Origin of the sequence: uncultured Senegalimassilia sp., assembly GCF_934630535.1 — a bacterium.
GTDB lineage: Bacteria > Actinomycetota > Coriobacteriia > Coriobacteriales > Eggerthellaceae > Senegalimassilia.
In genome coordinates this window covers 1-50,345 of the sequence record NZ_CAKTVU010000014.1, presented here as the reverse complement: position 1 = coordinate 50,345, position 50,345 = coordinate 1, and the positions used below count along the sequence as shown (strand labels likewise).

Below are 50,345 nucleotides of genomic sequence, written 5' to 3'. Positions count from 1 at the left end.
ATTCACGATTTGAACCTGGCGCTTTCGGTTGCCGACCAGGTGTTTGTGATGGAGCGAGGACGCTTGGCTGCGCAGGGCGAGCCGACAGATGGTCGCGTTCGTGGTGCTATCGAGCAGTCCTTCGGCGTGCGCTTGGAGCACGTGCAAACAGGTTGCGGCGCAGCCTGGGTTCCTTTTGAATCGCGTGAATGAATCTGTCCCCATAGCGTTCTAGCTCGCCACCTTTGAAAAGATGGCGAGCTAGAACGCTATGGGGACATTGGCTCATATGGTTGTGAATTGTCGTGCGACAGTGATATTCTTGCCGTGTTCAAGAAAGGCGGGCGCATGACATTTAGCGGGCTGATAGCGGTATACCTATTCCTGGGCGGAACAGCAGCGGGCGCATATGCCGTGTTGGCTGTGTTGGATGTTGCGTGCAATATGTCGAAATGGAGTAGGCATGGTGAGCGTAATAGGGTTTCTTATGCGCCGAAAAGGTTGTGCGAATCAACATATCAACGCATAAGGAGAATCGTGTATGGCGCAACATTCTGCATTTTGATACTTGGAGTGTTGTGTCTAATCGCTGATTTAGGTCGACCGGATGCGTTTTATTACTTGTTGCTATACCCAACAAGCAGCTTGATTTCGATTGGCGCGCTCGCGCTGTCGCTGTTGATGGGAAGTTCGTTGGCGGCTTTCTGTGATGCGGCGTTTTCGCTGGGAGCGCACGTGCGGCGTGCGCTGTGGGTCCTAAAAGCCGTGGGCATCCCCGTCGCGTTCGTGGTTATGACATACACGGGAATGCTGCTGAAAAGCGTTGTCGCTGTGAAATTCTGGCAGACGATGTGGCTACCGGTGCTATTCGTTCTGTCTGCGCTTTCGTGCGGCTGTGCGGTGATAATGTTTGCTATATGTTCATGTGGGGATTGGCGGGCCGTGCGGCAATGGGATGTCAAATTGCTGCGCTTTGATTTCGTGTTCGTGGTGCTCGAGCTCCTCGTGACGATACTGCTGTTTGCAAGCCTTGCCCCGGTAGCGAGCGCCAATGTGCTGACAGGTAGACATTCGCAGCTATTTTGGGGTGGCTTTGTCTTATGTGCGCTACTATTACCGATAGTGATTGAAATGTTTTCCCTGATGAGCAGGCGACATTTGAGTGCTTCGACAACGGCGTTCGCTTCGGTGCTCGTGCTTGTCGGAGGGCTATGCTTGCGATTGGTAGTGGTGGCTGCAGGTGTGCAGCCCTTGGTGTGAGGTGGAAAGACTACGTGTGAAAGCGACAAAGGAAACGCCTTCGTTTGAATTCGACGAAAACAGTGACTTACCGCTGTGGGTTCAGCTACGAAACCGAATGGCATACCTCATTACATCGGGTTTTTATAAACCGGGCGACAAATTGCCCACGGTGCGTAAGTACGCTGCCGATTTGCGCATTGCATACAACACGGTAAGCAAAGCGTACATGGGATTGGAACGCGATGGGTATGTGACGACGGTTCGGGGCAGTGGCGTGTTCGTGAACGAACCGGGCAACAATCAAAAAGGGGATGCGCAGGTCAATGCGCTCGCCGAAGATTTCATTAAAAGCTGCTTGGAGCAAGGAATGGCGTATGAAGACATCCCGAAGCTGGTGTCTGCGTGTGTGAGGAGGATGAAGAGGGGCCATGAAAACCAGAAATAGCGGCGAGAGGCTCGTTCCGGGGCAAAAAGATACGTATCGACGTTCTGAGATGGAATTCGGTGTTGCAGCCGATGCGTATCGCTCCGATCCTACGAAAAGAGCGACGCGAAATGGCGCCGTGGTGATAACGATAGCCTTGGCTATCGTTGCATTTGCGTTGATGTTGGGAGCATCTGCGGTCTTGGCGTCTGGCTTGACGCTCACAGGTATCCTGCTTTCCGCAGTAGTTGGTCTTGCTGCGCTTTCATCGGTGCACGTTTGCATGGACTGGGAGCGTGCCGTGATCATGCGCCTGGGTCGATTTAATCGGCTTGCGGGCCCGGGTTTGTTTTTCACCATCCCATTGTTTGAGTTCTGCACGCTGCGCGTCGATCAGCGCATGAATGCAACTCCGTTTGGCGCCGAAGAGGCGCTGACCAGCGATTTGGTACCGCTTGACGTCGATGCCGTGCTGTTTTGGGTGGTTTGGGATCCTGAAAAGGCTTGTACTGAGGTCGAGGATTACCACTTTGCCGTAGCGCTTTCCGCGCAAACGGCATTGCGCGATGCCATCGGTCGCGCATCGCTGTCGAATGTGGTCATGCGTCGTCATCAGCTTGATCAGGAACTGCGTGAGGCTGTTGAGGAAAAGGTATCCGATTGGGGTATCTCCATCGTATCGGTTGAAGTGCGCGACCTGATCATCCCCAAAGAACTGCAGGGGGTTATGTCGTTGGAGGCTCAGGCGGAATGTCGCAAGAGTGCGCGCATCACGCTTATGGAGGCGGAACGTGATGTTTCCGAAATCCTTGATGAGGTTGCGCAGAAGTATAACCATGATGAGGTGGCGCTTGCTTTGCGAAAACTACACCTAACGTATGAGGGTATGCAAGACAATGACAGCACGCTTGTGGTGCCAAGCGCGTACAGTGAAGGTTTTAACGTAAGGCCTGATGAACCGCTGAAATAGTTGAGCATATCCCTTGCGGTATATCCTTAGAATAGAATAATTATACCAAAAAATTGTCGTGCGACACTATTGATTGTCGCACGACAATTTTGCTATAACGGCTCATGGAGGGTGTCAGCTGATTTCCGACAATCATATTCAGCCTCCTGCTTTCTTCGTGCGTATTCGCATATCTCGCGGAAAAAGCAGGAGAACGCAGAACGCGCGGGCGAGGTGTGTTTTGCGAGAGGCGCGTCCTACTGTGGGCGCAAGGAAATAGAGGAGGGAAACATGGGTCTCGAATCCCTGTTTGCATTCACGCTGCTGGGAGGTATGGCTGCGGGCTCGTACGTGTTTGAAACGTGCTTTGCCCGTAAGCGCTCGGGCGATCGCCCGTGGCTTTTGCCCCTGGTCGTAGTTGCTTTGTTCGCCATCGGCATGATTGCCGCTTCTATGCATGTGCAGAGCATCCCGCGTGCTATGGGCTCGTTGACAAGCGGAACCGTTAACTTTGCGTCTGGCATGGTGCGCGAGGTTGCCGTTTCCGGCGTGTTCTTCGTGCTGGCTCTTATCGACATGATCACCACCTTTGTGAAAAAGGACAGCCCGTTTGCCTTGCGCGTGGTAACGGCTGTGGTTGCCGTAGCGTGCATGGTGCTGATGGGCACCGCGTACACCGACGTGTTCGGCAATCCCGTTTGGACGAACGCTCCGGCAACGGTGCTGAGCTTCGTGGCGGGCGATCTTGCCATGGGCCTTGGTCTGTGCGCTGCACTTGGTGTCGCGAATCTGTCCGAAAAGCCTGTTGCATACACGATGGTTGCTGTTGACGTGGCGCTGGCCATCGGTCTGGCGCTTGATGTTGCGGCCTTTTCGGCTGTTGGCGTAAGCCCGGTCATGCAGGTGGCTGGTCTGGTGGTTGCGCCTGTCGCTTCTGCTGTGTTGACGCTGCTGGCTTCCAAATTCGCAAACAAGCAGACGCTTGCGATCGTCGTGTGCGCTGCTCTGGTTATCGGTGTTGCCGTCGCTCGTTACGCGTTCTACGCGACGTGCACGCTATAGGGACGAAGGGGGATATAACCGTGAATTCCAATAACATTTCCCGTCGTGGTTTCCTGGGTGCCTCCGCTGCTGTTATGGCAGGCGTGGCTGGTCTAACCGCTACCGGTTGCTCTGCGGAATCGAGCCTTAAGGCAGTTGATAAGCACGAGCTGCCCGTCGATCCGGCAAAAGACGGTGAGTGGGTACCGGCGGCATGCTGGCACAACTGCGGCGGCCGCTGCATGAACAAGGTTATGATCAAGGACGGCACCGTGGTGCGTCAGAAGACCGACGACACGCACGAGGACTCCATCGAGTATCCGCAGCAGCGCGGTTGCGTGCGCGGCAAAACCCAGCAGCAGCAGTGCTTTGGCGCCGACCGTATTCTTCATCCGCTCAAGCGCAAGGGTTGGCAGCCTGGCGGTGGCGAGAAGTCCAACGGCCAGATGCGTGGCAAGGACGAATGGGAAGTCATCAGCTGGGATGAGGCAATCAAACTTGCATCCGAGGAAATCAAGCGCATCTCTGATGAGTACGGCCCCACGGGCTTCTATTGCTACTATGACTGCGATTCTACAATACCGGCGGCGTTGACTGGGTTTGTAAGGGGTTGGGATACCACCTCTTATGGAACCTATACTCTTGATACGACGTTGTGCGGATTACCAGGGAACGATACATCTCCCGGAGATGGCGACACGCGCAACGACCGCTTCGACATGGAAAACGCTGATTACATTGTGCTATGGGCCTCAAACCCGACATGGTCTGCAGCTGGTACGCCGTTTAATTATTGGATGAACGCACGCGATCATGGAGCTAAGTTTGTTTGTGTCGATCCTGTATATAATGCTTCGGCGCAAACTCTTGATGCAGAATGGATCCCCATTCGCCCTGGAACAGACATGGCATTCATGCTGGCGGTTGCATATGAAATGATTCGCCTTGACGAAGAAAAGGGTAGCATCGTCGACTGGGATTTTTTGCACAAATATACGGTTGGCTTTGATGCTGAAAGCATGCCCGAGGACAAGACCATCAATGAGAATCTCAAGGATTACATTCTTGGTAAATATGATGGAGTGCCTAAGACGCCGGAATGGGCAGAACAAATCTGCGGCATAGCTCCTGATCAGACAACCTCTTTGGCAAAAAAACTGTCAAAAGAAAATAAGGTCATGCTTCTTCACAACTATGGCTTCTCTCGTTGTAATGGTGCTGAAATGGTTCCGCAGATGTTTATGGCATTGGGCGCAATGGGCGGCCATATGGGCAAATCCGGACATGCCTGCGCAAGCAGTTACCATGCTAATGCTGGTAACGGTGGTGCGCGATTGGTTGCTCCGGGAAAGGCTACGGCAAGCAAAGCGAGCAATCCGATTTCGATTGGTGTTCGGCAGGCGCAAATATATGAGGTAATTAAAAATGGCGGCGGAAAGACCCAGAATGTATGTCTTGAATACGGAAGCTTCCGTAAGCCGCAGCCGGTTGAGCTTGGCGCTATCAAGTGTATCTATCACACCAACGATGCAATGCTGCAGACTTCGACAAATCAAAAAGAAGGAATAGAGGCGCATCGTGCAGTTGATTTCGTACTGACGCTGGCTCAGTTCATGACAACGAATGCGCGCTACTCGGACATTGTTCTTCCCGTGACGACTCGTTGGGAGCGTTGTGGCGGATTCGGCGGATTCGATGGTGGAGCATGGGAAACGAATCGCGAGTATCTTCAGTACTATTCCCGCGTTACTGAACCTTTGGGCGAAGCGAAAAGTGACCAGGAAATCGGAACGTTGTTACTTAAGGGAATAGGCAAAGACCCTGCTGTTGCGTATCCGGTAAGCGAAGACCAGCATCACTATGAGTTGATTGCTGGCGCAAAGGTTATGGGTGATGATGGCAAGATGAAAACCCTGGTTACGCTGACAGCGGAAGACATCAAGAGCCTCAACGCCGAGGGTACACCGCAAAAAGGCGTCATTACGCTGAAAGAGCTGAAGGAAAACGGCGGCTATCAATTCCCGCGCAAGCACGGCGACAAATATGGCTATATCGGCTACCAGAAGTTCGTCGAGGACCCCGATGCACATCCGCTGAAGAGCAAGTCGGGCAAGCTGGAGATTTATTGTCAGGCCCGCTACGACCTGATGGCGTCGTTCGGCTTCCCTGGAATCGAGCAGTATAAGCCGTATCCGACTTATATCGTTCCGCCTACGGGCTATGAGTCCACGTTCAAGGACGGCAAGGTTGGCGGCGAGAAGGGTGAGTATCCGTTCTTGATGTTCAACCCACACTATCTGCGTCGTTCTCACACTGTGTTCGACAACTGTCCGTGGCTGCGCGAGGCGTGGGCAAACCCGGTGTTCTTGGCTCGCAGCGATGCGGAAAGCCTCGGCATTGAAGACGGCGACACGGTGTTGTTGAGTTCGCCGTACGGAAAGGGTCTGCGCAACGCTGCCGTTATGGATGTGCTGTTACCTGGCGTAGTCGGTGTGCCTCATGGTGCATGGGTCGATGTTGACGAGGAAACCGGCATCGATATGGCTGGCTCGGACAACTACCTGATCGGTGGCGATTATAGTGGCATGGGCGTATCTGGCTACAACAACCAGATCTGCAATGTCGAGAAGTACACCGGCGCTCCGCTTGGCCGCGACTGCGACAAGCCGGCTCGCTGGAGTGCAAACTAGAGCTGCGGAAGAGGAGAGTGAATCATGAGCGTTGGATTCTATTTTGACCAAAGCCGCTGCACTGGTTGCCGCGCTTGTCAGATTGTGTGCAAGGACAAGAACCGTCTTGAGGTTGGCACGCTGTATCGCGAGGCGCATTCCTACACGGTTGGCGAGTTCCCGAAGGTGCAGGGCTTTAGCTACACGTTTAGCTGCAATCACTGCGAGGATCCTATTTGCCTGAAGAATTGCCCGACGGGCGCCATTTACAAGGCTGCCGACGGCACGGTGATTCAGGATCAGAGCAAGTGCATCGGCTGTCGCATGTGTGTGATGAGCTGTCCGTATGGCCAGCCGAAGTATTTCCCGGAAAAGGGTGTTTCCGGTAAGTGCGACGGTTGCTACGGCCTGCGTCAAGGGGGCTCCCAGCCTGCTTGCGTGGCTGGCTGCCCGAACCGCGCGCTTGATTTTGGCGACACGGATGAGCTGCGCGCGAAGTATGGTAGCAACTTGGATAACGGTAGCATCGTGGTGCTGCCCTCGCCCGAGGAAACGCATCCGAACGTCTTGATCAAGGCGAAGGACTGCGCGTTTAGCCAGGAAGCGCGTGAGCTGACCTGGTAATAGGTTGATTGCCGCCGCATCGCGCTGTTTGCTCGATGCGGCGGTTTTGTTTCAGGTTCGTTGTGCCACGCCCTGGATGGCGACGGCGCAGAAGGAGCGGGGATGGACAGCAAAGACGAGGAAAATCGCATTGCCATGACGCTGGCGCGCCGTGCGTATTTATATGGTACCTTTCATGTGGTGTTCGGCGGCGGAGTGCATGAGGCGTCAGCTGCGCAGCTTTTCGGCGAGAACACGGCAGGCGCGTTGGCGTGGCTTGCCGGCCAGGTGGCCGCTGATGAGGGACTTTCAGAGAAGAACGTGGGCCTTTCCCTCCGCACGATGACCGAGTGCGTTGCCGAAGCGGTTGCGTGTGTGGGTGAGCATAGCGAAGGGGATGCGGTTTCCAAGGCGGTAGTGGCCATGGAAGAAGATTTCCCCAAGTTGTTTCAGGTTCCCGGTGATAGCTACGTTCGTCCCTGGGAGTCTCCGTATACCAGTACCGACGGCATGCTGTTCAGGGGAAGCACGCTTGATGTTCGGTCGTTCTATCATCAGGCGGGTTTCAGGCTGCAGACCGAGCAGCATTTTCCCGACGACCATATTTCCGCGATGATGGATTTTATGGTGCGCATGAGCCAGTGCGTTTATGAGGCGTATGCTGATGGATGCGATGAGAATGCGGTGAAGACGCTTCGTACCCAGAGCGACTTTCTGCGGAAGCATGTGCTGACGTGGATCGATGCGTTCGCTGATGAGGTGATTCGCAAAGATATCCGTGCACATTACGCTGCGTTTGCGGGTGCTATGGCGGCGTTTGCGCATGTTGACGCTGCGCATGTTGAGAAGTTGGCGGCGGAGCTTTCGGCTGAATAGCGTTTTGCTTCAAGGGGGATTTGCGGATATTCGCGAGTATGCATAGGCGTTTGATCAGGTTGAGCACGCCTATGAGGATACGGTTGCTGCGTTTGGGATCCCCCTTGAGGTGGCTGAGTCGTGCCCGCGCAAGCGGCGTTCGCAAACGGCGGTGACGTGTGGTTGCCATTGCGAAAACGGCGGCGGGTCGCTATGGCGTGGATGGATTTCACCGGCATGCTTGGCGTGCCGTACAGGTGAGCGCACGGCCACATTTTTCGTTGATTTGCACTGCACGCGGCATTGCTATTTCTGCTTCAACCCGAATCAGGATCATTACGAGTATTTTTTGTCGCATCGTCGCGATATCGTGGGAGAGCTTGAGCAAGCGGCTGCAGTTGGCGCCCAGTTCGATTGCTTGGCGATAACGGGTGGCGAGCCGCTCTTGCATAAGGAATCGGTTGTCGCGTTCGTGAGGCGTGCAAAGGAACTGTATTCTGGCGTGCTTATCCGCCTGTACACGTGCGGTGACTTGCTGGATGATCTGTGCTTGGATGCGTTGGCTGACGCGGGACTTGACGAGGTGCGATTTAGCATCAAGCCTGAGGATGTCGCGCGCGCCGATGCGCCCGTGTTCGAGCGAATCGAGGCCGCTGTTTCGTCGCTGCCCGATGTGATGGTCGAGATGCCGGTGATTCCCGGCACGCTTTCCGAGATGCAGGAATTGCTTGTGCGCTTGGACGACATGGGCGTGCGCGGCGTGAACCTGCTGGAGTTCTGTTTTCCGCTGTGCAATGCGGAAGCGTTTCGCGATCGTGGGTTCGAACTGCGCAAACACCCTTTCAACTACTTGTATGACTACTGGTGCGGCGGCGGTGTTCCCGTTGCGGGCAGCGAGGCTGAGGCGTTGACGTTGATGGAATATGCTGCGCGTGAGAGTTTGCTGCTTGGCGTGCATTATTGCAGTTCCGACAACAAGAATACGGGACAGGTATATCAGCAGAATAAGGCGTTCACCTGCGACGACGTGGTGCGGGCGTGTTATCCGTGGCTTGAGGTCGACGAAGGCGACCGCTTGCTGAAATGCGTGAAGGCTTTTGGGGATGACGCGGCGCACGTGCGCGATTGGGCCTGCGCGGCCGGTGTGCCGTGCTCGTTTGACGAAGGCATTCCGAGCGTCGCGATTCCGTTGGGCGGCGTTGCGGCATTGCGCGAAATGCGTCCCGGCGTCGCGCTTGCGGAAAGTGCGAACGTATTCGAGCGGCGCGAAACTGGTGAGCTGTACCTGCGAGAAGTGAGTGTTCGCGCAATGTGAGCGGGCTTGCGTTCCGTAGCGTTCCAGCTCGTCATCTATTAAAAGGTGGCGAGCTAGAGCGCTACGGAGTCATTGGCTCATAAGTTGCGTTGCTGGTATAGGCCGTTGTCGGCGAAGCCTTGCTTGCGGTAGTAACCGCGAGTGCCTACGGCGCTGATCACGTTTGCGGCTTGGTACCCGTTGTCGCGGGCTATATCGCAGGCTCGCTCAATGAGCATGCGGCCGAGGCCCCGGTGCTGGGCGTTCTCGCCGCCTTGGTGCAGGCCGGCAACGCGCCCGTATACGTGCACCTCGCGAATCATGGCCTCGCCGGCGTTAATGGGCAGGTCGGAAGCGTGCGCGCTCACGTATTCAGCGTTTGGCATGGATAGGCGCAAGAAGCCCGCGATGCGGTTGTCGGGAGTGGTCCACTGCAGGAACGCCTCGCGGGTGTTCGTTGTCTCGTAGGCGACCTCGGACAGCGAAAGCTCGTCGCTTGCGGCGGCTCCGAAAGCGATTTCTCGGGAGCGGATCTCCTGCACCGGTTGGGCTCGTTTGGCAAGTTCCAGGTCGACCAGCTGGCGCAGGTTCACCTTCTTGTTGCCGGTCATGATGTCGTGCGCCGAGATGTCGCGGATCATGCGCGAGATGCGCGTGAACGGCGGCGTGACCAGCACGTCGTCGGCTAGCAGGTTGACCAGCTCCTGCTCGGTGTAGGGCCGCCAGCTGCCGTCGCGCCAATGCGCGACCAGCCCCGTGCCGTCCACGAGCGCGCAGGGGTACAGCTTGATCTCGTCGGGCTTGAAGGCGGGGTGCTCGACCATGCGGCGGTAATCCGCGGCGTCGCTTTCGGGCGTTGCGCCGAGCAGGTTCGTCATGAAGTGCGCGTGCGTTTTGAAGCCGAAGATGCGGGCGAGCTCGAAGGCCTGCTGCATGCGATCGACGCCGATGCCTCGATGGTTCGCGGCAAGGATGCGCTCGTCAAGGCTTTGGATGCCCATTTGCAGCTTCGTGCAGCCCAGGCGGCGCAGCGTGGCAAGTCGCTTGGGTGTGACGGCGTCGGGGCGTGTCTCCACCACAAGGCCCACGCAGCGGTGCTCTGCGGACTCGTTGTTGCGCTGCAGGACTTCCAGCTGGGAAAACGTTGCAGTCTGCCATTGCGCGGCAGCGGCCCAGCCGTTACGGGGAGCTGCATCTTGCGGGTCTTCGGGGTCGGCCGATTCGGGGTCGGCCTTCTGCGAATCGCTAGTTACGGTGCAGTTGAGGGAAGCGCCGTTGATCGCAGCATTGCAGTCATCCGTTCGAGCGTGCAACCGGGCATCGCCCGCGCGGGTTCCGCAGGCGTATAGATTTCGGACCGTTTCATTGTAGGAGGCTTTACCGGTGGTGACGCGGGCTTGCGCTTCGGCGGCCCAGTCGGCAAGGTCGTCGCGCTCGCAGGCTATGCCGGCACTGTGGTATTGCTCACGACGTGTTTCGGATTCGCGTTCTACCGTGGCTTCGCATCCCATGTCGTTCAAGGCGCGGAACAGTTCGTGCATGTACCATATTTGGTAGGCCTCGGGGTAATCGCTCCAGGTGCCGCCCAATACGATGAGCTCCACCTTATCGGTGACGTGCCCCATTTGATGCAGCGTGCGCAAACGGGCGGTGACTTGCAGATACGGATCGAACCAGTTGCGCTCGGCGCGTTGGCAGGCCGGCTCGTCGTGCAGGTAGCTTTTGGGCATGCGCACGTCGTTGGGGCAGTACAGGCATGCGCTCGAGCACGGCCAGGGCTTCGTGAGCACGGTGACGGTGGCCACGCCGGATGCGGTGCGGCGGGGTTTGACCTGCAGCGTTCGCACCAGCAGGGCCTCTTCGGCGGGCGAAACTCCCCAGGTATGCCACTGTTCGGGGCGGTGTTCCTTCGCCTCCTGATAAAACGGCAGCAGCTTCTTCTTCGCCACATAGCGGACGGGGCCGGCTACCTCGCGGTTTCGAGCGCGGATGATGCGGTCAAGCGCATCGGGGGCAAGCGGGGCGTTGGTGCGGCGGATCTCGCCGAGGATGTTCTGCAGTGTCTTTTCCATAGGCGATATTGTACGGCATCGCGCAAAAGGGCGAAGGTGCGGCGCGTTGGTATCGCGAAAAGCCGTGCAACTATGCGCGAATCGACCTGTGCGCGAAGCTAGGGACCAGATGTGCGACGACTATGGTAGTAACGGGGTCGAGCGCGGGGCCTGATCGTGCGGCAGACATGGAAGCGGCAAGAAGCGTTTCGGGCTTTGGGGAGCGCTCGACACCGGTTCTTTCTGCGCAATGCCGGCATACTCGTGAAGGCTTTGCGGAACGTGCGCGGCCGTTTCATGCAAATGCTCAACGGATTGGGCCTTAGATGATGCAGAGCGCTTATCAATGGAAAAGCAAAATGTCTTTTGACCAGGCATTATCCGCTTGTCGAGAAATCAGTTCCCAAGTGATGTTGGTTTAGTGCCATTTAAACCGCCACGTTAGAATTAAAGAACGAAAGGAACGAAACAACGATGGGAATGCCCTGTGGATAAACCGCTTACATACTTGGACAACGCTGCGACGACACCTCCTTATCCGGAGGTGCTTGCTCGTATGCATGAAGTGATGATGGACGGTTGGGGCAACCCCTCGTCGCCGCATGTGGTGGGGCGTCGCGCAAAGGAGATGCTCGAGGATAGCCGCGCGTTCATCGCCGATGTGCTTGGCGTGGATGCCGACGAGATCTACTTCACGTCCGGTTCGACGGAATCGAACAACCTGGCCATTCGCGGAGCGTGCCTGGCTCAGCGTGAGAACCCGGGCAAGATCATCACCTCCACGTTGGAGCATTCTTCGGTTACCCGAACCGTTCGCGGCATGCGTCGCGATCATGGCTGGGATTGTCGCTACGTCGACGCGCCGGATGGCTGCTTCGACATGGAGCAACTGGCCGAGCAGTTGCAGGATGGCCCTACGTCGCTCATCTCGGTGATGCGCGTGCAAAACGAGACGGGCTGGATCTTCCCCATCCCCGAAATCGCGGCGCTGCGCGATGAGCTGGCGCCGGGCGTGCCGCTGCATTGTGATGCTACGCAGGCGTTTTGCAAGATGCCGGTCAACCCGCGCGAATGGGGCGTGCAACTGCTCACGGCGGGTGCGCATAAAATCGGCGGTCCGCGCGGCATCGGCATCCTGTACGTGCAGCGCGGGCTTCCCATGCACACCACCGCGTTCGGTGGGAATCAGGAACGCGGTTTGCGCTCGGGCACCGAGCCGGTGTTCCTTGCCGTGGGAATGGCCGAGGCCGTGCGCCTTACGGCGGCGCATATGGAAACGAATGCGGAATACGCCGCAAGCCTTCGGGATCGTGCCATCGAGGGTTTGAGGCGCGAGATCCCCGACGTGGTGGTTCATGCGCCGGAAGGCGGAAGCCCCTACATCTTGAGTGCCAGCGTGCCGGGCCTTCCCAATGCCGTGTCGGTGAAGTATCTGTCCTCTCGCCGCGTGTGCGTGTCGCGCGCGTCGGCGTGCGAGGAGAACCACGCCACCGTCGCGCCGGGCACGTGGCGTCCGAAGCATCCGCTGTCGCTGCAGGCGGCGGGCATCCCGCTTCGCGAGGGCAAGGAAACGCTGCGCGTGAGCTTCTTCCATCAGAATACGCCGGAGGATGTCGATCGCTTCGTTGCCGTGCTGGCGCAATGCGCGCGAGAGATGCGCGAGTCGTAAGGCGTGGAGTTGCACGAGATGGACGAAGGGCTGGCGCTGCGGTTGTGCGCGCTGACCAGGGAGTTTTATCGCGCGAACGTCGAATCGTTCTCGCAGACGCGGCAGTCGCCGTGGCAAGGTTGGGTGCGATTGCTCGAGGTCATGGATGCGCGCGCGGCTGGGCATGAGCTGCTGCGCGTGCTCGATGTGGCGTGCGGCAATCTGCGTTTCGAGCGGTATTTGGCGGACGCGTTGCCTGACAGGATGCTGTCGGGTTATGCGGTGGACAATTGCAAGCCGCTGGTGGAAGCGGGGGAGCGGAGTGAGTTTGGGCCCCTGTCCCGAATGGCCTTCCAGAATCTTGACGCGATTGAACGGCTTTCTGCTGGCTGCCTTCGGGAGTCGCTTGAGGCGCCGGACGCGTCATGCGACTTGGCGGTTTCGTTCGGGTTCATGCATCACGTGCCGCTGGAGCGTTGGCGCATGGGGCTTTTGCGCGCGCTTGTCGCGAAGGTACGCCCGGGTGGGTTCGTGGCCGTGAGCTTCTGGCGATTCCTGAATAGCGACAAGCTGGCGCGCAAGGCGCAGGAGACTACGAGCCGTGCGCTCGATGAGCTGGGGCTTCCCGAGCTGCCGCCGAACGATTATCTGTTGGGTTGGCAGGACACGCAGGGGTTGTACCGCTATTGCCACCATTTCGACGAGCCGGAAATCGAGCGGCTGTTGGTGGCGGTAGCGGATTCGGCGGACCTGGTAAGCCGTTTTGAGGCAGATGGCAAGACGGGCAACTTGAACGAATACGTGGTTTTGCGCGTAAAGTAAGGGGCGGCCGCCGTGCGAATCGTTCGCAGGCAACCGCCCCTTTCGTTTTCTTGCATCCGATAGTCGTTCAGCGGGATCGCTTTAGCTCGACTCGCAGGCTATCGTTCGGCCGGCCTGCGAGCATTCGCTTTTTTCGAGTTGCAAGCCGCGTTCCTTGGACGATTTCATTACGCGCGGCTCACGCTTCGCGACCCTTCCGCTACGCAAGCAGCTTCTTGCCTGCGCCGGAGATCACTGCCGATCGTGCGACCAGGTACGTGGACACCAGGTAGATTGCATATACCGCAACCACCAGTGCGATGCCGATGGCAAGCGTGCCGGCAACCGCTGAAGCGCCCCAAAGCGACAGCAGGTTCTTGTACAGAAGGCTGATCGCGCATGCGGAATGGCACCCTGCAACCAGAAGCGGGGCCACGAAGTAGATGCCGATCTGCGTGCGCAGGCTTCGCAGCACCATGCTTCTGTCGCATCCCAGCTGAGCCAGCAGGCGGTAGCGCGGGATGCTGTCCGCCACCTCGGAGAGTTGCTGGACGGAAAGGACCGCCGCGGTGGTCATGAGGAAGACGAACCCGATGTAGAGCGCCAGGTAAACCAAGAGCAGCTTAAGCCCCATGCTATCGGCGATAATGCCCTCGCTCGTGTCGTAGTAAGACACCGGCCATGCGCGAGACTCGTAGGTCAAGCCCATCTCTGCATGCTCTTCGCTCGGGGGAACTGCCTTGCCGTACTCGGCCATTAGGTCTTTCATGGCCTGTTCTGGCGAGTCGCCAACCAGGTTGACGTTCAACTCGCTCATAGACGGCAGATCGCCGGCGGCGAGCCTGTCGGCCGCCAATTCGTCGGGAACAACCAGCACGGCGATCAGGCAGCTCATGCTGCTCACCTGGAGCGATTGCGAGACAACCTGTCCGGATGCGGTCAGCTCATGGCCGTCAACGGTGATGGTGCGGCCTTTCTGGCCAAGGGCCTTCGCGTAGTCGGCAGATTTATCGACCGTGTTGTCGACCAGGTACTCGTTGGGAGCAAGCTCGATCGGCTTTTCGCCTATAAGCTGGCGTGCGGCGTTGAACTGCGATAACGGCACGTACTGCACACCCTCGTCGGCCATGCTGGAGTTCTCGTCGGAGCCGATTTGGGCAAGCGTGAAGCCGCACGCATCGACAAGCTGTCTTTCCGTCAAATCATTCGCAAGCCACGTGTCCACCTGAGCTGAGCCGGTCACGCGCTCGTCCCAATCGGGGATGAGCGACTTCATATACGCGGCGGTGGAACCGCCGTTCGCCTGCCACAGGCTGTGGATCTCGTTGCGCTGGGCCTCGGTCTCCTGAATCGCGGCCGCCTTCTCCTCTTCCCCGCCATACTGGTCCGCCGGCACTGCTTCTATCTCGGAAACGTCGAGCGACATAAGGCTTGCGCGGATGGATGCGTCGAACTGGGTGTTCTCCTCTAGCTGGTCGGAGAAGAGCGACGCCAGGCTGAAGCCCGTGGAGAACACGACGATGCTGAGGAACAGAAGGATGCTTACCGCCCACAGCGACACGAATGCGGTGTTCACCTTCGCGGCGATTTGGCGCATGGTGAACATGGCCAGTCCCTTGAAGTAGACGCTGCGCAGGCGCTGAATCAGCAGGATGAAGAACCCCGAGGCCGACCAGAACAGGCCCAGCGTGCCAACGAGCATCAGCGCGGTTGCGATGCGGAAGTGCTCGCCGAAGTACACGAGGCCGTCGAGGTTGAGCTCGGCATACGCCTTCGCCAACACCAGGCACGACAGCACGAACACGACGAGGCAGACGATGGGGTTGCGCATGGGCATGCGCTCGTTGCGGGAGTTGGCCGAAAGCAGCGTGGCAAGCTTGCAGCGCGAAATCTGCACGGCGTTGAACAGGGCGACCACAACGAAGATGAGCGCAAAGCACCCCAGGGTCAGCTCGGCGGAGCGGGCGCTGAACAGCAGATGGTAATCGCTGATGGCCACGCCGATGAGGCCCGCCGTGGCGAAGGCGATTGCTTGCGAAATCAAAAAGCCCAGCCCAAGGCCCGCCAGCAGTGCGATCACGCCGACGATCAGCGTTTCCATCAGCACCACCGAAGAGACTTGGCGCGGGCTCATGCCCAGCAGCAGGTACGTGCCGAACTCCTTTTTGCGCGCCCGAACAACGAACCGGTTGGCGTACAGGACCAAAAAGCCCAAAACCACGGCGACGACGACGCTGAAATAGGTCATGACCTGCGCGAGGATGTCGAAAATGCTCGCGCCTGACGCTAGGAACACGTTCGCGGCGCCTTCCTGGGCCTCGAAGAGCACGCGGGAGTCTTCGATGGCGTTGAAGGCGTAGAACACCGCCACGCCCAAAGTGAGGGTAACGAAATACACAGCGTAGTCGCGCACGCTGCGGCGCACGTTGCGCAAGGCAAGTTTCATCAACATGATGGCCACCGCCTAGTTGCGCGGCGCGCCAGCGTGTGAGGGCGCGAAGCCGACCGCGGGGGAGTCGCCCTGCTTGCCGGAAAGGAACGCCTGGACCTCGAGGATGCGCTGGTAGAAATCGGTTCGGGCGTCATCGCCGCGGCGCAGCTCGTTGAAAAGCTTGCCGTCCTTGATGAACAAGATGCGGTCGGCGTAGGAGGCTGCGACCGCGTCGTGCGTGACCATCATGATGGTGGCATGCAGCTTCGCGTTCAGCACCTCGAGGGTTTCAAGGAGGACGGCGGCGTTGCGCGAGTCGAGCGCGCCGGTGGGCTCATCGGCCAAGACCAGCTTCGGGTCGGCGACGATGGCGCGCGCCGCGGCCACGCGCTGGCGCTGGCCGCCCGACATCTGGCGCGGATATTTCTGCAGGACGTCCGTCACGCCCAGCATGTTGGCGGTGCTGTCGACCTTCGCGCGCACGGCGTCGGCCTTCTCGCCCTTGATGGTAAGGGCCAGGGCGATGTTCTCGAAACCGGTCAGGGTGTCCAGCAGGTTCGCATCCTGGAAGATGAAACCCAGGTCGTCGCGGCGGAACTTGGAGAGCTGGCGGCTGCGCAGCTGCGTGATGTCGAGCCCGTTCAAGATGATGTTTCCGCTGGTCACGGTGTCGATGGTGGAGATGCAGTTCAAAAGCGTGCTCTTGCCCGAGCCCGATGGGCCCATCACGCCGACGAACTCGCCTTCGCAGATATCGAACGACACGTCGTCGAGCGCACGCGTGACGGCCTCTCGCGAGCCGTATACCTTCCGAACGTCGCGTACGGAGAGCAGGACGTTGCGGCTGTCGGGCCGGCCCGCGTTCGCGATGCCTGCCGGTGGGGTTGCGGTAACTATGGTCATGGGGGTTCCTTTCTCTTTGATTCGGCATATCCCCATGATGCGGCGCTTGCGAAAACGGAGCCATCGAAGGGCCTTACCGCAATCTTACGATGTTGTAAGGTTTGCGGCCAAATCCATGCGCGTGCGGTCGAGCGGGAAGGTCAGCGCGACGGTGGTGCCCGTGCCCTCTTCCGAGGAAATGCGCAGGCCAAGGCCCATTCTTTCGCAGGCAACGGCGGCTAGGTACAGCCCCATGCCCGTGGCCTTGTGATGCGCGCGGCCCCGGCTTCCCGTGAAGCCGCGGTCGAACACGCGCGGCACGTCCGCGGCGGGGATGCCGTCGCCGTCGTCGCCGATCGCCAGCTCGATGCAGCCGTCTTTCGTGCCTTCGTCCTTCACCGTGCTTTCGAAGCGGATGGTCTTCGAGCCGTACTTCGCCGAGTTCTCCAGAACCTGGCCGATGATGAAGTCGGTCCATTTCGCGTCGGCGAGCACCTTGAGTTCGTCGTCGATGGCGAACTCGAGCGAGACCCCTGCGCCAATGAGCGTGCGGGATCGTTGGCGGCATGCCTTGCGTGCGATGGCCGCAAGGTTGAGCTCCTCGATGGAGAAGTCCTCGCTCAGCGTTGCCGAGCGTGCGTAGTAAAGCGCCTGCTCAACGCGGGATTCGATGCGGTCTAGGTCGCCGCGCACCTTGTTGATTTCGGGGCCGTGAAGGTTCGACAGCGCTAACTGCGCCGATGCGATGGGCGTTTTGGCCTCGTGGACCCATAGCTCGATGTAGTTGCGATACCCCTTCATGTCGCGGGAACGGGCGGCAAGCTCGTCGGAGGCGGCTTTGCCCTGCACGGCGAGTGCGCGGAAGGCGATGGAGCCTTCCAGGGTGCGCGGCTCGTCTAGGATCGACGAGAGATAGCGCGCGTTTTCGGGCGAGTTGCAGAACAGGTCCAGCTGCTGGTAGAACGCGCGATCGCGCAAAAACCCGGCGGCAAGCGCGATGCAGGCGAACAGGGCTTCGCAGAAGGAAACGAGCGCGATCGCCGAAGAGCCTGAGCCGGTGACGGCCATGATGCCCGCGACAACGGTTATCAGGACGACCGCGCCGAACATGAACCCGCCATGCGAGCGAAGGTACGCGCCGAAGGAGTAGGCGCGCTCCGGGCGGTCGGCGCGGCCGTCGGCGGCAGGTTGCGCGGGTATGGGGCCGCGCGGCTGCGCGGCGGGCGAGCTGGGTTTCGGGCCGCCCGTCGACCCGGGCGCCGCATCCGGCGCGCTGTTTTCCCGAATCGAGGCGCTCATCGGACCATGTAGCCCAGGCCGCGGCGGGTGGTGATGAAGCCGTCGGGCACGCCCGCGGATTGCAGGCTGCGACGCAGGCGGTTCACGTTCACCGTGAGCGTGTTGTCGTCGACGAACGCGTCGGTTTGCCACAGCTCGTCCATCAGCTCGCTGCGCGAGATGATGGAGCCCGCGTTCTCCATGAGGATGCGCAAGATCAGAAGCTCGTTGCGCGAGAGCTCGATGGTTTTGCCGCGATACGAGACCTCGGCCCGCACGGGGTCGAGCGAAACGCCGTCGTGCTCAAGCCGCCCGCGCGCCGGGTCGGCGGAGCCGCTGCGCGCGAGCGCGCGGTCGATGCGGGCGAGCAGCACGGCGGGGCGATAGGGCTTGACCACGTAGTCGTCCGCGCCGACGTTCATGCTCATGACCTCGTCGAACTCGCTATCGGAGGAGGTCAGAACGATGATGGGGACGTCGCTTCCCTGACGGATGGAGCGGCAGATCTCGTGGCCGTACGCGCCGGGAAGCGAAAGGTCGAGCAGGATGCAATCAGGGCATGCGGTCAAGGCCTCGCCCGCGGCGTTCGCGAACGACTCGCAGCAACGGCATTCGTGCCCTTTGAGCTTGAGCATGCGCACAAGATTCTCCCGCAGGGAGGCATCGTCCTCGACAATGAACAATCGCGCCATCGGTTTCCTTCCATATCGAACGGATGAGCCGATGATAGCGCAACGCCGCGGGTTGCCGGCGTTTCGTCACAGGCCTGACGCTTTGGCTCGGACGCTTTGGCTCGGACGCTTCGGGGACGTAGCATTATCTGTCAGGAACGCGGTTTGCCTCTCAGGCGCCGTTTCGTCATGGGCCCGAGGTTTCGGGGCCATGACGTTGCCCGCCAAGTACGCACTTGGCGGGGCGAAACCGCCGGAAAGCGGCGGGGCGTGCGGGACCCTAACGGCACCTAGCGGTCGGCCTTGTCGCTTGCCGATGCGCTTGCTTCCGCCTGTTGCTCGAGCACGGCGGCGAATTGCTGCGCCCGCGCGCTTTTCGGGTTGAACGTGGCGAAGGCGTCGTGCCTCATGTCATCGATGGGAAGGCAGGCGAACGTCGGGTCATCGCGGAACGTCGCCATGTTCTGCGACCCGTCGGGCAGGATGTAGATCTCGTCTTCCGCAACGTCGATGAGGCCGCCGCCGGCGGGGTGGTAGATGTGCTGTAGGTGCGACGTGGGCTGGAACCCGGCGGCAAGGCAATCGTCGCGCACCGCGTTCCACATGTGGTCGAGCAGCTGGAAGTTGCCCTCAAGGCGAATGAGCGGCCAGTTGCGCAGGTCCTCGATGTAAAGGGATTTGCGGTTTGCAAGCGGGTGGCTTGCGCGCATGATCGCGACGAACGATATCGTTGCGATCCGGTTCGATTGCAGCTGCTTCGGCACAGGCTGGTTGGAGACGGCCTGGTGGACCACCAGGCCGATGTCCCCTTCCGCGACCGAGGTGAACGGGTTGCGGGAGTCCGAGTTCTCGACCAGCATGATGTTGAGGTTCTTGTCCTGGGAATACAGGGCCCGCAGCGTGCGCGTGAGCAGCTGGTGGATGTCCTTGGAGTCGAACAGCACGAGGATGCGGAACGGGTTGGCCTGCTGTGCGGCCTTTTCCACTTGCGGCCCGATGGCTAGCAGCGGCGAACCCGCCTCATAGACCGCCTGCCCTGCCTCGGTCAGGCGAAACGTGTGTCGATCGCGTTCCAAAAGCGTGCAGCCGAGGTCGGATTCGAGCGCGGCAAGGTGCTTGCTCATGGCCGCGGGCGAGATATGCAGGCGTTGCGCGGCTTCGGCCAGGTTGCTGGATTCCGCGGCAACGAGAAACTCCGCCAAATAGGTGTAATTCGCGATCATATGTTCCCCCATGCGTTCCCGTTGAGATTTCCCAACAGAAATCTAGCTTACCAAAGGAAACCTGAAAGAGAAGAGCGAAAACGCGGCAAAGCAACGAATCCGAGGCGTTTTGTTGAGAACGGGGTTCCGCCGCTCACGCCCTATTCTGACCGTATTCCGTTGCCAAGACGAGCAAGGGCAAAGCGGTACGAGGAGTTAGGAGGAGGAATCGTGAAGAAGGTTACGCTTTCGCGTCGCACGTTTCTCAAGGTGAGCGGCACGGTCGGTGCAGCTGCCACCATCGCTGGCGCCAGCGGTGGGGTCGCGCTGGCCGAGACGGGCGCTGCTGCCGAGAAGCAAGGCGACGTTACGCGCATCCGCAGCTGCTGCCGTGCGTGCGGCAAGAACGAATGCGGCGTGTGGGTGACCGTCAAAAACGGCAAGGTCATCCGCACCGAAGGCGATGAGTCGGCTTTCCATTCCATGGGCAACCATTGCTCGAAGGGCCAGGCATCGCTGCAGGCGGCGTATCATCCCGATCGCGTGAAGTACCCGATGAAGCGCACGAACCCCAAGGGCGACGCCGATCCGGGCTGGGTGCGCATCAGCTGGGACGAGGCGCTGACCACGGCATGCCAGAAGCTTAACGAGATCAAGGACAAGGAAGGCGGCCAGTCCATCTTGCTGATGTGCGGCACGTCGCGCATCTGGTCCATGGCGTGCTATCGCGCGCTGAACCAGCTGTTCGACACGCCGAACTCGCTGCTGGGTTGGCAGATCTGCAAGGGCCCGCGCGCGTTCGCGACGGCGCTGCAGTCCGAGTTCTGCATGTACTGGATGGAGACGGGCGGACGCCCCGAGGTGCATGTGACCTGGGGCGGCGCTTCCGAGATCTCTAACTACGACGAGTCGGGCCGTACCACGGTCGACATCGCCAAGAACGCCAAGGACTACATCGTGTGCGACCCGCGTATGACGGGCTTGGGCCACGAGGCCACGGTGTACCAGCAGATGACGCCCGGCACCGACGGCGCGCTGGCTTTGGCGTGGGTCCACACCATCATCGAGGATGGCAAGGGCCTGGACATGCCCTATATCAAGCGCTGGACGAACTCGCCGTACCTGGTCGTCGAGGGCATGGAGCCCTCCGGCGGCACGCCGCTGGCGTTCAAGGGCGCCACGTCGTCCGAGTTCAACCTGAAGACGCGCCTGCTCAAGGAATGCGACCTGGTCGAAGGCGGAAGCCCGCAGCGCTGGATGGTCTACGACGCGCTGGCCGGCACCGATGAGGCCCACCCCGAGCACAAGCACGGCAAGCTGACCTACTACGATGCCGAAACCGGCTTGTGGGAGGACGAGCCCGCCGACCGCGAGGTCGAGTTCTACACCAGCCCGCAGGAGAACATCCCGTTCGCCCCGGGCCGCGTGGCGAAGATCCAGTCGTTCCTGCCCGAGATCGACCCGGCGCTGGAAGGCGAGTACGAGGTCACCCTTAAGGACGGCACGAAGCACAAGATGAAGCCGGTGTGGCAGCTGCTCAAGGAGCACGCCGCCGACTACGCCCCGGAGAAGGTCGCCGACACGGTGGGCATCTCCGCGGAGAACATCCGCAAGGCCGCGCTGACCTACGCGCACCGCATCCCGCACGATGACGGCCGCGACTACGGCAACGGCGGCATCCAGTACATGCTGGCGCTCGAGCACGCGAACAACGCTATCCAGAACAACCGCCTGATGGACCTGATCGTGGGCATCACGGGCAACCTGGACACCCCCGCCGGCAACCGCGGCGCCACCGTCGGCACGCTGACCTGCGATGCTCAGACCATGCTGGCTTCCGGCTACGTTCCCGAGGGCAAGTTCAAGGATTGGCCGAAGTACCGCTTGGGCGGCGAGCAGTTCCCGCTGCTGAACTGGTGGCAGTTCTGGGCCGATGCGCATACGTCGTGGCAGGCGGTCCTCACCGGCAAGCCGTATCGCCCGAAGGCCGCCATCTGCGAGTCCGGCGACCATATGGTCATGGCGAACTCGCTGGAGTCCTACGAGGCGCTCTCGAAGCTGGACTTCTTCCTGATCATGGACCTGTGGATGACCCCGACGGCTTCCATGGCCGACATCTTCATGCCGGTCAACCACTGGCTGGAGACCAACTCCCCGCGTCTGAGCCAGGGTTCCACGGGCGCCCAGGGCGCGACCGTCAAGGCGATGGACGCTCCCGGCGAGTGCCGTCCGGATATGGAGATCGTCCTGGACATGTACCGCTACAGCGGCAAGCCTTGGATTTCCAAGGACATCCCGATGCAGGAGGCCATGAGCTACGGCACCATCGCGCCGCAGATCATCGCCGGCGGCCAGCTGATGAAGCTGGAATCCGATGACGTTCCGACGCTGGAGTCGTACCTGGACTACACGGTGGCGACGAGCCCCGACGGCGGCACCTGGCAGAACTACGTGAAGAGCTTCCAGGAGCATGGCTGGTGGGATTGCCACGTCATCGCGCCCGACGATTGGGGCACGTATCGCCGCTTCGAGACCGGCGCGCTGCGCCCGGACAAGGGGAAGGGCTTCACGACGCCTTCCCGCAAGCAGGAGTTCTGGAACACCACCATCGAGTCCGCCATGCCCGATTCCGGCATGGAGCTGCCGACGTGGAAGCCCGCGCCCCGCACCGAGCTGGCCAACCCCGACATCGTGAAGGACTACCCGTTCCTCATGACGACCGGCCGCCGCATCCCGGTGTACTTCCACAGCGAGCATCGCCAGCTTCCCTGGTGCCGCGAGCTGTGGCCGGTGCCGCGTCTGGAGATCAACCCCGAGGACGCCAAGCGCCTGGGCATCAAGCAGGGCGACTGGGTGTGGGTCGAGAGCAACAAGTCCAAGATCCGCCAGTGCGCAGATCTGTACTACGGCGTGAAGCCGGGCGTCATCAACTGCGAGCATCAGTGGTGGTTCCCCGAGCTGGATCAGGGCGATCACGGCTTCCAGCTTTCCGGCATCAACTGCCTGGTGGACGGCGAGAACCGAGACCCGGTCTGCGGCTCCTCGAACCTGCGCGCCTACAACGTGAACATCTACAAGGCGACGCCCGAGAACTCCCCGTTCGGCAACCCCGTGCCCTGCGGCGATGACGGCACCGAGATCATCCACGACGCCACCGACCCGCGTCTGAAGACGTGGAACCGCTCGATTCTGGAAGTCCGCGACGGCAAGGTGAAGGAGGACTAAGCGATGACGCATTATGCAATCGTTACCGATTTGAACCGTTGCGTGGGCTGTCTTGCCTGTTCGGTCGCCTGCAAGGCGGTCAACGACGTTGATGCGGGCAACTTCTGGAACAAGACGCTTCGCATCGGCCCGAACAAGAAGACCGATTCCTACGACGCGATCGACATGGACATGTACTACCTGACCGTGCAGTGCCAGCACTGCAAGGACCCGGAGTGCGTGAAGGTGTGCCCGACCGAGGCCAGCCATATCGCCGAGGACGGCACCGTGCAGATCGACAAGTCGAAGTGCATCGGCTGCCAGTTCTGCGCCATGAGCTGCCCCTACGGCGTGCGCTATCTGAATCAGGAAGAGCGCGTCGTCGAGAAGTGCACCTTGTGCGAGCAGAAGACCGCGCAGGGCGAGCTTCCCCAGTGCGTGTCCCAGTGCACCGGCATCGCGCGTTACTTCGGCGACCTGGACAAGGGCATCGACGGGTTCCGCGGCGCCTGCAACACCACGCTCAAGGATAAGGTCGAGCCGTACACCGACGCCGACCTGCACCATTTGCGCAACGTGGGCAACGACCCGTCGTTCGTGTACATCCTGCGTCGCATGGAATGGCAAGGGGAGGAGTAGATCATGGAACTGCAATGGCCTCTGATTTTGTTCACCACCCTTACCGCGTGGGGCTGCGGCGTGCTCGGCGGCGCCGGCGCGCTGGCGCTCAAGGGCGCCGGGAAGAAGTCCCAGCAGCTGCTGGCGATCCTGTCCTGCGTGCTTCTGGCGCTCGGCGGCATCGCCGTGTTCTTCCACCTGCAGCACTGGGAGCGCATCTTCAACGGCTTCGGCCACATCACCTCCGGCATCACGCAGGAGCTGATCGCGATCGTCGTGTTCGTGGTGGTCGCCGTGGCGTACTTCGTCATGGCCCGCAAGTCCGAGGACGGCGGCACGCTGCCGAAGGGCATGGCCTGGGTCGCCATCGCCATCAGCGTGGTCCTGGCCGCGGTCTGCGCGCACTCCTACATGATGCCGGCGCGCCCGGCGTGGGACAGCATCTTCGAGGTGCTCTCCATCGTGGGCGCCGCCTGCCTGCTCGGCCCCGCCACCTGCGCGGTGGTGCTGGCGGCCAAGGGCGAGGAGACCGGCGAGTGCGGCCTGCCCGCCGTGGCCGGCTCCGCGATCGGCGCCGTGTGCACCGCCGCCTACGCGCTGTTCATCCAGATGAGCGCCGGCGCGTTCTCCCAGGTGGGCTACTACTTCGACCCGACGCATCCCACCAAGGCCGTGGTCGACGCGGGCGCTACCCTGGCCTGCCAGGCTCCGCTGCTGTGGCTGGGCGCTGTGATCGTGGGCGCGATCGTGCCGCTCGTGTGCTGCGTGATGGCCCGCAAGAAGGGCGATGCCGCCAGCTGGAAGCTCTTCGGCGGCGTGGCCGTGGTCGCGGCCTTTATCGGCGCGGTCTGCTTGCGCGTCGCCTTCTACAACGTGGGCCTGTCCGTGTTCATGTTCTACTAGGCGGATTCGAGGGGCCTGGCCGGGCCCAATGGCCCGGCCGCCCCTCTGGCTGATCGCCCGGTTCGTCAGCCTGCTGGCTTCGAGCCTGTTAGGGCCCGATCTTCGATCGTGTCCGTGCGGGCGCGGCTTCAGCGGTATTTCCGCCCCCGCTGAAGCCGCGGCGCCCAGGCGGCCTGCCACTAAGCTCATCCCTTCAATCTTTACAACCTGAAAGCCCCTTGGCATGCGCGGTTCGCAACCCCATCCCCCTTGCAAACCGAATCGCGCGTGCCAAGGGGCTTTCTGTGTTCGCCCGAGATTCGCGCGAAGTCTCCGTGTGCCTCCCTGTACGGAAAATCCTGAATGAAAAGCATGTAATTTACCGAATGAAAAACCTGTAAAAGACCGAATGACAATAGTGCGGGCGAAAGGCTGCGTGAGGCGAGAATCGGCTTTTGTCTCTTCTTCCGTCGTTTAAGCGTGCTGGTCTTCTTGCCGTTTCCCGTTCGCTCGCGGCATTGGCCGGAACGTGGCCGGGCGCGTGGGCGGGCTGGCCTATGCTTATGCGCATAAGAGGCTTGCGAAAGCAACGACGGCGTGAAAGGAACCCTCATGGGAATGAATATCGTATGTCTGGACCTGGAAGGCGTGCTGGCACCGGAGATCTGGGTCGCGTTCGCGGAGAAGGCCGGCATCCCCGACCTGATGCGCACTACGCGCGATGAGCCCGACTACGACAAGCTCATGCAGTTCCGCTTGGACGTGCTGCGCCGCCACGGCATGGGCCTGCCGCAGATTCAGGAAGTCATCGCCGGCATTCAGCCCGTGCCCGGCGCCAAGGAGTTCCTGGACGACCTGCGCGCGCAAACCCAGGTGATCATCATCAGCGACACGTTCGAGCAGTTCGCCCAGCCCATCATGGAGAAGCTCGGCTGGCCGACCATCTTCTGCAACACGCTGGAAGTTGCCGACGACGGCACCATCACCGGCTACCGCATGCGCTGCGATCAGACGAAGCTGACCACGGTCCGCGCGCTGCATTCCTGCGGCTTCGAGACCATCGCCTCGGGCGACAGCTACAACGACTTGGGCATGATCAAGGCGTCGAAGGCGGGCTTTTTGTTCCGCAGCACCGTCACCATCAAGGCCGAGCATCCGGAGATTCCCGCGTACGAGACCTTCGAGGACCTGTCTCGCGCCATCAAGGCCGCGCTGTAAGGCGGGTTTGCGCGAAAGGGGCACGGGCTCGCGTGGGTGATTCCGGGTGGATAACGCTGTGCGTTTGGGTCGCCCGGTGAGCTTCGGCACTGGTTCCGGGTGCGTTGCGCTTCGTGCTCGAGGCGCTGGGGGTTTCCGGCGCTTGACGCTGCGCGCTCGAGGCGTTTGGGTTTTGAGATTGGTTCCGGACAGATAGCGCTACGTCTCCGAAGTATCTGGGTTTTGAGGGCCGTTGCTTGGAGCGTTTGCCGTTTTCGGCTTGCGTTTCGGCGGCGGCCTTTTTTCGCTTTACGGCGTGTGTTTCTTCGGAGGGTTAACGAAACGGAAACCTGAACCTTCGCCTTATGCCATAGGATACTGCGCAAGTATCAAAACACTAGGAGTACGATGGGGCGGCTTATACCATTGCCGTCCCCATGCAAGCGTTGCAAGCCTGCGTAAGCGGGCGAAACGGGGGAAAAATGACGAGATTGTCCATTGCGCCCGCTTCGGCGGACGATGCCCGCATCGGCGGGTTCCTGGACCGGCAGAAGCGTCGCGTCGACGCCATGCCGCCGGGCATGTGCCCTCTGGCGCAGCAGCTGACGCTGCTCGAGGAGGGCGCGCTGCAAACGTGCGGCAAATGCGTGCCGTGCCGCGACGGCCTGCCTCAGCTGGCGGGCATGCTGCGCCATCTGGTGGATTGCAAGGCAGGCGCCGCCGAGGTCGAGCGCATGCGCGCGCTGGCTGAGATGGTGCGCAACACGTCTGATTGTGCCATCGGCTACGAGTCGGCGAACGCTCTGTTGGAGGGTCTGGACGCCTTCGCCGCCGAGGTTGAAAGCCATGTGAGCAAGCATGAATGCCAGCGCAGCGTGGGCCAGTCGGTGCCGTGCGAGACGTTCTGCCCGGCGCACGTGAACGTGCCCGCCTACATCGCGCTGGTGGCGCAGGGCGATTACGCCGGCGCCGTGCAGATGATTCGCAAGGACAATCCGTTCCCCACCGCGTGCGGCCTGGTGTGCGAGCACCCGTGCGAGCAGCGTTGCCGCCGCACGCTCATCGACGCGCCGCTCAACATCCGCGGCATCAAGGAGTTCGCCTGCGAGCACGCGCGCGCCGACCGGGTGCCCGTGCCGAAGCGCCTGCCCGCAACCGGTCGCCGCGTGGCGGTCGTGGGCGGCGGCCCGTCCGGTTTGACCTGCGCGTATTTCGCCGCTTTGATGGGCCACGACGTTGACGTGTTCGAGGAGCGCAAGCAGCTGGGCGGCATGATCCGCTACGGCATCCCCGCGTACCGCTTCCCGCGCGAACGTCTGGACGAGGACATCCGCGGCATCCTGGCCGTGGGCGGCATCACCGTGCATACCGAAAGCCCCGTGGACGCCGCGCGCATGGCGCAGCTTTCCGCGGATTACGATGCCGTGTACGTGGCCATCGGCGCGCAAACCGGCAAGAGCCTGCGCATCGACGGCACGGACGCCGAGGGCGTATTCTCCGCCGTTGACCTGCTCGGACGCATCGGCGACGGCGATTATCCCGACTTCACGGGCAAGAAGGTGGCCGTCATCGGCGGCGGCAACGTGGCCATGGACTGCTGCCGCACGGCGGTGCGCGCCGGCGCCGAGGAGGTGTCGGTGGTGTATCGCCGCCGCATCTCCGACATGACGGCGCTGCCGGCCGAGATCGAGTCGGCCATCGCCGAGGGCGTGGAGATGATCACGCTGCAGGCGCCGGCCGCCATCGAGAAGGACGAACAGGGCCGCTGCTGCGCGCTGTTGACGAACCCGCAGATGATCGGCCCGGTCAAGCGCGGCCGCCCCGCGCCCGTGGCCGCCGACAAGCCGCAGATGCGCATCCCCGCCGACATCATCCTGATCGCCGTGGGCCAGAACATCGTGTCCGCGCCGTTCGAGGAGTTCGGCATGGCGGCAGAATGGGGCGAGTTCAAGGCCGACGAGCAGCTGCACGCGCAGATGGACGCCGAGGCGCTTGCCGCCCGCGGCGCCGACGCATCCGCGGGCGCGAACGTGTTCGTGGGCGGCGACTGCCAAACCGGTCCGGCGTCGGCCATCAAGGCCATCGCCGCCGGCAAGGTGGCCGCGCGCAACATCGACCATATGCTGGGCTTCAACCACACGCTCGACTGCGGTGTGGCGGTTCCGCCGGCCCAGCCCAACGACCGCGCGGCGTACGGCCGCGTGGAGGTGCTCGAGCGCCCCGCGCGCGAGCGCAAGAACGATTTCGAAGCCGTCGAGGTTCCCATGAGCACGGATGAGGCCATGCAGGAATGCGGCCGCTGCCTGCGCTGCGACCACTTCGGCGCCGGCGCCTGCGAAGGGGGCGTATCCAGTATGCTTAACATCACCATCGACGGCCGCGCGCTCGAGGCGCGCGAGGGTCAAACCATCTTGGAGGTCGCCCGCGAGGCCGGCATCCACATCCCCACGCTGTGCTACCTGGCCGAGCGCAGCGCCATCGGGTCGTGCCGCGTGTGCGTGGTCGACGTCGAGGGGCAGGACGCCCCCGTGCCCGCGTGCACCACGCGCGTGGTCGACGGCATGCAGGTGCAAACGGCCACCGAGCGTGTGCTGAAGTACCGCCGCATGGCCGTTGACCTGCTGATCTCCAACCACGGCCTTGATTCGACCGACTACTGCTTCAGCTGCGTGAAGAACGGCGCCTGCGAGCTGCAGGCCGTGGCGCGCGAGGTGGGCGTTTCGCACCCCACCTTCCCCGTGGAGCAAACCCGCAAGCCGGTGCTGGATTCCAACCCGTTCTTGCGCTTCGACCCCAACCTGTGCATCGCCTGCCAGCGCTGCGTGGGCGCGTGCAACAACGCGGCCGGCAACCATGTGCTGCAAACCGGCAAGCGCGGCGTGCGCACCACCATCCGCGCGCCGTTCGGGCCGAACTGGGATGCCACCATCTGCGAGAGCTGCGGCAACTGCGCGCAGGCGTGCCCGACGGGCGCCCTGGTGGAGAAGCGCCGCGGGCTGTACCGCGAATGGGATACCCACACCGTGCGCACCACCTGCCCGCACTGCGGCGTGGGCTGTCAGCTCGACCTGGTGGTGAAAGGCGACCAGATCGTGGACGTGCAGGCAGCCGACGGCCCGTCCAACGACGGCCTGCTGTGCGTGAAGGGCCGTTCCGGCAGCTTCGACTTCGTGAACTCGCCCGACCGCATCACCACGCCGCTGGTGAAAAACCCCGAGACCGGCGAGTTCGAGCCGGCCGATTGGGATACGGCGCTTGACCTGGTGGCGCGCAAGTTCGCCGAGCTCAAGGAGGAACACGGCGGCGAGAGCATCGCGGCGTTCGCGTGCTCGCGTTCCACCAACGAGGATATCTATCTGTTCCAGAAGATGGCGAGGTGCGCATTCGACAGCCCCAATGTCGATAACTGCGCACGTGTTTGACACGCCCCTACCGTTGCCGGTCTGGCAACTACACTTGGTTCGGGCGCAATGACGAACTCAATCAAAGATGTGTGCGAGGATTCGCAGGTCATCTTGCTGGTGGGCAGCAATCCGGAAGAGGCGCACCCCGTCATGGGCATGCGCCTGCGACAGGCGGTCGAGCGCGGCGCGAAGCTGATCGTGGTGGACCCGCGCGAGATCGGGCTGGCGAAGAAGGCCGACATCCACCTGAAGCTGCGCCCCGGCACGAACGTGGCGTTCGCGAACGGCATGGTGAACGTGCTGATTCGCAAGGGCCTGGTGGACCGCGAGTTCGTGGAGGGTCGCACCGAGGGCTTCGACGAGCTTGCCGCCATGGTGGCCGACTACACCCCCGAGCGCGTGGCCGAGATCTGCGGCATCGACGCGCGCGACCTGGAGGCGGCGGCTGAGATGTACGCGACGGCCGAGCGCGCCCCCATCGTCTACTGCCTTGGCGTGGTGGAGCACTCCACGGGCACCGAGGGCGTTATGGCGCTGTCGAACCTGGCGCTGGCCGCGGGCAAGCTGGGCCGTCCCGGCTGCGGCATCAACCCGCTGCGCGGCCAGAACAACGTGCAGGGCGCATGCGACATGGGCGCGGGGCCTGCGGACTTCACGGGTTATCAGAAGGTGGCCAACCCCGAGATGCGTGCGAAGTTCGAGGCCGCATGGGGCGTCGAGCTGAACCAGGCGGCGGGCCTGAAAGCCACCGAGTGCTTCCCTGCCATGATTGACGGGCGCATCCGCGGCCTGTTCCTGTTCGGCGAGGACCCGGTGCGCACCGACCCGGATACGGGCCACGTCATCCGCGCGCTGGAGTCGCTGGACTTCTTCGTGTGCGAGGAGCTGTTCATGACGGAGACGGCGAAGTACGCCGACGTCATCCTGCCCGGTCGCAGCTATGCGGAGAAGGAGGGCACGTTCACCAACACCGAGCGCCGCGTGCAGCGCGTGCGCAAGGCGGTGGACGGCCCGGCGGGCGCGCGCCTGGACACCGAGGTGTTCGCCGAGATCATGCGCCGCATGGGGTATGACCAACCGGCGCTCACGGGCGCGCAGATCATGGACGAGGTGGCAAGCCTGACGCCGTCGTATGCGGGCATCAGCCATGCGCGCCTGGATTCCGCCGCCGTGGCGGGGCAGGGCCTGCAGTGGCCGTGCACGGGCCCGGATCATCCGGGCACGCGCATCATGCACGAGGGGAAGTTCTCGCGCGGTTTGGGCGGATATTCGCTGGCGCAGTACCGTCCGTCGGCCGAGCAGCCTGATGAGGAATTCCCGCTCATCATGATGACGGGCCGCGTGCTGGCGCAGTACAACGCGCAGGCCATGACGGGCCGCACCGAGGGGCTCAACCAGATCGACGGCACGTCGTTCATCGAGATCAACGACGTGGATGCCGCCGCCGCGGGTATCGCCGACGGCGACCGCGTGCGCGTGAGCAGCCGCCGCGGCGTCATCGAGAGCCAGGCGCGCGTGTCGGGCAAGACCAACCCCGGCGAGGCGTGGATGCCGTTCCACTTCCAGGACGGCAACGCCAACTGGCTGACCAATGCCGCGCTCGACAACATCTCGGCCACGCCGGAGTACAAGGTGTGCGCCGTGAAGGTGGAGAAGGCGTAAGCGGGTCAGGGGCGGATTTCGTCTGTACAACCTGCCGCAACGAAAGAAACTCGTAGGCGTCATTTCGAAGTGCGCGCAAAAAGCGCCGGCTGCAAAACAATTGCGGCCGGCGTTTTTGTGTGCGAAGGGTTGGGGAGGGGGTCGGAAGCGGGTAGCAAAAAATGGCAACTGAGCGCTTTTGGAGTCGATGATGCATGATATTATTACATTGTAATAATATCTATTACAGAAGAGGCTAAGATGTATACAACAGTGAGCGCTCGCCTTGATTCGGACATCAAAGCGCAGGCTGAGCAGATTCTGTCCAAGCTGGGGCTTTCTCACTCAGCAGCTATTTCGGCGCTGTATTCCCAGATTGTTTTACAGCAGGGCTTACCCTTCGCCCTTCGTCTTCCCCAGCAGAACGCGCCGCGAACGGAAGCTGCTTGTGGGATTACCCAAACAATGCGTTCGGCGGTAGAGCAGATAGCCAAGCAATATGGCGTTGAACGCGTCTGGGCGTTTGGGTCTCGTGCGCGCAATGCGGCAAAGGAGGGAAGCGACCTTGACTTGCGTGTCGACAAAGGCGATATGCGAGGGCTTGAAATAGGTGGTTTCGTGTATGATTTGGAGCAACTTATCGGCGTGCCGGTAGATGTTTCTACAACGTCTTCGCTGTCTGAGGATTTCCGTGCGTCCATTAAGAAAGACGAGGTGCTTCTTTATGAACGAGAAAGAAGCTGATGCCATCGCCCACATTGCGATGTACTGCGAGAAAATCAAGCGCGCTCAGGAAAAGTTCTTTCCGACAAAAGACCTGTTCAACGAGGAAGCGCTTTATAGAGACGGCTGCGCGTTCTATGTGCAGCAAATCGGCGAACACGTAAACGACTAATCAGAGGGATTTATTGCCGCGCATGCTGAGATTCCTTGGCATCAAATCAGGGGCTTTCGGAATGTGATAGCCCATGCGTATGGAAATGTTGATGCCGAAATTCTTTGGGAAACTATAACTGAGGATATTCCGCGGTTGGCCGAGTTTTGTATTCATTTGCAAGAAGAGCGCTTGTAAGGAAACAAATATGGAAAACGGTGCGTGTGTGGTTTTCGATGCTGCGCAAGGCGAGTTTGACCCGTACGAGTTATTGGGGTTGTGGGAGCGGTCGGTGCGGGCGACAGTGAGGGGCGTTCATATCCGATTCTGCATATGGCACTGAGACGATAGGGGATTGCCGTGAAAAGTATTTTGGTTATCGCGACGGGCGGGACCATCGCGTCGGCTGAGGAGGGGAGCGGGCTTGCGCCGGCATTGACCGGCGAGCAGCTGGTGGCGTTCGTTCCCGAGGTGGCGCAGGTGTGCCGTGTCGAGGTGTCGCAGGTCATGAACGTGGACAGCACGAACATGCGCCCGCAAGGGTGGCTGGCGATCGCGGGCGAGGTGCGCCGACGCTATGGCGAGTTCGACGGGTTCGTCGTCCTTCACGGCACCGATACGCTGGCGTACACGGCGGCGGGGCTGTCGTACTTGGTGCAGGGCGGCCCGAAGCCCGTGGTGCTGACCGGCTCGCAGCTGCCCATGGGCGACCCCGGCACCGACGGCAAGCGCAATCTGCTCGACGCCGTGCTCGTGGCCTGCGACGATGCCGCCGCGGGCGTGATGGTGGCGTTCGGCGGCAAGGTGATCTCGGGCACGGCGGCCCGCAAGGTGCGCACCCGCAGCTTCGAAGCCTTCGACAGCTTGAACGTGCCCGAACTGGGGTGCGTGCGCGACGGGCAGGTTAAGTGGGCGGATGGCGCTTGCGGTCAGATGGGCACGGCGTCGATTGCGGCGGCAGGTAAACCTGGCGACGCAAGCGAGGGGCGCGCGTGCGCATCAGCCGAATCGCAGATTGCCGGTTCGGCGGGTAAGGCGGAGGCCGATGGCGCGGTTTCGGACGTGCGCTTTTACGATTCCCTTAACCCTCGCGTTGCGGTGCTCAAGCTTACGCCGGGCATGGATGCGCTGGTTATCGACGCGTTGCGCCCCGCGTGCGATGCGCTGGTGGTCGAGGCATTCGGACTGGGCGGCATCCCGGAGTACGACGGCATCACCGACACGCTGCTCGCATGGGTGGACGCCGGGAAAACGCTGGTTATGACCACGCAGTGCCCATACGAGGGCGCTGACCTGAGCGTGTACGAGGTCGGCCGCGCGTTCTGCGACCGCCCGGGCGTGCTCATGGGCGGCGCCGCCACCACCGAGGCGCTGCTGGCGAAGACCATGTGGGCGCTTGCGCAGGCGGCCGACCCCGACGGCATCGTGGACCGCGAGAAACTGGCGGAGGTGTTCGCCAGCTGCTAACGGCGACGTGAACGGCACGCCGGAAAGGCGCGGCATTGCAGAACGGCCCGTTGTGCCTGCGTGGAGCAGGCCAACGGGCGGTTGTCGATTTCGGGGCGTTTTGAGGTTCGTGCTAGCGATGGCTGCTTCGCGCTCTCGCGTTATTTGCGGAAAAATGCAGTTTCCGATGATTCCTATTTCTAAAAAAGTGCGGTTTGGGGCGATTTCTATTTGCGAAAAAGTGCAGGATTCAGCCGATTCTATTTACCGATTCGTGCATTTGCTCTGGTAAAACCGCTGGTGAGCGAGAACTTCATAGCGGGTAAGATGAAGCGCTTGGCGGTGTGAAGGGTGCCGCCGCCAAGCGCCGTTTCGCGCTTTCACTGCCCGGCGCTTTCGCGCCTACTCCTTCGCCGCCTTATCCCAGCAGGTTGGGCAGCAGGTAGAGCAGGGCTACCAGTGCGCAGCCGATGGCGGCCGCGGCGATCCAGATGTGGAACTCGCGGTCCATTTTGGCGCGCTCGGCGGGCGTGGGCTCGCTGGTGTCCTGCACGGCGTTCACGTCAATGGAGCGTGCGCCGTACTTCTTCGCGCACACGGCGTAGATGACCAGGCCCACCACGCAGTAGATCACGCCGGTGACCAGGGCGTCCGTGTCAAGTTGCGTCATCATGACCAGGTAGATGACGATGCTGATCACCGCGCCGGGCACCATGCCGCGCACCTTGAACGGGCGCTTCAGATCGGGCAGCTTGCGGCGCAGGCCCAGGCACGCCACCATGCCGATGACGTAGTAGAACAGGTCGGCGAACAGCGACAGCGACGCGATGTAGTCCAGCGTGCTGGTGGCCACCAGCACCACCGTGAGCACGCCGAGCGTGATGACGGCCACGTAAGGCGTGCGGTACTTCGGGTGCAGCTTGGCGAACACGGCGGGCAGGCTGCCGTCGCGGGCCATGGTGAACAGATAGCGCGGCGGCACCGCGATGGAAGCGTTCAAGGTGGAGAAGTCGCCGCCGAACGCCACGCCCAGCGCCAGCAGCGCAAGCGGCAGGCCCAGGATGCCGGCGCTCATCATGGCCTCGGCGTAGGGCGCGGAGGATTCGGCCACGGCGGCAAGCCCGTCGGCGGGCACGATGCCCACGAGGAACCACTGGAACAGGGCGTTCACCACGAAGATGATGAACGGCGAGAGCATCATGGCGCGGGGGATGTTGATCTGCGGGTGGCGGATCTCCTCGCCCATGGCGCAGCACGTCTCGAAGCCGGCGAAGCACCACCAGATCATGGCCACGGCGGCGATGAATCCGCCGGTGCCAAGGTCGCCCATGAAGTCGGGCGCGGTCACGAAGTTCGGCAGCTGCACGTTGGGGATCATGGTGAGGAACCAGATGGCGGCAACGCCCCAGAAGAAGAACATGAAGCCGTTCTGCAGCTTGCCCGTCAGCTCCACGCCGCGCACGTTGGCGATGATGAACGCGACCAGCGCGATGATGGCGATGACCACGTCGTCGACGGGAAGCTCGATGCCGAACGCCAGGAAGATGGTCTTGAAGTAGTAGCTGAACGCCAGCGCCTCGCCGCCGGTGACGGCAATGAGCGACATGATGAAGTTCCATCCGGCCAGAAAGCCCGCGGGGCGGCCCAGGCCCAGCGACGCGTACTGGTACGTGCCGCCGGCGAAGGGCAGCGCCGCGCCCATCTCGCCGTACATGAGCGCCGGGTAGATGCTGATGAGCGCCGCGAGCGCCGTGGCCAGGACCACGAACGGCCCCATCTCGCCGACGACGTTGCCGCCGGTGGTGAACAGGCCGACGCCGATGACGGTGCCGGCGGTGATGGTGATGGCCTCGCGCAGGCCGAGCGTGCGCTTGAGGCCGACGGCGGGCGCTTGCTGCGCGCCGCCTTCGTTCGGTTGGTTGCCCATGGGCGTTCCTTTCAGCGCGCCGACCGCGCTGGCGGGCCGGCGTGCTGTCGCATGCCCGATACCCATCGGGCATGCGACAGCAGTGCGGATACGATGAAACCACTTTAGCACTCTACCGTACTAAAGCAATAGGGATTTTGGTGGTGAAGAATCGGGAGCGAAGGGGTTTGCGGGCGCGCGGGTGCGGGATGGCAGGTGGGGTGGTGACCTCGCGAGGGTGCTGAGGGGCGCGCGGAGGCAGGCGCGGTTGCCGGCGGGGCCAAGCGTGCGAAAGGCGCGAACGGAGGCGAGTTTTGCCCCGTTCGCGCCTTTTTCGCTTTCCGTCCCCGCCGCTTGCTCCGGCGTCTGCCGTTGTTGCGGCCTGTGCGGCTATTTCGCCAGCTTGGCCACCGCCTGCTCCAAGCGATCGCAGGCTTGCCCGATCAGGGCTTTCGGGCTTGCCAGGTTCATGCGCACGAAGCCCGAGCCCTCGGGGCCGAACATGGTGCCCAGGTCAAGCCACAGCTTCGCATCCTGCTCCACCAGGCGCTTGATGCCGGCGTCGTCCAGGCCCAGGCCCCTGCAGTCCAGCCACGGCAGATAGGTGCTCTCAAGCGGCACCAGGCTCACGCCCGGCATGCGGTCGACCGCTGCCTGCAGCACCGCGAGGTTCCCATCCAGCACCTTTTTGAGCTCGTCGAGCCATTCCTCCCCGCGCTCGTAGCACGCCTGGGCTGCCGTGATGCCGAGCACGCTCGGCTCGTCGTAGCCCGTGCGGTTGCGGGCGCGTTTGAACGCTGCGCGCAGGTCGGGGTCGGGGATGAAGATGTTGGACAGCTGCAGCCCCGCCAGGTTGAACGTCTTGCTGGGCGCCGTGCACACCACGGCGTGGCGCGCGTAGCGCTCGCCGAGCGAGGCGTACGGCACGTGCTTGAAGCCGGGTCGCGCGAAGTCGGCGTGGATCTCGTCGGCCACGACCGTGACGCCGTGGCGCAGGCAGATGTCGCCGATGCGTTGCAGCTCGTCGGCGGTCCAAGCGCGGCCGACGGGGTTGTGCGGGTTGCACAGGATGAACAGCTTCGCGCCCGTCTTCTCCAGCTGGCGCTCGAAGCCCTCGTAGTCCATGGTGTAGCGGCCGTTTTCGCACAAAAGCGGGCTTGTGGCCATTTTGCGGCCGTTGTCCTGGATCATCAGGCGGAAGGGGTAGTACACGGGCGGCTGGATGATCACGTGGTCGCCCGGCTGCGTGAACGCGTTGACGGCCAGCGCTAGGGCGAACACCACGCCCGGCGTCATGACGAGCCACTCGCGCTCGGGGCGCCAGCCGTGACGGCGCTCGAACCAGCTTTGCACCGCTTCGCAATACCCGTCCGTGGCCATGGTGTAGCCGAACACGCCGTGCTGCACGCGCTCGGCGAGCGCCTCGATGGCGGCCGGCGCCGTTTTAAAGTCCATGTCGGCAACCCAAAGCGGCAGGTCGTCGGGGGCGTGCCCGCGGCGGCTCCATGCGTCCCATTTCAGGCACCCCGTGCCGCGGCGGTCGATGATGGTCTCGAAATCGTACTTCGTCATTTCCTTCTCCGTTCAGCTTCCCGCCCTGTGCTACGCGAGCGCCTGGTCAAGGTCGGCCAGCAGGTCCTCCACGTCCTCGATGCCCACCGACAGGCGCAGCAGGCGGTCGTCGATGCCCAGCTTGTCCAGCATGGGCGCGGGGATGGCGCCGTGGGTTTGCACGAGCGGGTAGGTGACCAGGCTTTCGGTGCCGCCCAGGCTTTCGGCGAACAGGATGAGCCTTGTGCGCTCGAGCGTGTCCAGCGCGCGCTGATGCGTGTCGGTCTTGAACGATATCATGGCGCCGAAGCCCGTGGTCTGGCGTTTCGACAGCGCGTAGTCGGGATGGTCGGGGTCGCCCACGTAGAACACGTCCGTGACGTGCGGGTTCGCTTTCAGCGCCTCGCAGATGCGCTTGGCGTTGGCCTCCTGCTGGCGCAGGCGCACGCCCAGCGTCTTCAGGCTGCGCAGCATCAGCCAGCTGTCGAAGGGGCTGAGTTGGTTGCCCTCGCTCATGGTGGCGTTGAACAGCGGCTCGAGCAGGCTGTTGTCGCGCAGCACAAGAAAGCCCGACAGCACGTCGTTGTGGCCGCACAGGTACTTCGTCCCGCTGTACACCACCACGTCGGCGCCCAGTTCGAAGGGCTTTTGGAAGTACATGGTAAGGAAGGTGTTGTCCACGGCCAGCACCGCGCCGCGGCTGTGCGCCAGGTTGGCGAGCGCCTGGATGTCGGCGACCTTCATGGTGGGGTTGGTGGGCGTTTCCAGGAACACCAGGCGGGTGTTGGGCGTGAACGCCGCCTCGGCGGCTTGCAGGTCGGCCAGGTCGACGTAGTCGAATTCCAGCCCGTACTGCGCGTAGATGTTGCTGAACAGGCGGTAGGTGCCGCCGTACAGGTCGTCGCTGACGAGCACGCGGTCGCCTGAGCGCAGCAGCTTCAGCAGCGTGGCGATGGCCGCCATGCCGCTGGAGAACGCCATGCATTTCTTCCCGCCCTCCAAAAGCGCGATGGTGTTCTCGAGCTCCAGGCGCGTGGGGTTGCCGCAACGCGAATAGCAGTAGCCGGTTGATTCGCCCCAGGCGGGGTGCGCGAACGTGGCCGACTGGTACAGCGGGTAGCTGATGGACCCGGTGCGCGCATCGATGCCCTCGTATCCGCGCACGGCGATGGAGTCCGCGTGCCAATCGGCGTGTTTTGCCTGGTCGATGCCCAGCAGGCCGTCGATTTCCTGCGCCATGGCCTCGAAGCTCGAGTCGTTCATGAAGTGGCGTCCCTTCCTTCGCTGTTGTGGTGGCGGTAAGCCATACTAGATTTCTAGGGTTTATTTCCAGGTGGATAGTGTACCGGAGATCGGGTGTCGTGCGCGTGAAACAAGATAGCCCAGATATCCGAATTTTCGAACGATGGTTATCAGGGCCGTTAACGCCGCTTGCGAGCCATCCAACGTTCCGATTCGCTAAAGCGTTGCGTCCAGGTAGAGGATGGCTCGCACATAGATGGCGACGGCGTCTTTCAGGCGTTGGATGCGCACCGCCTCGTCGGGGCCGTGCGCGGCCCCGCGGCCGGGTTGATCGGGGAACGGCCCCGGGACATCGTTGCGTCCGGGGCCGAAGCTTATGGCGCCGGGGATCCAGCGCGCATGTGTGGCGCCGCCCATGGCGTATGGTTCGAGCTGCGTGCCCAACCGATCGTTCACGATATCCGTTAGCGCTTCGACCTGTGGCGACGATGCGTCTATAACGTAACCTTCGCTTTGGTCGGCCACGTGCAGCGAAAAGCCCGCAGCGTCTGCCGCGCTTGCGGCGCGGGCGAGCAGCTCCTGCCCCGTCTCGCTAGCGGGATAGCGCATGTTCACGTGCACGCTCAGCACCCCGTCGGCGAAGCGGGCGCCGGTTGCCACGCACGTCGTGTCGCCGAGTTCGACGTCGTGTCGCGCAACGCCGAACTCCGAGCCGTCGTAGCCCGCGAAGGCGCGTGCGATGAACGCCATCGCCTCGCGCACCTGCGGCGATGCGCCTTCCACCTGCGCCGCCCGTGCCGCTGCCAAGGCCACGGCGTTCACGCCCTGTTGGGGGAACGCCGCGTGTGCCGCATGACCTTCGACCGTTTCGCGCACAAGGCCCGATTCGCCGCGTACGGCGAAGGCGGCCCGGTCGGGAACGGTGTTGTGCGACGCGCCTCCTTCGAATGCCGCAAGCGATCCGTCGTCGAAGCGCCTGGTCAGATCGAAGCTTGCGATGCCCTTCTCCGAATAGCACACGGGGAAGTACGCGTCGGAGACAAGGCTGGCCGCCGGTTTCGAGATGCGCGGCACCAGGTACTTGACGTCCTCCATGCCCCGTTCCTCATCGCAGCCGCCGTACAGCACCACGTCGTGGCGCAGCGGCACGTTCTTCTCCCGCAGGTAGCGCAACGCGAACAGCACCGCCGAGAACGGGCCCTTGTTGTCCGACGAGCCGCGCCCGAACAGCCACCCGTCGCGAACGTAGGGCGAGAAGGGGTCGATGCTCCATCCTTGCAAGCCTGCGGGCACAACGTCCAGATGCGAGAAAAACGCGATGTCCCCGGCCTTGGTCGCAAGGTTGGGGACGGTGCCTGCGTCGTCGACGCCTTCGTCTTGCTGGTCGGCCGCACCGATGGAGGCGCAGGGAAGGCGCGCCTCCATGGCGTAATACGCGTGGTTCTCCCAGGCAAGGCCGTAGCTCTCGACAAGATCGCGCGTCGCGTCGATGACGGCGGCGCACCCGGGGCCGAACGGCTGCGCCGCCTTGGGGTCGAAGGGCTCGCCCACGCTGGGCACGCGCACAAGCCGGCTGACGACATCCACCAGCTCGTCCTCGTGCCCGGCGATCCATGCATCCAGCCCCGCAAGCGCCTCGACCGCCGCATCCCCGCAGCTCATCAGGCGCCGATCTTCGACAAAAGCTCGTCGGAGCGGCGGTCGATCTCCGCCAGCGTATCGGCGGACAGCTTCGCGTCCGCCGCCTTCGCCACGGCGTCGACGTGATGGGGCTTGCGCATGCCCACGATGGGGATGGCCCCCTTCGCGATGGAGTACGCCACGGCCAGCTCCGCCAGCGTCAGCCCCGCCGGGGCCGCCACGTCGCGTTCGAGCCCCTGCGCGAACGCGACCGCCTGGTCAAGCGCCGGCTGGCGCCACAACGCGCCGCCGTCCTTGCGGCTTTCGTCGCGCGAAACGTCGTAGCCCAGGCCGATGGTGCCTGCCAGCAGGCCTTTCTCCAGCGGGGAATAGCCGTGCACCGACAGCTCCTTTTCGCGTGCGAACGGAAGGATATCTTGCTCGGGCCCGCGCTCCAGGATGCTGAAATGCCGCTGGATCATGGCGAGGTTCGCGCCGCGATCGAGGAAGCTTTGCGCATAAGCCGTGTCGCAGTTCGACACGCCCAGCGCGCGGACCTTGCCCTCTTTCACGAACTCCTTGAGCACGTCGATGGTCTCCTCGACGGGGGTGAGGAACGGCGGGCAGGCGGGATTGTGCACGTAATAGATGTCGATGTAATCCGTTTGCAGCAGGCGAAGGCTGCGCTCGAGCTCTTGGCGAATGGTGCGGGCGCTCAAGTTGCGCTTCACCGCGTGGCCGTCCCAGGTGAATCGGTAGCTGCCTTCGTCGTCGTCCCACCACAGGCCGCATTTCGTGCTGATCACGGCCTTGTCGCGCCTGCCTTTCAGTGCTCGGCCGAGCACTTCCTCGCTATGCCCGAAGCCGTACACGGGGGCGGTGTCGAAGAAGTTGATCCCCTGGTCGAGCGCGTGCTGCACGGCCTTGATGGACACTTGGTCGTCGGCATCCGGGTAGCGGAACCCGCCGCCGATGCCCATCGCGCCGAACGTGATGGGGCTTGCTTTGATGCCGGTGGCGCCGATCTCAACGTATTCCATGGCCGTGCCCTAGCCCTGCGCCTTGGCGTCCAGGCGCAGCACGCCGTTGACGCCCACGTTCTCGTCGGAGTGGATCTTGACGATGACCACGCTCGTCACCTTCCCTTCGCCGAAGAACGCGTCGACCGCCTTGCCGACGTTGGCAACCAGCTGGCGCTTCTGCTCGGTGGTCTTATCGGGCGCGGTGTACACGAAAAACGTCAGCTCCGGCTTTTCCTTCTTCGTGAAGCGGCTTGCGGCCAGCGGGTAGAAGTGGATGCTCTTCAGGTTGGACGGCAGGCCGAGCGCGCTGGTCACCGCGTCGCCCACCTTCGCCACGAATTCCTCCTCGTGCTGCTGCTCGACCTGTGCGTTGCCCGTGATGATGACTGTTGCCATGATGGTTACCGTGCCTTTCGCTCGATTCGGCCAGCGTCGCTTCGCTTGACCGTGTTTTTCTTGTTCTTAAAGCCCCACCGCCCACCTGGGCCGATGAGGCGCCCGCTCAAAAGCGGTCGGGTTGCCGCGCGCCGCGATACGTCGCGCGGCGGGATGCGCGCTTAGCGCGTCTTGGCCGCCTTGGCGCCCTTGTAGGTCTCTTGCAGGAAGTCGGAGAACTCCTGGGTATGGAACGCGTTGTCGACGTCCTGCAGCCATTGCGGCGCCGCGTTGCCGACTTCGGGGGTGACCACCAGGATGGTGCCGCCGGCGGCCTCGTAGGCCTCGGGCTCCTCCTTGGCCAGCGCCGTCTCCACCGACAGGTCCGGATCGTTCATCTGATACACCGTGATGGAGGGGGCCACCATGGCGTCCGCGTCGGGCAGCGCGCCCACGCGGCTGCGGGGATCCACCTCCACGATCTCCAGGTTCTTGGGGTTCTCCACGATGTCGAAGGTGGTGGGAAGGTCAACGCCCTCGGTCAGCTTCAGCAAGCCCGCGTTCTCAAGCAGCTTCAGCTCGCGGGCGCGGTTGGCGTTGTCGTTGGCCACAAGGATCTTCGCGCCCTCGGGCAGATCGTCGAGCGTCTTGTGCTTCTTCGACACCAGGATGTCGATGGTGTAGAACACCGCATCGCCGTAGGTCTGCAGGTTCGTGCCCTTCGACTGGTTCCATGCGGTCAAGTACGGCACGTTCTGGAAGTAGTTCGCTTGCACGCTGCCGTCGAGCGTCGCCTCGTTGATGGCGTTGTTGTCGCCGAACACCTTCGGCTCGATGGTGTACTTGTCGGCCAGCTTCTCGGCGATGAAGCGCACGTCGGGCTCCTCACGCGCCAGGCACGCGATCACGATGGTGTCGGGCGCGGCGTCGCCGCTGGATGCGGTCGTCGACGAGCAGCCTGCCAGCAAACCGCCGGAAAGCGCCGTCATCGCGGCTACCGCCGAGATGCTCAAAAACGAACGTCGGGTGAGATATCGATGCTGCATGATAGGGTCCTTCCCCTCTCGTAAGGCTTCCGCCTTGCCGTTAAAACCTTTTTTCGAATGCCGTTTCCCCCGTTGTCGGGCGCGTTCGTTCTGCGGCGCGCGGCCAGGGGGCGATTGCCCGGGCCCGGCGGCGCGCCATGGCGGGTGCGGCTATTTGATGCGCAGGTACAGCTTGTTGCCTGCGAGTTGGATGATCTGCACGAGCACCACCAAGATGAGCACCGTGCTGTACATGATCTCGTCGTTGAAGTTCTGGTAGCCGTACGTCAGGGCGATGGCGCCCAGGCCGCCGGCGCCCACGACGCCCGCCATGGCCGAGCATCCCAGGATCGACACCGTGCCCAGCGTGATGTTGGACACCAGCGAAGGCACCGATTCCCCCACGATGACGTTCCAGGCGATGCGCCAGTTCGGGGCGCCGAACGATTTCGCCGCCTCGATCAGGCCCGGGTCGACTTCGCGGAACGAGCTTTCCAGCAAGCGCGCGATTAGCGGAGCGCAGGCCACGGTGATGGCGAAGATGGCCGCCTTCGGCCCGATGACCGTCCCGAACAGGAAGCGCGACACGGGCATGATGGCGATCATCAGGATGATGAAGGGGAACGAGCGCAGCACGTTGATGACGAAATCGAGCACGCGGTACAGGGGGACGCACGGTCGCAAGCCCTTCGGCGATGTGATGACCAGCACCAACGCCAGTAAAAACCCGATGGCCACCGAGAAGATGAAACCGAACAGCACCATCTCGAGCGTCTGCCAGATACCCGGCACGATGATCCGGTTGATAATCACATCCCAGCTGAATCCCATAGCAACCGCCTACCTTTCCCCGCCGTCAAGGCGTTCCCACGTAGCGGACGGCTCTTTCTCGAAGAAGCCTTCGAGCGCGTCGCGCTGCTCGTCGGGCACCGCCACCACATAGCTGCCGGCCATTTGGCCGCGATACGAATCCAAACCGCCCCAGACCACGCGGAACTGCACGCCCGAGCCGATGGCCAGGCGGGACAGCAGCGTCTCGTCGTCCACGCATTGCGCGATCAGATACGCCGTTTCACCAGGGGCGGCGGTGAACCCGTGCGTTTTGCCGATAACCGGCTCGAGCTTGTCGGAGTGCATGAGGAACAGCTCCTTCACGTCCCCGGTGTAGACGACCGACCCGTGGTCGAGGATGGCGGCTTTGTCGCACACCTCCTTCACTACCGACATGGCATGCGTGACCACCACGATGGTGATGCCCAGCTCGCGGTTGATGTCGCGCAAAAGCTTGAGGATCGAGCGGGTGATGTTGGGGTCCAGGGCGCTGGTGGCCTCGTCGCACAGCAGGATCGAGGGGTTCATGGTAAGCGCACGGGCGATGGCGACGCGCTGCTTCTGGCCGCCGGAAAGCTCGCGTGGGCGCACCTTGCCCTTGTCGGCAAGGCCCACAAGCTCCAAAAGCTCGGCGGTGCGCGCCGCGCGCTTGTCCTTGGGGATGCCGAAGCACTTCATGGGGAAGGCGATGTTCTCTTCGACCGTCTTGCGCTCCAGCAGGCTGAAGTGCTGGAAGATCATGCCCACGTTCTTGCGGAACAGGCGCAGGTCGCGTTCGGAGAGCTTGCCCACGTCGGTGCCGTCGACCTCCAGCTTGCCCTCATCGAACGACTCCAGGCCGTTGATGCAGCGCAAAAGCGTGGATTTCCCGGCGCCGCTGACGCCTACCAAGCCGTAGATCTCGCCGTCCTCGATGGTGATGTCCACGCCTTTGAGCACCGGTGCGTCGCCGTAGCTCTTGCGCAGTCCTTGGATGCTGATCATGACGATCCCTACCTGCGGCCTGCGACTTCGGCTATCTGGCCGAACAGCCAGCTGTCGCGGTCGAGCGGCAGCGTGCAGCCCGGACCGAACACGAACGCGCCGCCGTCGTTTTGCGCAAGCGCGCGCTCGAGCCTGGCGCTTAGACGTTCGCGCACCTCGGCCGCCGTGCCGTCGAAGTCGCGGTGCTGGTCGATGCCGGCGATAAGCACCTTGTCCGTTTTGGCACGCAGCTCCGCGATGGACGCGGCGCCCTCCACCGGGGCCTCGCTTTCCCAGTTCAGCGCGTTGAAGTTGTCGAAGGGGAGCAGGTCGTCGAAGTACAGGCCCGCATCGCCGTGGACGTGCAGCATGTTGAACCATGTGCGGCCGGCAAGCTGATCGTCGGTGCGTTTGACGTAGGGAAGCACGAAGCGTGCGTGCTGCTCGGGCGTGAGCAGCTGCGACGTGCTGAACTTCACGGAGTAGAAGATGCCGTCGATGCCTGCATCGATGAGGCGCTCCAGGAAACGCTCGTTGGTTTCCTGGATGGCTTCGAGCGCGTGCTCGAGTGCGGCCGGGTCCTCCTCTATGAGCTTGAGCACGTAACGCGGATCGAGCGGCGTGCTGAGCTCCTGGACCCAGCTGATGGGGTCGAACAGCGTTGCGAGCACCGGCTTGCGGCCACGATAGTGCTCCACCAAGCGGCGCGCGACCTCGACTTCGCGGTCCAAGATGCCGGTGGTCGGGTCGAGCACGGGCAGCTGCGCGGCATCTTGCGCGCTGGCTATCGGATGGCTGCTGAACGGGCCGTCCCACGACTCGGGGTCTGTCGACCATCGATATCCGGCGCCATAGGCGATGGGCAGGTAGTTGCCATTGACCATGACCTTTACCAGGTCCCAGCGAAGCTCTGCGGTGCTGCGCTCGGTCTCGGCGATGAACTCATCGGGGTCGGCGTCGGCCAGGGGGAAGTGGAACCATCCGGCCACGGGAACCTGGTTGCCAAGGCGCTTCGTCTGCGTTAGCTGCTTCAGCAGGTCATAGCTGTTCGTTCCCGCGTTCTCGGCGACCTCGGCAGCCAAAGCCGACGGCGCGGCGGCGGTGGGGTCGGACAGCCATTCGGCAGGGTTGGCGGCAGGAGCCGGCTGCGCGGGCAACGTCTGGGATGCCGCGGCATGCCCGGTTTGGATGGCCCGATCTGCGTGGTTTTGCTCGTTGGTGGTCATGCGACATTCCTTTCTCGTCTTGTATGCCTGGTAATACTACAGGAATGGTAGGCAATGTAAAGAAGGGAATTTATGCCACGCATATGGGAATACTAGGTAATTGGTTATCGGATGGGATGATAGCGGAGAATCAGGATGGGGAGGGATGGTGCGGCGGCAGCAAGGGGGTATGCGGCAGAAGGGTCTGCAGTGCTGCGCCATAGGCTGATCGCGAACGCGGCTCGAAGCTGGCCCTGTCGCCTTCCCGGGTAGTCGGCGAAGCGGCGGGGCGGGCCTCGGATGTGACGGCTTTGTGTCTTGTGCTTTCCGCATTGCGCCGAAATGCGTCCAAACTCAAAGCAAAGTAGTATGATTTGGCGCCGTAGAACGATAGGTGTTACGAAACAGGCTCTTTGGCGTTGCCCGAAGCGATCCTTCGGCCATCGGCAAGGAGCCCGCAACCAAGAACGATGAATCCGCTCGTCGGCTGCACGCTAACCGCATTGTTGTTAGCCGTGCATGCCCTCGTGCGGATTTTTTTGTTCCCGGTTGCAGGGAGAAGCAGAAGGGAAAACCATGTCGCAAGCAGACGAAACTGCGTCATGCGGGCAGATGGGCGAAGGCGTCGACCGCGCCGCGCAGCTCATGCATCGCATGGACGCCACGCAACCGACGGCTACGTTCAAGAAGGTGATGGCGCTGACCTCGGCCGGCGTGTTCGTGGACGCCATGGACGTCTACCTGGCAGGCGGCGTGAAGAGCACGCTGGCCGAAACCGGGTTCGCCACCAACGAGCAGACCGCCGCGTTTCTGTCGGCAGGCTTTCTGGGCCTGTTCATCGGCTCGCTGATCGCCGGTCTTATCGGCGACAAGCTCGGGCGTCGCAAGGCGTTCCAGTTCAACCTGCTGCTGTTCGGCTTCGCCACCATCTTGGGCGCGCTTTCCCCGAACATGACGTTCATGATAGCCATGCGCTTCTTCGTGGGCTTGGGCCTGGGGTCGGAGTTGGTGACCAGCTTCAGCATGATCAACGAGTTCGCGCCCGTCGCGCGCCGCGGCCGTTGGTGCGCCATCGGCTCGACCATCGCCAACTGCGGCTCGCCCATCGGCATGTTCCTGTGCCTGTTCTTCATCACCATTTGGAGCCCGCTTGGGCAGGAATCGTGGCGTCTGGTGTTCGCGGTCATCGGCGTGGCGGCCATCATCGTGTGCATCGCGCGCCAGGCGATGCCGGAAAGCCCGCGCTGGCTCATCCAGCACGGCCGCTTCGATGAGGCGGAGGGCATCATCTCCCGTATCGAGCGCGAAATGGCGGATGCTGGCATTTCGCCCGCTGAACAGGTGGTATTCGAGAAGAGCGCCATGGATTCCGATGCGCATCTGGCGCGCAACCTGTTCCTGGGCATCGTGGTGGTCATCGGCACGTCGCTGACGCAGTACACCTACACCACCTTCGGCCCGTCCATCCTGAAGAACATCGGCCTGGCCACGCAGACCTCGCTGTTGTCCACCACCATCACCATGCTCGCGGCGCCGCTCGGGGCGCTCATCGGCGCGCTGCTCATCGAGAAGCTCGGCCGCCGCGTCGAGGTTTCCGGCGCGTTCATCTGGGTTGCGGTGTTCGCGTTCGCCTACGCCATGGCGCTCAATGCCGGCTCGACGGCGCTCATCACCGTGCTGGGCTTTTTGATGACCATCGGCTTCTACGTGCTGAACGCGTCGGTGATCAGCGTGTACGTGGGCGAGCTGTTCTCCACCAGGTACCGCTTCCGCGGCGCGGGAATCTCGCAGGGCGCCGGCAAGGCCGTCAACGTGGTCATGCCGTTCGCCGTCACGTGGATTTTGACGAACCTGCAGCCCAACGTCATCTACTTCGGCATCGTGGCCATCGCGCTGGTGGCGGCGGCCGTCACGCTGGCAATCGGCCCCGAGACCAAGTCGCGCCGCTTGGGATAGCGAATCGGCGAGCCGGCGGGTTGGCGGCTGCGTATGCGGCTCGGCTGGTGTGCCGGCGTGCTGGCGGCTGCGTATTCCAACCACTCGTTTAACAAATCCAACCAGTAATTTTACATACCCGAAATTACTCGACGAGGTAGCAGAAGAACTTGTCGAAGCAAGAAGGCTGGTTTCCTAAGTCCTTTGTTGGTTAATGGTCCTTCTAACGGGGAGCGTCCTGTTTTGAGCTGCCACCCATTTCTCGTGTCCAAGAAATGGGTGGCAGCTCATTCATCCTCAGAGCGCTCCTTGTCTTTTGTTTGGGGAGCGGGCATCGCTCGATGCTGTTCCTATTCGATTCGTAGTCTTTTGCGATAGGCACGTGGTGTCGTGCCGTAGGCACGCTTGAACGCGTCAGTGAACGCTCCCTGGTTGCGGTAGCCCGCGCTTTTGGCGATTTCGCTGATTTTGCGGCTTTCATCAAGGAGAAGGCGTCGTCCGTGCTCCAGGCGCCGTGCGCGGATGTAGCTTTGCGGGGTGTCCCCCTGCACATTGCGAAACGCCGATATCATCTTCCCCTCGCTTACATGGGCGATGTCGCACAACGTTTTCGTGCTGAGATCGGATGATAAGTTGTCGTCGATGTAGGAGCAGAGGCACTCGACGCAGTCTCTGTCGCTTATGTTCACGGCATCGGCTGACGTGACCCTTTCGGGAATGCTGCTTGCCAGCAGCGCGAGGCATTCAATCACCTTGGCGTGATAATACGAATCGGCGACCGATGCGGCGGGGTAGGTGATGTCGAGCCCTCGAAGCGCCGAGGGCAAGCCGGGCACGCCCTCCGACGTGGTGAGCCGTCCGATGGCGCGGTGCAGTTTCTTCTCATCGCAGTGCAAGGCATCCGCATAGCGGTGTATCGCTTCAGGGGCTATGGTGATCGACGCCGATGACAGCCGCTTGTCGGGCCCGAACGAGCTTATGTAGGGGCCGCCATCCCAGTCATGTCCCATGAGCTTGCAGTTGGATCCAGCGCACTCAGGCGAGCAATACATGGGCATCGCATGCTCATAGAGGCCGAACCCCAGATAGGGAATAGTCTCTATGACTGCCTCCACGGCGCGTTCGTATGTGATGTCCATCGACACGACGATGGTGTCACGGTCCATGAGGTAGAACCAATAAGAGCCCCTGCCGTATCGGGGGTCGACAAACCATGTCTCGCCGACGCTTCGCACCAGGTCGGCCCGTCCGAATCCGCGCGCGAGCGCTTCCTTCGCGCATACGGTGTGTAGCTGCGAAAGCTGCGTGACGAACATGTCGTAAAGCGGGTTTCCCTTTCCTGCGGCGTAGCTTCCGTTTGATTTTTCGGTAGAACTTGAATTCTTTTCGGCGTAGTTTTCCATCTTCCCGTTCCGTCTTCCGCATTGCCTTATCGAGCGGTATTTTATCGTAAATAGTTATAGATGGCTAACTAGTAGGAAGAAGGACGATGATCGCATGGCTCTTTCGATGGGTGCGCCTTTGCCCTTGAACGCAGTAGCGCAGACGCAGCCTTCGACGTCTGCCAACGCTGCACCGCGTCATCTTGACCCGCGTACGTCGCTTGCGGTTCTGGCGGCGATCAACGTGCAGATGGCGCTTATGCAAAGCCTGTTCGCCGAGATGGGCGTTTTGGCGCTTACCGTTGTCGTGATGGCGTATTGCCGTCGCTTCTCCGCGATCGTGCGCTGGCTTGCCTTCTATGCGCTGTTCGCCGTGACGGCGCAGCTGTTCGTGGCGAGCGGGAACACCCTGCTTTCGCCCTTTGCGGCGTCGCTTCTCATGTACCGCCATGTTTTGCCCGCCTTCATGTTCGCTTTCAACATGATCGCAACCACGCGTCTCGGCGAGCTCGCTTGCGCGCTGCAGGCGATGCGCGTTCCCGCGAACGTGTCGGTTGGCGTGTGCGTGGCATTTCGTTTCCTTCCCACCATGGGACGCGAATTCTCCGCCGTCGCCGATGCTATGAAGACGCGCGGTATCGCGCTCACGCCGAGGTCGGTCGTGCGCCATCCTGCGAAGACCGCCGAACATTTCCTTGTGCCCGTGATCGCGCGTTTGGGCCAGATCGCCGACGAACTGGGGAACGCGGTCGTTGTTCGCGGCGTGGGGGCGAGTGCGCACCGCACCTCGTATTACCGCTTAAGGGTGCGCGCTATCGATGTTGCGTGTCTCATCGCTGCGATGGTGCTCCTTGCGCTTTCCGTTTGCTTTAGAGCGGGGGTGCTCTGATGATGGAAAATGCCGCCGCGGCGAAGGCTTCGCCCTATGCTATCGAGCTCGATGGATGCACGTTTTGCTACAAAGGCGCTTCCCGTCCATCGCTTCGTGACGTTTCGCTGAAGATCCCTCGCGGTCAATGCGTTGTTGTGACTGGGCAGTCAGGATGTGGCAAGACAACGCTTACGCGCCTCGTTAATGCGCTTATTCCTCTTATGTACGAAGGGGACCTTCAAGGTGAGGTGCTTGTTACGGGAAAACCCGTTTCCGCATGGACGATGGGCGAGCTTTCCGCGCATGTCGGGTCGGTGTTCCAGAACCCGCGTAGCCAGTTCGTCAATCTCGACGTGACCTCGGAAATCGCTTTCGGATGCGAGAACTTCGGAATCGATCGCGAGGAAATGGTCGAACGTGTGGCGCAGGCAGCGGCAACGCTCGGTATCGAGGGCCTGCTCGGGCGCGGCACCGAGGCGCTTTCCGGCGGGCAGAAGCAGTCGGTTATCCTGGCATCGGCCTATGCGGTGCATCCTGACATCTTCGTGCTTGATGAGCCGACCGCGTCGCTCGATGTGCATGCGATGCGGAATCTTGCGCGCACGGTTGCGCTTCTGAAGAGTCAGGGGAAGACCGTGCTTATCTCCGAGCATCGCCTGTGGTGGCTTGACGGCATCGCAGACCGCTATGTGGTTTTAGATGATGGCGAAGTCATGGGGGACTGGACGGCGGGAGAATTTCTTGCACTGCCGTTCGAAACGAGAAGTGATATGGGACTGCGCGCCGCCTCTCTCTCGGAAATCGATTCGGTTGTGACAATGCGGTCTTTGAGCGATGCGTCCGATTCGACCGTTTCCGGCTTGCCTTCTTGCGGGAAACCCGTCGTACGTATGAGGGGCGTAGTTGCCGGATATCGCGGTGCGCCTGCGGTCTTGAACGGTCTCGATTTCTGCCTCCTTCCGGGTAGCGTCGTCGGTATCGTGGGGCACAACGGGGCTGGGAAAACGACGTTTGCCCGGTGCATGGCCGGCCTTCTCAAGGAAAAGGCGGGGGCGATCGAGGTCGACGACGTGCCGCTTCGCGCAAGGAAACGGGCGGGGCGCGTGTACCTGGTTATGCAAGAACCGGGAT

The 50,345-nt window shown here is 62.2% G+C and carries 40 protein-coding genes and 1 pseudogene; 24 read left to right on the top strand and 17 right to left on the bottom strand.

Annotation, left to right across the window (positions count from 1 at the left end; genetic code table 11):
* The 9 genes from Q0D52_RS07745 to Q0D52_RS07705 all read left to right on the top strand — a co-directional run.
* A partial coding sequence (locus tag Q0D52_RS07745; RefSeq protein WP_294381628.1) for a hypothetical protein occupies positions 1 to 192 on the top strand: 192 nt, incomplete at its 5' end.
* Between the two features lie 135 nt (positions 193 to 327).
* The gene (gene nrfD / locus Q0D52_RS07740) at positions 328 to 1,239 is read left to right on the top strand and encodes an NrfD/PsrC family molybdoenzyme membrane anchor subunit (RefSeq protein ID WP_366930337.1); all 912 of its coding nucleotides are present in this window, start codon (positions 328 to 330) and stop codon (positions 1,237 to 1,239) included.
* 16 nt (positions 1,240 to 1,255) lie between these two features.
* The gene (locus Q0D52_RS07735) at positions 1,256 to 1,666 is read left to right on the top strand and encodes a GntR family transcriptional regulator (protein WP_294381627.1); all 411 of its coding nucleotides are present in this window, start codon (positions 1,256 to 1,258) and stop codon (positions 1,664 to 1,666) included.
* A complete protein-coding gene (locus tag Q0D52_RS07730; protein WP_294381622.1) occupies positions 1,650 to 2,615 on the top strand; it encodes a slipin family protein in 966 nt (321 codons plus the stop codon). Before Q0D52_RS07735 ends, Q0D52_RS07730 begins: the two co-directional genes overlap by 17 nt.
* Positions 2,616 to 2,885: 270 nt before the next feature.
* A complete protein-coding gene (locus Q0D52_RS07725) occupies positions 2,886 to 3,656 on the top strand; it encodes a DmsC/YnfH family molybdoenzyme membrane anchor subunit (RefSeq protein WP_294381620.1) in 771 nt (256 codons plus the stop codon).
* Positions 3,657 to 3,676: 20 nt separating this feature from the next.
* The gene (locus Q0D52_RS07720) at positions 3,677 to 6,325 is read left to right on the top strand and encodes a molybdopterin-dependent oxidoreductase (RefSeq protein WP_294381618.1); all 2,649 of its coding nucleotides are present in this window, start codon (positions 3,677 to 3,679) and stop codon (positions 6,323 to 6,325) included.
* 24 nt (positions 6,326 to 6,349) lie between these two features.
* Positions 6,350 to 6,928, top strand: coding sequence for a 4Fe-4S dicluster domain-containing protein (locus tag Q0D52_RS07715; protein ID WP_294381613.1), 579 nt, complete (start codon positions 6,350 to 6,352; stop codon positions 6,926 to 6,928).
* Positions 6,929 to 7,030: 102 nt separating this feature from the next.
* A complete protein-coding gene (locus Q0D52_RS07710; protein ID WP_294381611.1) occupies positions 7,031 to 7,783 on the top strand; it encodes a molecular chaperone in 753 nt (250 codons plus the stop codon).
* A gap of 109 nt (positions 7,784 to 7,892) precedes the next feature.
* Positions 7,893 to 9,077: a radical SAM protein gene (locus tag Q0D52_RS07705; RefSeq protein ID WP_366930336.1), complete on the top strand. Its 1,185-nt coding sequence runs from the start codon at positions 7,893 to 7,895 to the stop codon at positions 9,075 to 9,077.
* A gap of 77 nt (positions 9,078 to 9,154) precedes the next feature.
* Here the strand turns inward: Q0D52_RS07705 and Q0D52_RS07700 are convergent, their stop codons facing one another.
* Positions 9,155 to 11,128: a GNAT family N-acetyltransferase gene (locus tag Q0D52_RS07700; protein WP_294381609.1), complete on the bottom strand. Its 1,974-nt coding sequence runs from the start codon at positions 11,126 to 11,128 to the stop codon at positions 9,155 to 9,157.
* A gap of 466 nt (positions 11,129 to 11,594) precedes the next feature.
* Here Q0D52_RS07700 and Q0D52_RS07695 point away from each other — a divergent pair, with 466 nt between their 5' ends.
* Positions 11,595 to 12,776 (top strand): cysteine desulfurase family protein, encoded by a 1,182-nt coding sequence (locus tag Q0D52_RS07695; RefSeq protein ID WP_294381604.1) that lies wholly within the window; start codon positions 11,595 to 11,597, stop codon positions 12,774 to 12,776.
* Between the two features lie 18 nt (positions 12,777 to 12,794).
* Positions 12,795 to 13,577, top strand: coding sequence for a class I SAM-dependent methyltransferase (locus Q0D52_RS07690; protein ID WP_294381635.1), 783 nt, complete (start codon positions 12,795 to 12,797; stop codon positions 13,575 to 13,577).
* Positions 13,578 to 13,776: 199 nt separating this feature from the next.
* Here the strand turns inward: Q0D52_RS07690 and Q0D52_RS07685 are convergent, their stop codons facing one another.
* From Q0D52_RS07685 to Q0D52_RS07665, 5 genes are all read right to left on the bottom strand, one after another.
* Complete coding sequence (locus tag Q0D52_RS07685) at positions 13,777 to 16,008, bottom strand: ABC transporter permease (RefSeq protein ID WP_294381601.1); 2,232 nt, start codon at positions 16,006 to 16,008, stop codon at positions 13,777 to 13,779.
* 12 nt (positions 16,009 to 16,020) lie between these two features.
* Complete coding sequence (locus Q0D52_RS07680; protein ID WP_294381598.1) at positions 16,021 to 16,890, bottom strand: ABC transporter ATP-binding protein; 870 nt, start codon at positions 16,888 to 16,890, stop codon at positions 16,021 to 16,023.
* Positions 16,891 to 16,974: 84 nt separating this feature from the next.
* On the bottom strand, positions 16,975 to 18,168 hold the full coding sequence (locus Q0D52_RS07675; RefSeq protein WP_294381594.1) for a sensor histidine kinase: 1,194 nt from the start codon (positions 18,166 to 18,168) through the stop codon (positions 16,975 to 16,977).
* Positions 18,165 to 18,839 (bottom strand): response regulator transcription factor, encoded by a 675-nt coding sequence (locus tag Q0D52_RS07670; protein ID WP_294381591.1) that lies wholly within the window; start codon positions 18,837 to 18,839, stop codon positions 18,165 to 18,167. The genes Q0D52_RS07675 and Q0D52_RS07670 overlap by 4 nt, the downstream gene beginning before the upstream one ends.
* 269 nt (positions 18,840 to 19,108) lie before the next feature.
* The gene (locus Q0D52_RS07665; RefSeq protein ID WP_294381588.1) at positions 19,109 to 20,041 is read right to left on the bottom strand and encodes a LysR family transcriptional regulator; all 933 of its coding nucleotides are present in this window, start codon (positions 20,039 to 20,041) and stop codon (positions 19,109 to 19,111) included.
* A 210-nt stretch (positions 20,042 to 20,251) separates the two neighbouring features.
* Between Q0D52_RS07665 and Q0D52_RS07660 the strand changes: the two genes are divergently transcribed.
* From Q0D52_RS07660 to Q0D52_RS07620, 10 genes and pseudogenes are all read left to right on the top strand, one after another.
* A complete protein-coding gene (locus tag Q0D52_RS07660) occupies positions 20,252 to 23,245 on the top strand; it encodes a molybdopterin-dependent oxidoreductase (protein ID WP_294381585.1) in 2,994 nt (997 codons plus the stop codon).
* Positions 23,246 to 23,248: 3 nt separating this feature from the next.
* The gene (locus tag Q0D52_RS07655) at positions 23,249 to 23,863 is read left to right on the top strand and encodes a 4Fe-4S dicluster domain-containing protein (RefSeq protein WP_294381582.1); all 615 of its coding nucleotides are present in this window, start codon (positions 23,249 to 23,251) and stop codon (positions 23,861 to 23,863) included.
* Between the two features lie 3 nt (positions 23,864 to 23,866).
* Complete coding sequence (locus Q0D52_RS07650) at positions 23,867 to 24,745, top strand: DmsC/YnfH family molybdoenzyme membrane anchor subunit (protein WP_294381577.1); 879 nt, start codon at positions 23,867 to 23,869, stop codon at positions 24,743 to 24,745.
* A 591-nt stretch (positions 24,746 to 25,336) separates the two neighbouring features.
* Positions 25,337 to 25,942, top strand: a complete 606-nt coding sequence (gene thrH / locus Q0D52_RS07645; RefSeq protein ID WP_288579550.1) for a bifunctional phosphoserine phosphatase/homoserine phosphotransferase ThrH — start codon at positions 25,337 to 25,339, stop codon at positions 25,940 to 25,942.
* 416 nt (positions 25,943 to 26,358) lie between these two features.
* Positions 26,359 to 28,242, top strand: a pseudogene (locus Q0D52_RS07640) (NAD(P)-binding protein); the annotation flags it as partial.
* 33 nt (positions 28,243 to 28,275) lie between these two features.
* Positions 28,276 to 30,987, top strand: coding sequence for a formate dehydrogenase subunit alpha (gene fdhF, locus Q0D52_RS07635; RefSeq protein ID WP_294381631.1), 2,712 nt, complete (start codon positions 28,276 to 28,278; stop codon positions 30,985 to 30,987).
* A 240-nt stretch (positions 30,988 to 31,227) separates the two neighbouring features.
* Positions 31,228 to 31,710 (top strand): type II toxin-antitoxin system RelB/DinJ family antitoxin, encoded by a 483-nt coding sequence (locus Q0D52_RS07630; RefSeq protein ID WP_294381572.1) that lies wholly within the window; start codon positions 31,228 to 31,230, stop codon positions 31,708 to 31,710.
* Complete coding sequence (locus tag Q0D52_RS07625) at positions 31,691 to 31,861, top strand: hypothetical protein (protein ID WP_294381569.1); 171 nt, start codon at positions 31,691 to 31,693, stop codon at positions 31,859 to 31,861. The genes Q0D52_RS07630 and Q0D52_RS07625 overlap by 20 nt, the downstream gene beginning before the upstream one ends.
* A 12-nt stretch (positions 31,862 to 31,873) precedes the next feature.
* Positions 31,874 to 32,038: a DUF86 domain-containing protein gene (locus tag Q0D52_RS10120; RefSeq protein WP_366930338.1), complete on the top strand. Its 165-nt coding sequence runs from the start codon at positions 31,874 to 31,876 to the stop codon at positions 32,036 to 32,038.
* 162 nt (positions 32,039 to 32,200) lie between these two features.
* Positions 32,201 to 33,307: an asparaginase gene (locus Q0D52_RS07620; protein WP_294381564.1), complete on the top strand. Its 1,107-nt coding sequence runs from the start codon at positions 32,201 to 32,203 to the stop codon at positions 33,305 to 33,307.
* A gap of 397 nt (positions 33,308 to 33,704) precedes the next feature.
* On the opposite strand, the gene Q0D52_RS07615 is transcribed toward Q0D52_RS07620, so the two are convergent.
* The 10 genes from Q0D52_RS07615 to Q0D52_RS07570 form a co-directional block, all read right to left on the bottom strand.
* On the bottom strand, positions 33,705 to 35,213 hold the full coding sequence (locus tag Q0D52_RS07615) for an amino acid permease (RefSeq protein ID WP_294381561.1): 1,509 nt from the start codon (positions 35,211 to 35,213) through the stop codon (positions 33,705 to 33,707).
* A gap of 369 nt (positions 35,214 to 35,582) precedes the next feature.
* Entirely contained in the window at positions 35,583 to 36,764 is a 1,182-nt protein-coding gene (locus Q0D52_RS07610) for a MalY/PatB family protein (protein WP_294381555.1), read from the bottom strand.
* A gap of 30 nt (positions 36,765 to 36,794) precedes the next feature.
* Positions 36,795 to 38,006, bottom strand: coding sequence for a PLP-dependent aspartate aminotransferase family protein (locus tag Q0D52_RS07605; RefSeq protein WP_294381550.1), 1,212 nt, complete (start codon positions 38,004 to 38,006; stop codon positions 36,795 to 36,797).
* A 195-nt stretch (positions 38,007 to 38,201) separates the two neighbouring features.
* Positions 38,202 to 39,647, bottom strand: coding sequence for a M20/M25/M40 family metallo-hydrolase (locus tag Q0D52_RS07600; protein WP_294381547.1), 1,446 nt, complete (start codon positions 39,645 to 39,647; stop codon positions 38,202 to 38,204).
* Positions 39,647 to 40,645, bottom strand: a complete 999-nt coding sequence (locus Q0D52_RS07595) for an aldo/keto reductase (RefSeq protein WP_294381545.1) — start codon at positions 40,643 to 40,645, stop codon at positions 39,647 to 39,649. Before Q0D52_RS07595 ends, Q0D52_RS07600 begins: the two co-directional genes overlap by 1 nt.
* A gap of 9 nt (positions 40,646 to 40,654) precedes the next feature.
* A complete protein-coding gene (locus Q0D52_RS07590; protein ID WP_294381542.1) occupies positions 40,655 to 41,023 on the bottom strand; it encodes a hypothetical protein in 369 nt (122 codons plus the stop codon).
* 161 nt (positions 41,024 to 41,184) lie between these two features.
* A complete protein-coding gene (locus tag Q0D52_RS07585; RefSeq protein ID WP_294381540.1) occupies positions 41,185 to 42,048 on the bottom strand; it encodes a MetQ/NlpA family ABC transporter substrate-binding protein in 864 nt (287 codons plus the stop codon).
* Positions 42,049 to 42,198: 150 nt separating this feature from the next.
* Complete coding sequence (locus tag Q0D52_RS07580) at positions 42,199 to 42,858, bottom strand: methionine ABC transporter permease (RefSeq protein ID WP_294381537.1); 660 nt, start codon at positions 42,856 to 42,858, stop codon at positions 42,199 to 42,201.
* 9 nt (positions 42,859 to 42,867) lie between these two features.
* The gene (locus tag Q0D52_RS07575; RefSeq protein WP_294381534.1) at positions 42,868 to 43,842 is read right to left on the bottom strand and encodes a methionine ABC transporter ATP-binding protein; all 975 of its coding nucleotides are present in this window, start codon (positions 43,840 to 43,842) and stop codon (positions 42,868 to 42,870) included.
* A gap of 8 nt (positions 43,843 to 43,850) precedes the next feature.
* The gene (locus tag Q0D52_RS07570) at positions 43,851 to 45,047 is read right to left on the bottom strand and encodes a uroporphyrinogen decarboxylase family protein (RefSeq protein WP_294381531.1); all 1,197 of its coding nucleotides are present in this window, start codon (positions 45,045 to 45,047) and stop codon (positions 43,851 to 43,853) included.
* 555 nt (positions 45,048 to 45,602) lie between these two features.
* Here Q0D52_RS07570 and Q0D52_RS07565 point away from each other — a divergent pair.
* Positions 45,603 to 46,982, top strand: coding sequence for an MFS transporter (locus Q0D52_RS07565; RefSeq protein ID WP_294381529.1), 1,380 nt, complete (start codon positions 45,603 to 45,605; stop codon positions 46,980 to 46,982).
* Positions 46,983 to 47,311: 329 nt separating this feature from the next.
* Here the strand turns inward: Q0D52_RS07565 and Q0D52_RS07560 are convergent, their stop codons facing one another.
* On the bottom strand, positions 47,312 to 48,364 hold the full coding sequence (locus Q0D52_RS07560; RefSeq protein ID WP_294381524.1) for an AraC family transcriptional regulator: 1,053 nt from the start codon (positions 48,362 to 48,364) through the stop codon (positions 47,312 to 47,314).
* Between the two features lie 94 nt (positions 48,365 to 48,458).
* On the opposite strand from Q0D52_RS07560, the gene Q0D52_RS07555 reads away from it, so the two are divergent.
* Together Q0D52_RS07555 and Q0D52_RS07550 are read left to right on the top strand one after the other, a co-directional pair.
* Positions 48,459 to 49,232 (top strand): energy-coupling factor transporter transmembrane component T, encoded by a 774-nt coding sequence (locus tag Q0D52_RS07555; RefSeq protein ID WP_294381522.1) that lies wholly within the window; start codon positions 48,459 to 48,461, stop codon positions 49,230 to 49,232.
* Positions 49,232 to 50,345: ABC transporter ATP-binding protein (locus Q0D52_RS07550; protein WP_366930335.1), on the top strand; the 1,114-nt coding region annotated here is incomplete at its 3' end. The genes Q0D52_RS07555 and Q0D52_RS07550, both read left to right, overlap by 1 nt.

Excerpts from the sequence above, each read along its gene's own strand:
- nrfD (WP_366930337.1), top strand. The coding sequence starts at position 328 with ATGACATTTAGCGGGCTGATAGCGGTATACCTATTCCTGGGCGGAACA.
- Q0D52_RS07730 (WP_294381622.1), top strand. The coding sequence starts at position 1,650 with ATGAAAACCAGAAATAGCGGCGAGAGGCTCGTTCCGGGGCAAAAAGAT.
- Q0D52_RS07725 (WP_294381620.1), top strand. The coding sequence starts at position 2,886 with ATGGGTCTCGAATCCCTGTTTGCATTCACGCTGCTGGGAGGTATGGCT.
- Q0D52_RS07715 (WP_294381613.1), top strand. The coding sequence starts at position 6,350 with ATGAGCGTTGGATTCTATTTTGACCAAAGCCGCTGCACTGGTTGCCGC.
- Q0D52_RS07710 (WP_294381611.1), top strand. The coding sequence starts at position 7,031 with ATGGACAGCAAAGACGAGGAAAATCGCATTGCCATGACGCTGGCGCGC.
- Q0D52_RS07700 (WP_294381609.1), bottom strand. The coding sequence starts at position 11,128 with ATGGAAAAGACACTGCAGAACATCCTCGGCGAGATCCGCCGCACCAAC.
- Q0D52_RS07690 (WP_294381635.1), top strand. The coding sequence starts at position 12,795 with ATGGACGAAGGGCTGGCGCTGCGGTTGTGCGCGCTGACCAGGGAGTTT.
- Q0D52_RS07685 (WP_294381601.1), bottom strand. The coding sequence starts at position 16,008 with ATGTTGATGAAACTTGCCTTGCGCAACGTGCGCCGCAGCGTGCGCGAC.
- Q0D52_RS07680 (WP_294381598.1), bottom strand. The coding sequence starts at position 16,890 with ATGACCATAGTTACCGCAACCCCACCGGCAGGCATCGCGAACGCGGGC.
- Q0D52_RS07675 (WP_294381594.1), bottom strand. The coding sequence starts at position 18,168 with ATGAGCGCCTCGATTCGGGAAAACAGCGCGCCGGATGCGGCGCCCGGG.
- Q0D52_RS07670 (WP_294381591.1), bottom strand. The coding sequence starts at position 18,839 with ATGGCGCGATTGTTCATTGTCGAGGACGATGCCTCCCTGCGGGAGAAT.
- Q0D52_RS07665 (WP_294381588.1), bottom strand. The coding sequence starts at position 20,041 with ATGATCGCGAATTACACCTATTTGGCGGAGTTTCTCGTTGCCGCGGAA.
- Q0D52_RS07655 (WP_294381582.1), top strand. The coding sequence starts at position 23,249 with ATGACGCATTATGCAATCGTTACCGATTTGAACCGTTGCGTGGGCTGT.
- Q0D52_RS07650 (WP_294381577.1), top strand. The coding sequence starts at position 23,867 with ATGGAACTGCAATGGCCTCTGATTTTGTTCACCACCCTTACCGCGTGG.
- thrH (WP_288579550.1), top strand. The coding sequence starts at position 25,337 with ATGGGAATGAATATCGTATGTCTGGACCTGGAAGGCGTGCTGGCACCG.
- Q0D52_RS07630 (WP_294381572.1), top strand. The coding sequence starts at position 31,228 with ATGTATACAACAGTGAGCGCTCGCCTTGATTCGGACATCAAAGCGCAG.
- Q0D52_RS07625 (WP_294381569.1), top strand. The coding sequence starts at position 31,691 with ATGAACGAGAAAGAAGCTGATGCCATCGCCCACATTGCGATGTACTGC.
- Q0D52_RS07615 (WP_294381561.1), bottom strand. The coding sequence starts at position 35,213 with ATGGGCAACCAACCGAACGAAGGCGGCGCGCAGCAAGCGCCCGCCGTC.
- Q0D52_RS07610 (WP_294381555.1), bottom strand. The coding sequence starts at position 36,764 with ATGACGAAGTACGATTTCGAGACCATCATCGACCGCCGCGGCACGGGG.
- Q0D52_RS07605 (WP_294381550.1), bottom strand. The coding sequence starts at position 38,006 with ATGAACGACTCGAGCTTCGAGGCCATGGCGCAGGAAATCGACGGCCTG.
- Q0D52_RS07600 (WP_294381547.1), bottom strand. The coding sequence starts at position 39,647 with ATGAGCTGCGGGGATGCGGCGGTCGAGGCGCTTGCGGGGCTGGATGCA.
- Q0D52_RS07595 (WP_294381545.1), bottom strand. The coding sequence starts at position 40,645 with ATGGAATACGTTGAGATCGGCGCCACCGGCATCAAAGCAAGCCCCATC.
- Q0D52_RS07590 (WP_294381542.1), bottom strand. The coding sequence starts at position 41,023 with ATGGCAACAGTCATCATCACGGGCAACGCACAGGTCGAGCAGCAGCAC.
- Q0D52_RS07585 (WP_294381540.1), bottom strand. The coding sequence starts at position 42,048 with ATGCAGCATCGATATCTCACCCGACGTTCGTTTTTGAGCATCTCGGCG.
- Q0D52_RS07580 (WP_294381537.1), bottom strand. The coding sequence starts at position 42,858 with ATGGGATTCAGCTGGGATGTGATTATCAACCGGATCATCGTGCCGGGT.
- Q0D52_RS07575 (WP_294381534.1), bottom strand. The coding sequence starts at position 43,842 with ATGATCAGCATCCAAGGACTGCGCAAGAGCTACGGCGACGCACCGGTG.
- Q0D52_RS07570 (WP_294381531.1), bottom strand. The coding sequence starts at position 45,047 with ATGACCACCAACGAGCAAAACCACGCAGATCGGGCCATCCAAACCGGG.
- Q0D52_RS07565 (WP_294381529.1), top strand. The coding sequence starts at position 45,603 with ATGTCGCAAGCAGACGAAACTGCGTCATGCGGGCAGATGGGCGAAGGC.
- Q0D52_RS07560 (WP_294381524.1), bottom strand. The coding sequence starts at position 48,364 with ATGGAAAACTACGCCGAAAAGAATTCAAGTTCTACCGAAAAATCAAAC.
- Q0D52_RS07555 (WP_294381522.1), top strand. The coding sequence starts at position 48,459 with ATGGCTCTTTCGATGGGTGCGCCTTTGCCCTTGAACGCAGTAGCGCAG.